At 60.0% G+C, this 57671-nt stretch carries 39 protein-coding genes and 3 pseudogenes (1 of these 42 running past the window's edge); 10 read left to right on the top strand and 32 right to left on the bottom strand.

Features of this window, described 5'->3' with window-relative positions; translation table 11 throughout:
* From AC1DHT_RS15125 to AC1DHT_RS15140, 4 genes and pseudogenes are all read right to left on the bottom strand, one after another.
* Positions 1–700: pseudogene (locus AC1DHT_RS15125) on the bottom strand (hypothetical protein); the annotation flags it as partial.
* 81 nt (positions 701–781) lie between these two features.
* Positions 782–1579 (bottom strand): annotated as a pseudogene (locus AC1DHT_RS15130) (ESPR-type extended signal peptide-containing protein); the annotation flags it as partial.
* Between the two features lie 359 nt (positions 1580–1938).
* Positions 1939–2358 carry a response regulator gene (locus AC1DHT_RS15135; protein ID WP_427546435.1) on the bottom strand — a complete coding sequence of 140 codons (420 nt, stop codon included), beginning with the start codon at positions 2356–2358 and terminating at the stop codon, positions 1939–1941.
* A 150-nt stretch (positions 2359–2508) separates the two neighbouring features.
* Entirely contained in the window at positions 2509–3717 is a 1209-nt protein-coding gene (locus tag AC1DHT_RS15140; protein ID WP_427546432.1) for an EAL domain-containing response regulator, read from the bottom strand.
* Positions 3718–4186: 469 nt separating this feature from the next.
* Between AC1DHT_RS15140 and AC1DHT_RS15145 the strand changes: the two genes are divergently transcribed.
* Positions 4187–4579, top strand: a complete 393-nt coding sequence (locus AC1DHT_RS15145) for a hypothetical protein (protein WP_427546429.1) — start codon at positions 4187–4189, stop codon at positions 4577–4579.
* 108 nt (positions 4580–4687) lie between these two features.
* On the opposite strand, the gene AC1DHT_RS15150 is transcribed toward AC1DHT_RS15145, so the two are convergent.
* The 16 genes from AC1DHT_RS15150 to AC1DHT_RS15225 form a co-directional block, all read right to left on the bottom strand.
* Entirely contained in the window at positions 4688–8338 is a 3651-nt protein-coding gene (locus AC1DHT_RS15150) for a transporter substrate-binding domain-containing protein (RefSeq protein WP_427546427.1), read from the bottom strand.
* Positions 8339–8965 (bottom strand): response regulator, encoded by a 627-nt coding sequence (locus AC1DHT_RS15155; protein ID WP_427546424.1) that lies wholly within the window; start codon positions 8963–8965, stop codon positions 8339–8341.
* A 152-nt stretch (positions 8966–9117) separates the two neighbouring features.
* Complete coding sequence (locus AC1DHT_RS15160; RefSeq protein ID WP_477761387.1) at positions 9118–10242, bottom strand: EAL domain-containing response regulator; 1125 nt, start codon at positions 10240–10242, stop codon at positions 9118–9120.
* 191 nt (positions 10243–10433) lie between these two features.
* Complete coding sequence (locus tag AC1DHT_RS15165) at positions 10434–11144, bottom strand: NAD(P)H-dependent oxidoreductase (protein WP_477761388.1); 711 nt, start codon at positions 11142–11144, stop codon at positions 10434–10436.
* 69 nt (positions 11145–11213) lie between these two features.
* Positions 11214–12629, bottom strand: a complete 1416-nt coding sequence (locus AC1DHT_RS15170; protein WP_427546415.1) for an aldehyde dehydrogenase family protein — start codon at positions 12627–12629, stop codon at positions 11214–11216.
* On the bottom strand, positions 12622–13812 hold the full coding sequence (locus AC1DHT_RS15175) for a pyridoxal phosphate-dependent aminotransferase (protein ID WP_427546412.1): 1191 nt from the start codon (positions 13810–13812) through the stop codon (positions 12622–12624). The genes AC1DHT_RS15170 and AC1DHT_RS15175 overlap by 8 nt, the downstream gene beginning before the upstream one ends.
* A 44-nt stretch (positions 13813–13856) precedes the next feature.
* A complete protein-coding gene (locus AC1DHT_RS15180) occupies positions 13857–15464 on the bottom strand; it encodes a 5-guanidino-2-oxopentanoate decarboxylase (protein WP_477761389.1) in 1608 nt (535 codons plus the stop codon).
* Positions 15465–15474: 10 nt separating this feature from the next.
* On the bottom strand, positions 15475–17574 hold the full coding sequence (locus AC1DHT_RS15185) for an acetate--CoA ligase family protein (protein ID WP_427546406.1): 2100 nt from the start codon (positions 17572–17574) through the stop codon (positions 15475–15477).
* 18 nt (positions 17575–17592) lie between these two features.
* A complete protein-coding gene (locus tag AC1DHT_RS15190) occupies positions 17593–18753 on the bottom strand; it encodes an acyl-CoA dehydrogenase family protein (protein WP_054597340.1) in 1161 nt (386 codons plus the stop codon).
* A 45-nt stretch (positions 18754–18798) separates the two neighbouring features.
* On the bottom strand, positions 18799–19590 hold the full coding sequence (locus AC1DHT_RS15195; protein ID WP_427546402.1) for an enoyl-CoA hydratase/isomerase family protein: 792 nt from the start codon (positions 19588–19590) through the stop codon (positions 18799–18801).
* Positions 19591–19920: 330 nt separating this feature from the next.
* Entirely contained in the window at positions 19921–21333 is a 1413-nt protein-coding gene (locus AC1DHT_RS15200; RefSeq protein ID WP_427546399.1) for an amino acid permease, read from the bottom strand.
* 209 nt (positions 21334–21542) lie between these two features.
* Positions 21543–23804, bottom strand: a complete 2262-nt coding sequence (locus tag AC1DHT_RS15205) for an ATP-binding protein (RefSeq protein ID WP_427546396.1) — start codon at positions 23802–23804, stop codon at positions 21543–21545.
* Positions 23801–24574 carry a substrate-binding periplasmic protein gene (locus AC1DHT_RS15210; protein ID WP_427546393.1) on the bottom strand — a complete coding sequence of 258 codons (774 nt, stop codon included), beginning with the start codon at positions 24572–24574 and terminating at the stop codon, positions 23801–23803. Before AC1DHT_RS15210 ends, AC1DHT_RS15205 begins: the two co-directional genes overlap by 4 nt.
* 5 nt (positions 24575–24579) lie before the next feature.
* Positions 24580–25296 (bottom strand): response regulator, encoded by a 717-nt coding sequence (locus AC1DHT_RS15215; protein ID WP_427546391.1) that lies wholly within the window; start codon positions 25294–25296, stop codon positions 24580–24582.
* Between the two features lie 92 nt (positions 25297–25388).
* Positions 25389–26036 carry a TetR family transcriptional regulator C-terminal domain-containing protein gene (locus AC1DHT_RS15220; RefSeq protein WP_427546389.1) on the bottom strand — a complete coding sequence of 216 codons (648 nt, stop codon included), beginning with the start codon at positions 26034–26036 and terminating at the stop codon, positions 25389–25391.
* A 143-nt stretch (positions 26037–26179) separates the two neighbouring features.
* Entirely contained in the window at positions 26180–27229 is a 1050-nt protein-coding gene (locus AC1DHT_RS15225) for an ABC transporter substrate-binding protein (protein ID WP_427546387.1), read from the bottom strand.
* A 217-nt stretch (positions 27230–27446) separates the two neighbouring features.
* Between AC1DHT_RS15225 and AC1DHT_RS15230 the strand changes: the two genes are divergently transcribed.
* Both AC1DHT_RS15230 and AC1DHT_RS15235 read left to right on the top strand, forming a co-directional pair.
* On the top strand, positions 27447–29408 hold the full coding sequence (locus AC1DHT_RS15230) for an oxidoreductase (protein ID WP_427546385.1): 1962 nt from the start codon (positions 27447–27449) through the stop codon (positions 29406–29408).
* Positions 29409–29562: 154 nt separating this feature from the next.
* A complete protein-coding gene (locus tag AC1DHT_RS15235) occupies positions 29563–30093 on the top strand; it encodes a helix-turn-helix domain-containing protein (RefSeq protein ID WP_477761397.1) in 531 nt (176 codons plus the stop codon).
* Here AC1DHT_RS15235 and AC1DHT_RS15240 read toward each other — a convergent pair.
* The gene (locus AC1DHT_RS15240) at positions 30090–31022 is read right to left on the bottom strand and encodes a helix-turn-helix domain-containing protein (protein ID WP_427547409.1); all 933 of its coding nucleotides are present in this window, start codon (positions 31020–31022) and stop codon (positions 30090–30092) included. The genes AC1DHT_RS15235 and AC1DHT_RS15240 overlap by 4 nt on opposite strands.
* Positions 31023–31195: 173 nt before the next feature.
* Between AC1DHT_RS15240 and AC1DHT_RS15245 the strand changes: the two genes are divergently transcribed.
* The 5 genes from AC1DHT_RS15245 to AC1DHT_RS15265 all read left to right on the top strand — a co-directional run bounded on the left by AC1DHT_RS15245 (position 31196) and on the right by AC1DHT_RS15265 (position 36585).
* Positions 31196–32554: a glutamine synthetase family protein gene (locus AC1DHT_RS15245; RefSeq protein ID WP_427547406.1), complete on the top strand. Its 1359-nt coding sequence runs from the start codon at positions 31196–31198 to the stop codon at positions 32552–32554.
* 195 nt (positions 32555–32749) lie between these two features.
* A complete protein-coding gene (locus tag AC1DHT_RS15250; protein WP_427540979.1) occupies positions 32750–33838 on the top strand; it encodes a polyamine ABC transporter substrate-binding protein in 1089 nt (362 codons plus the stop codon).
* Positions 33835–35145: an NAD(P)/FAD-dependent oxidoreductase gene (locus AC1DHT_RS15255; RefSeq protein WP_427540976.1), complete on the top strand. Its 1311-nt coding sequence runs from the start codon at positions 33835–33837 to the stop codon at positions 35143–35145. Before AC1DHT_RS15250 ends, AC1DHT_RS15255 begins: the two co-directional genes overlap by 4 nt.
* A 36-nt stretch (positions 35146–35181) precedes the next feature.
* Complete coding sequence (locus AC1DHT_RS15260; RefSeq protein ID WP_427540973.1) at positions 35182–35679, top strand: GNAT family N-acetyltransferase; 498 nt, start codon at positions 35182–35184, stop codon at positions 35677–35679.
* A gap of 108 nt (positions 35680–35787) precedes the next feature.
* On the top strand, positions 35788–36585 hold the full coding sequence (locus tag AC1DHT_RS15265; protein ID WP_427540970.1) for a type 1 glutamine amidotransferase domain-containing protein: 798 nt from the start codon (positions 35788–35790) through the stop codon (positions 36583–36585).
* 14 nt (positions 36586–36599) lie between these two features.
* Here AC1DHT_RS15265 and AC1DHT_RS15270 read toward each other — a convergent pair whose 3' ends face one another.
* Together AC1DHT_RS15270 and AC1DHT_RS15275 are read right to left on the bottom strand one after the other, a co-directional pair.
* Positions 36600–38864 carry an ATP-dependent DNA helicase gene (locus AC1DHT_RS15270; RefSeq protein ID WP_427540967.1) on the bottom strand — a complete coding sequence of 755 codons (2265 nt, stop codon included), beginning with the start codon at positions 38862–38864 and terminating at the stop codon, positions 36600–36602.
* Between the two features lie 74 nt (positions 38865–38938).
* Positions 38939–40513: pseudogene (locus AC1DHT_RS15275) on the bottom strand (VRR-NUC domain-containing protein); the annotation flags it as partial.
* Positions 40514–40942: 429 nt separating this feature from the next.
* Between AC1DHT_RS15275 and AC1DHT_RS15280 the strand changes: the two are divergent.
* Complete coding sequence (locus AC1DHT_RS15280; protein ID WP_427540964.1) at positions 40943–41167, top strand: YgdI/YgdR family lipoprotein; 225 nt, start codon at positions 40943–40945, stop codon at positions 41165–41167.
* 9 nt (positions 41168–41176) lie between these two features.
* On the opposite strand, the gene AC1DHT_RS15285 is transcribed toward AC1DHT_RS15280, so the two are convergent.
* Positions 41177–41563, bottom strand: a complete 387-nt coding sequence (locus AC1DHT_RS15285) for a hypothetical protein (protein WP_477761390.1) — start codon at positions 41561–41563, stop codon at positions 41177–41179.
* 284 nt (positions 41564–41847) lie between these two features.
* Between AC1DHT_RS15285 and AC1DHT_RS15290 the strand changes: the two genes are divergently transcribed.
* Positions 41848–42291 (top strand): hypothetical protein, encoded by a 444-nt coding sequence (locus AC1DHT_RS15290; protein WP_427540958.1) that lies wholly within the window; start codon positions 41848–41850, stop codon positions 42289–42291.
* Between the two features lie 49 nt (positions 42292–42340).
* On the opposite strand, the gene AC1DHT_RS15295 is transcribed toward AC1DHT_RS15290, so the two are convergent.
* The 8 genes from AC1DHT_RS15295 to AC1DHT_RS15330 all read right to left on the bottom strand — a co-directional run.
* Positions 42341–44194 carry a polyurethane esterase gene (locus tag AC1DHT_RS15295; RefSeq protein WP_427540955.1) on the bottom strand — a complete coding sequence of 618 codons (1854 nt, stop codon included), beginning with the start codon at positions 44192–44194 and terminating at the stop codon, positions 42341–42343.
* Between the two features lie 106 nt (positions 44195–44300).
* A complete protein-coding gene (locus tag AC1DHT_RS15300; protein ID WP_427540952.1) occupies positions 44301–45995 on the bottom strand; it encodes a polyurethane esterase in 1695 nt (564 codons plus the stop codon).
* A gap of 43 nt (positions 45996–46038) precedes the next feature.
* The gene (locus AC1DHT_RS15305) at positions 46039–49134 is read right to left on the bottom strand and encodes an autotransporter outer membrane beta-barrel domain-containing protein (protein ID WP_427540949.1); all 3096 of its coding nucleotides are present in this window, start codon (positions 49132–49134) and stop codon (positions 46039–46041) included.
* A 533-nt stretch (positions 49135–49667) separates the two neighbouring features.
* Positions 49668–52634 carry an autotransporter serine peptidase EprS gene (gene eprS / locus AC1DHT_RS15310; protein ID WP_427540946.1) on the bottom strand — a complete coding sequence of 989 codons (2967 nt, stop codon included), beginning with the start codon at positions 52632–52634 and terminating at the stop codon, positions 49668–49670.
* Positions 52635–52703: 69 nt separating this feature from the next.
* Entirely contained in the window at positions 52704–54068 is a 1365-nt protein-coding gene (locus AC1DHT_RS15315; protein ID WP_477761391.1) for a TolC family outer membrane protein, read from the bottom strand.
* A gap of 2 nt (positions 54069–54070) precedes the next feature.
* A complete protein-coding gene (locus tag AC1DHT_RS15320) occupies positions 54071–55387 on the bottom strand; it encodes an HlyD family type I secretion periplasmic adaptor subunit (protein ID WP_427540940.1) in 1317 nt (438 codons plus the stop codon).
* A 14-nt stretch (positions 55388–55401) separates the two neighbouring features.
* Complete coding sequence (locus AC1DHT_RS15325) at positions 55402–57195, bottom strand: type I secretion system permease/ATPase (RefSeq protein WP_427540937.1); 1794 nt, start codon at positions 57193–57195, stop codon at positions 55402–55404.
* A gap of 219 nt (positions 57196–57414) precedes the next feature.
* Positions 57415–57671, bottom strand: the 3' portion of a protein-coding gene (locus tag AC1DHT_RS15330) for an AprI/Inh family metalloprotease inhibitor (RefSeq protein ID WP_427540934.1). Its footprint extends 130 nt past the window's final position; the window shows 257 of its 387 coding nt (coding positions 131–387); the start codon falls outside the window, past its right edge; its stop codon occupies positions 57415–57417.

Genomic DNA, 57671 nt, shown 5'->3' on the forward strand with positions numbered 1-57671 from the left:
GCCGACCCGCATCATATTTCACCGCAATATTGGCGGTGTTGACCGTGTCGGTRTTCAGCGCCGTCAACGCACCCGCTACGCTGGTTTGTGCAGTGGCTGCCGCTACCGCCCCGGTGCTGCTGATCGCGTTGATCGGCTGACTAAAGCCAGTAATCCCCGTGGCCGACGAGTAAGTGGCGCCGCCACCCAGGGTGTTGGCCGAGGTGTTACCCAGAGTAGTGGTCTGGGTCCCCAGATTATTCACGGCAGTATTGGTGGCAAAGAGTTGGCTGCCATTCACCGCGTCGGTGCTGGTGCCGTTCAAGGCGCCGGCACTCAGGTTGGTGATTTTCACCCCGCCGGCCGGTGCACCTGCACCACCGGTCGCCCCCAAGGTGATGGCGTTGCCGCCGACCGCATCATATTTCACCGCGACGGCGGCGGTATTGGTCACGCTAGTGCTGAGATTGGTCAGTGCCGCGCCGACGTTGGTGCTGGGCAGTAAGCCGGTGCTGGCACCCGTTGCACTAATGGTGTTGGTGGAATAAGTGGGCGCCGTCCATGCCCCGGTGGCCGCATTCAGTGCCGCGCCGCCGCCAAGGGCAGTCGCCGTGTCCTGTCCCACTTTATTCAGTTGACTGACGTTGACGGCGTCAGTCGCATTGGCACCAGCGGCCAGTCCGGTAATCCGACGACCGTTGGCGCCGTTGGCGATGTTCACTTCGCCGCCTGTCGTTGCCGTGCCGCCGACACCATAAGCGGCGGTAGCCAGAGTAGTGCCAGTAGCGGATGAGTTAGAGCCTAGCGCCACGCTATTGGCGGCGGTTACGGATGCAAGAAGCCCGATTGCAACACCGGACGTAGCAGTCGCCGACACCGTTGATTGGCCACCAACAGCGATAGAATCAGCAGCCCCGGCCTGGGCCCCACGGGTTGTGTTACTCCCAATGGCAACGGCACCCGCACCGGACGCTGTGGTGGACTGGGCCGCTGTAAGCGAAGTAGAGCCGGCCGCATTAGAGGCCGCACCACCGATGGCCACGCCATTGAGACCCGTCGCAACGCTACCGTAACCCAAAGCGGTGCTTGCAATACCCGTCGCAGTGGTCTCCATCCCTATAGCAGTGGCCCACCGCCCGGCGCTGGCATAAAAGCCGAATGCTGCTCCACCTTCCCCGCTCACAGCGGAAAAAGCGCCGAAAGCACTGGCTCCAAGGTACCCACTCCCACTGGACCCACCGGTTGCGTTACAACCGAGAATGTTTGATGAATAAGCGCCGCCGCCGAAAGTTGGATCTGTAATTGTCGCATTGAGGGTGGTCCGACCCACTGTATCGGTAGCGGTGCCCGTACATGAGCTAGAAGAAGAATTAGGAAAATACAGGAATGCGTACCCTGGCTCGGACCATCCAACAGTCAGACTCAAAGCAACCGCAAGCACACTCAGTGCACGCGATTTTCCCTTCAATGCACGAAGTGGGTTAAATCCCCGCTTACGCTGCCTTGTCGGCCCACCCTTGGTTTTCTTATTAGCAAGTTCCGAAGCAACTACCCAGCAACACATTGACGTGTTCCAGACAACCGAAAATATTTTATTCATCAATGAACTGGCGTCGAGCCAACCTCCGAAATCGCATCATCCATGGCGTGATGACGTCTGTTTTTAATTCTCAATAGTCGATATAAAAACCGGCTTGCAAACGACGCCTCGCCTCTAAAACAGCCAGGATTCGATCTTCGTTTTACGCAAGCAACAGTAATCACCAAGAAATTAATAGATCGTATTGTCTCGACATCCCACGGGGATTAAGTTAGGAAATTTCCTGCTGTTTGTAGGAAATTTCCTACCTGATGAAAGCCATACAGCCACGTTTAAACACCAACAGAATGATTTCCATGAAACCACGAATGTAAAATTCAATTGTATGGATCAGACGTCGCGCACCATCAGCGCTACCCCTAGCGAGTCTCGACGATGTACAGATGTAAACCATCGGACTGCAGATCAGTGACTTCCATGAAAGGCCTGATCGACTCGCTATCAGTCATTCGTAAAAGAGATGCCTGTACCACGACGGCGAGTGGTAAAGAAATCGGCAAAAATTGCGCACCTTGCCCGTCATAAATCAATGCGTGGCGAATCTGCGGATTACTCCGGCAGAAGCCGTCGATATCGACGTCAACCGCTATAGCCAACGCGCTGCTGATAATCAACAGGTCGAAGGGCTCAAAAGCATTGCCCATCAGAATGACAACGTCCCCAAGTGACTCCACCGGTGCGATCCGGCGATAGCCCAATTGATTAAGCATCTTCTCTATACTCAAACGCTGAAAGCGTTGATCGTCGGCGACAAAAATTCGTAAATAACGATTCGGCATTGTTAATCACTATCACTTTAAATTTTCAAGACGTGCCTCTGGCAAGAGAGCTGACTAAGCATGTGCGCGTAATGCGAGGCCTGATGGGTTTCATGCATGAACGGTCCTGAAAACTTACAAGACACGTACTCGATGAAGTCGATCAACGAGTTACCAGTAATTAACGGCAGCCATTTGCTGAAGATCCAGCCAATTCAATAAACCCGCCGCCGTCATTGGCCGTGCACACAAGTACCCCTGCCCTTGCGTACACCCAAGCTCCAGTAATACCTGACGCTGCTCTTCAGTTTCGATCCCTTCAACCACCACCCTCATGCCCAACGCTTCGCCAAGTGCCAGGGTGCTGCTGATCACCGCGCGGCAACGCGGCTCCTGCTTGAGCCCGCGAACGAACTCGGCGTCGAGTTTGATTTCATTGAATGGCAACTGACACAGGCGTTGCAGCGACGAAAAACCCGCGCCGAAATCATCGATAGACAGACTGCAACCCATCATTCGCAGGCGCACCAGGCTTTCCAGACTCGACGCTGGCGCCTCAAGCAACCCCGTTTCGGTCAGCTCGAACGCCAGCCCTGAGCCGGGCAGTTCATGGGCGCCTAGCATCGTCTTGATCCTGCACGTGAGTTCGGCATTGACCAGTTGCACAGCGTGCAGATTGAAGGCAATGTTTAGCGCAAATCCCTGCTGAAGTGCCTGCCGCTGAAGCCTCAAGCCTTGTTCCAATTGAAAGAACAGCAAGTCATCCATCAACCCGCAACGCTCGACAATCGGCATGAACACCGAGGGCGGCAGTACGCCTTTGAATGGATGATGCCAACGGGCCAAGGCTTCGACACTGCACACTTCACCGGTCAGCAGGTTGAATTTGGGCTGAAAGTAGGTTTGCAACTGTTGGTCGGCAAGCGCCCGACGTACCTCCTCTTCAGTGGCCAACGCAGCAACAGGAGGCACGACTGGCACGTCAATAGCCTCATTCATGTGTTTTGCCAGCAATAGCTGCAGTGCGCCGAATTGCAAAGGCTTGCTGATATTGCCCAGCAACACCATCCCCAACAACGAAACCCACTGCCCCACCGCCCGACGAACATCCAGCGACAGCGAACTGCTGATGATTATCGACCCAGCAAGACGGGATCCGCCCACGCCCTGTAAAAGTTCCAGGCTGTCCACACCGTCCATGCGCAGGTCACACAGGGTGATATCCACCGGACCGACCTGTTCGAGAATCGCGAGGGCTTGTGCGCTATTGCCGGCAACGAACACCTCCTGGCACCCAGACTGCCAAAGCATGTTGACCGCAATCGAGCGATGGAAGGCGTTGGCGCCAAGAACCAGAACGCGCAATGGGAGCATGGGCATGGAAGCGGCTCACAAAAAAGGAATGAGCCAATTGTCCGGGCTTGGACGCTGGGTATCGTTAGGAAATTTCTCCTTAAATGTAGGAAATTTCCCAGCGTCACGACACTTCGGGCATAGCGACATACCGCCAGGCCATGTTTGTTCTTTGCGAAATTTCCTACAGACATTGGATCGCATCCTTCACTAATGTTCAGCACATCATTGAATGCAACTATCGGCCCACTCCTCCAAGACAGATCCGACATGACGAAAGAACGAAAACAACTACGGATACTACTCAGGCGATACGAAGACAATATCAAGCTACTGACCGCGCATAGTGATTCGTGGCGAGGTGAAGATCGCGTCAGAGGCACCGTAACCCTCCAGCACCTGACGCTGCAAATGGAAAAATTGTTGAAGCAACTGAACAAGCGAAGGGGGCTAAACTAGCGGAGTGATGCTGCCCCGTGTTCTGCAATAGTTACTTTTGTCAAAACTCAACCCGGCCGAGATGATCCAGTTTTTATCTCCCCCAAAGCAGCACACAACAACTAACAGGAAATTTGCAGTGATTGGCGAACCTATGCTCGACCCTCGCGAAGCCATTATTTATGACTTGGAAAAGTCCAAGGCGCAGTTTCTTGCAGCGGGTAATTCTATCCAGAACATTCCGACGGGCGTCAGCGGGGTTTATTCAGTACGGCATGTCACGGGTCATCAAAAAACGCAACAAGCCGGACGGGCAAAACTCGCACCTGCCCTGCGCGAGCATGCTTACGCCGGGCGGACCCTCCGGGCGGCTGCCATCGCCATGAAGTTGAGAGTCGATCGCGCGCAGCTGATCGCGAAAGAAAATGGCATTGTTTTCAGCGGCGCATAGCAAATGACTGGGCATCAGGTACTTCCCGCAAACCTCTCACTGGCTATCAACATCTGCAATCAACTGCGATAACACGAAGAGTCGGGATCGCCCCACTCACATCCAGATCTACATTGTCGGATCAGCGATGCACTGCGCCAGCGTTTGTGCCAAACATTCCATCGCCTGCAGTAACGCATCCACCACCTCCGTCAACTCGACAGCGTCCGCTCGTATACAGGCTGCTTCCAACTGCTCGCAGCACAAAATCAAATTGCACGCCTTGATGATTCGCGCGCCGCCTTTGACCCGATGGGCCAGATCGGAAAGAGCCGACAAGTCGTGCTCGCCGAACAGTTTGATCAGCCGCAACATGTCCCCTTCGTTGCTGCTGACTAGATTGCCAAGCAACGTATTGATCGCGGTGCGATCGCCACGGGTCAGTTGCTGCAAACTGCTCAGATCGATGTCGCCCTCGATCTCAAGCACCTTTGCGCCAAGCGGCAATGAGTCAGCGCCGGGCTGTACCAAGGCAAGTCGGGCACTCAAATCACTGAGGCCGATAGGTTTGAACAAACAATCATCCATACCTTCTGCCAGGCAGCGTTCCTTTTCCTCGGACTGGGCATTGGCAGTGAACCCCAGGATCAAGCAAGGTTCAGCGCCCGAAGCTTTTTCCTCGTCACGAATGGCCCGCGTCAGCTCGTAACCGTTCATGACGGGCATGTTGCAATCGGTGATAACCACATCAAAGTTGCCGTTGCGCCAGGCACGCAGACCGTGGGCACCGTCTTCGGCGTCGCTGACACTGTGACCGAGGTAACTCAATTGTTGGGAGAGCAGCAAACGGTTCGCCGGATAATCGTCGATCACCAGGATGTTGAGCAGCCACGCCGGCGACACCAGTTCGGCCGCCGGCAACTCGGCAGCAGGCACGGGTTGCAAGACAAGCAGGTCGAGGCATATATCAATCTGCGTGCCCTTGCCCAGTGCACTGGTCAGTTGCAATTGACCTTGCATCATTTCACACAGAGTACGACTGATAACCAGGCCCAGCCCAGAACCGCCCCGCGCCGACTGGTGATTATTGCTGGCCTGGCCGAAAGGGTTGAACAAAAGCTTCAGATCCGCAGCGGAAATACCGATGCCGGAATCCTTGACTTGCACATGAATCGCCAACCGCTCGCCGCACACGCCGGGCGCAGCCTGCACGCTCAACCGCACCTCGCCTTCGTCGGTAAACTTGATCGCGTTGCTCAGCAGGTTGGAAAGAATCTGTTTGAAGCGCAGCGGATCGATCAACACATCGAGATTGGCCTTGAGGTCGAAATCCAGCAATAGCCGCAAACCTTTTTGTCGTGCCACCCCTTCGAACATACGCACCACCGATTCGACCAACTCCCGCAAGCTGGCTCGTTGCGGGGCCAAAGACAGGCGACCGGACTCAATACGTGCGATATCGAGAATGTCGCCGATCAGGTCCAGCAGCCCCCGCGCAGCGCCAGAGGCGACTTCGATCGCGAACCGGTCCATAACGCCTTGGTCCGCCCTCTTCATCGCCAGCTCGAGCATGCCGATCACGGCATTCATCGGGGTACGGATTTCATGGCTCATGGTTGCCAGGAAGGTGGTCTTCGCCCGGTTGGCGTCATCGGCATTTTTCTTGGCATTCTGCAGTTGCTCCAACAGACGCTGGCGATCGCTGATATCGATCCAGCCGGCAATGATACCGGCGACCACGCCGTCACTTGTGTGATACGGCAACATCCAGTGATACACCGCGTGTGTTGTTCCGTTTTTTCGGGTGATGACGCGATCCTGGATCCATCGCGTACCGTTTTCCATCACCTTCATGTATTCGTCCTGATAGGCCTGAGCGTCGGCATTACTGAGCAATACGCTGTCGGTAATCTGCTTGCCCATGACCGTATCGAGTGAGACCCCGAGCACGTCGAGATAAGCAGTATTGCAACTCACCAGTCGCCCTTGACGGTCACGTACATAAATCGGGTGAGGGGTGCCGTCGATCAAGGCGCGCATGAACGCCATCTGATCATTGAGCGCTAACTCGGCCTTTTCGCGCTTGGATATCAATTGCCGCAAGTACACGATCCAACCCACGGCCACCATCAACAACAATGTGAAAAGGATAAAACCCTGAATGACCGCTGATCTATGTTGCTTCCAGTTTTCACTATCGATCACCACGTCGCGGTGCCAACGGCTTGTTAACTCATCCATTTCTTCCGGAGGAATGCTTTGTAGGGCTTTATCAAGGATCGAATATAGTTCCAGCGCCCCTCGGTCGGTGGCGAAGCCTGTCTGGGACGACTGCAAACCGACGATACCGGCCGCACGCAAGCGGTCGCGGTATTTGCGCAGGATCAAGTAACGTCCGTTGACCAGCGAATTGATGGCACCGTCCACCTCCCCCCTCGCCACCAACGCCATGGCCTCGGCTGAAGTCGTTGTCTCGATCACCTCAATGCCCGGGAAGTTTTTGCTGACGAAATCACGAAGCGCATTACCGCGCCTGAGTGCCAGTTTTTTTCCGACCATGTCCTCCAGTTTTTCTGGATTGCCGAACTCGTCCCGAGTGATCAGGACAAACGGGTTGGTCAGATAAGGCCGAGTGAATCGCAGCTCGCTTTCTCGTTCAGTACTGGGATTGAACGCCGCCATCAGATCGGCATTACCGCCCCTGATCTGCTCGATTAACCTTTCCATCGAGTTATCGCGCAGCACATCGAATTTCAAACCGGTTCGCTGGCTGACCTTGGCCAAAACCTCGGCACTGATGCCCCGGAACTCACCCTGCTCATCGAAGAAAGAGATGGGGGCAAGGGTATCGTTGACCGCCACTCTCAGACGAGGGTGTTTATTCAGCCAACGTTGTTCAGCCGCACTGAACTGAAGTGGGTGATGGTTGGAGATGCTCATGTCACCCGCACTCCAGCGACCCAGGATTGTCGTGCGATCTGTTATTGGGATCACCGCCAACGCGGTATTGACGATGTGCAGCAAACGATGATTGCTCTGACGCACGGCGAAGGAGAAATGCGTGGTGTGCCCATCCGGCAACGTCGTCAGGCGGACATCATTCAGGAAGTATTTATTGACCAGATAGTGGGTACTGATGGCATCACCCAAGTAGGCATCCGCCTGACCAAACGCCACGGCACCGATTGCGCTCTGGGCTGCAGGGTAAAACTTTAGCTCAGCCCCGGGATAGACCGCAGTGACTGTTGCCGTTGGCTGATAGTGCTCAAGCAGGCCCAGGCGACTGCCCGCCAAGTCTGGCGCCAACACCTGGCCGACGCCATTACGGGTTACCAGCGCCGACGGCGCATCCGCATAGGCACTGGTCAGAGCAACCTCTGGATCTGCCGCATCGCAACTATTGGCAGTGCCCACCAGATCCAGCTCACCGAGCCTGAGTGCTTGTATCATCTCGGCTCGAGACTCATAAAGACGAACCTCGATTTTCGTGTGCAAAATAGTGGCCAGCAGTTCGGCATAATCCGCCGTGATTCCCCCGTAATCCTGACCACTGTTGATCATATCAAAAGGCGCATAGTCCGGAGCCGACACGCCCAGGCGCAGTGATCTCTTGTTGCGCAACCAACGCCAGTCCGTATCGTCCAGAACGACGGCATAGCTCTCGCCATTTGAACGGCCGAAGAGGTTCAGCGATTGCACCTCAGCCTGTGCTGTCGAAACACTCCCCAACTGACCGAGCAAAATGACTGCAAGCAGATGGTGACGCAGAAGAGTTTTCATTTAGATCAGATTATTGCGCTTGGCAAAGTCGGCTAGATAAACCACCGACTTCACATTGAGCTTTTCAATCAGACGGGTTTTATACGTACTGACGGTCTTGTTGCTTAACAACATGGCATCGCCGATTTCCTTGTTACTCAGGCCTCGGGCAAGTTGCTGCAAAATCATTAGTTCACGATCGGACAGCCCCCGAATCATCTCCAGTTCAGTGGAATCAATATCGCTTCGGCGTACGGAATTGCCTGCCAGGTTTGGAAAAAACGTATAGCCAGCCATAAGCGCCTTGATCGCTTTGCTCAATTCGCTCAATTCATCGGTTTTCGAGATGTAGCCGGCAGCGCCCGCCTTCATGCAGCGCATGGCATAAAAGGCCGCGGACTGGGAGGTCAATACCAGAATCTTGCTGGATAGCTTCAGCGCGCTAATTCGGTTGATGACTTCCAGCCCGTCCAGGCTTGGAATGGCAATGTCCAGCAGGATAAGTTCAGGGGTATGCAGGCGAGCCAGTTGCACCGCATCCACACCATTATCAGCCTCGGCGATAACTTCGAATTGCTCCCGTTCAAGCAGCACTTTCACAGTCGCCCGAATGAACGGGTGATCGTCTACGACCAACGCTTTATGCATTTGAACCTCTCTGTAATACGCACCGGAAAATACTGGTGACGGAAGGGTCATGCGTCGAAAGAGTATGGATCAAATCACCAACTGATGTAGCCGACATCACTACGTAATCCAGCAGCCATATCGAAATATTTCAGACCCTGCGACCGACGTTTTTAAGCAGGTAATTCAGGGTTTTGTAACCACTGTATGAACCGTTGGGGATCCATTGGACGAGCCAAGTGAAAACCCTGACCAAATGAGCAGCCCATCTCCACTAACCCATCCCGGATAACCTGGCTGCTGACGCCCTCGATCACCAGACTCTTGTTCAGCACCCGGGCCAGCGCCACGGTGCTGGTGACCATCGCCCTGGTGCGCGGATCACCAATGGACCGTACGAGTTGCCCATCGAGTTTGAGTTGGTTGAACGGCAGTTGGCAGAGCAGTGTCAGCGAGGAAAAACCCATGCCGAAATCATCGATCGAAAGGCGGCACCCCATCATGCGCAGGCGCAGCAGATTTTTTCGGGTCACCCGAGGGATGTCGAGCAAACCGTTTTCAGCGACTTCGAACAACAACGTCGATCCCGGGAAGTCATGGCACTTCAAAACGTGATGAATGTGGTCAATCAGGTCATTGCGGGCCAGTTGCGAGGCATGAAGATTGAACGCCAGTTCCAGTTCCAGGCCCGACTGGCGCAAGACACGCAGCAGACTCATCCCTTGTTCTAGCATTTGTTTGAGCATTTCATCGATCAGGTCATAGGCCAGCACAGCTGCCAGAAAGTCTTTGGGCAATAGCAGACCTCTGATCGGGTGTTMCCAACGCGCTAACGCTTCAGCCCCGGCCAATGCGGCGCTGTTCATCTCGAACTTGGGTTGGAACCAGGCTTTGAACTCACCCAAAGCCAGGCCCCGACGGACATCCCTTTCGCTGGGTAGTCGGTACAGCGGTGACGGATCGGCTTCCGGCGACAGGGACCGTTGACCATATTGGTGCAAGATGCTTTGCAGCTTATACAACTGCGTAGGCTTGCTCAGGACACCGAGTAACTGCAACCCCGAAAAGCAGGTCATATGTTCGACTGCGCGGTGCAACTCTGGCTGCAATTCACTGCACAGGGCGACAGCGCGAACCATGCCGTTCTGCCCGACACTGTGTAGAAAGTCCAGGCAGTTAAGGTCGCAGAGCACAATATCAACGCCCCCCATCTGGTGTATTTGCGCCATCGCCACTTCGCTGTTATCAGCCTGCAATATGTCGTTGATGCCCAGACGTTGCAGAGCTGTGACCAACACCCCCCGTCGAAACGAGTGTTTTTCTAAAACGAGAACGCTAGGGGAGTCCATCTTGCCAGTTACCCTGCCGATTACGTGAGGCAGAAATTTTGGCAACTTCATCTAACTGCAAGCGAAGGATTTATCTCCTTGATCTGTAGGAAATTTCCGAGTGTCCGTCCTGGACACCTTGAAGCGGAGATGTCCTCACGTCAGTGATTTATGCGCAACGGATACAGCTGTTCGTCGAACTGCGACAACCGCGGGAATTCCAGCGGTTGTTCATCGTCAAGGTGCTCCAGGCGCAGGCGGTAATCTTCCAGAAACGCCTGGCGCGCCTCATCGCTGATGTAAGGCACATGCCAGGCCACGAACGGTTCCAGCACTTCAAACCCGACGTAGGCCAGCGTGCCGCGCAGGATCGGCCGCAGCATGTCCTGCAGGGGGCCGTGAATCGCATCCTCGCCGAACATATGCTCGCGACCGCCAAGGGTCACGCCCACCAAGGCTTTCTTGCCGCTCAACCCGCCCTGATCGTAAAAACGCTTGCCGCCGTAGCAGACACCGGACACCAGCACCCGGTCGATCCAGCCCTTGAGCATGGCCGGGGCGGAGAACCAGAAAATCGGGAAGTTGAGGATCAGCAAGTCCGCCCACAGCAGTTTGTCGAGTTCCGACTGGATATCCGCCGCCAGCGACTGGCTCTTCACGCCCAAGCGTTGCTCCAGCGCATAGACCAGATACTCCGGGTTCTCCCGCGAAGAAAAGTCATCGGCGCTAGCTACGGGGTTCCAGTTCATTGCGTACAGGTCACTGACCTGGACCTCATGCCCTTGGGCTTCAAGGGTGGCGACAGCCTGGTCACGCAGCGCAGCGGTAAAGGATTTCGGCTCCGGATGGGCGTGGACGATCAGTACTTTCATGGCAATTCCTTGGAGGTTTGCACGCTGTGTGTTCGAAGGCAGTAAAGGGTACGTGGACTCATCGCGAGATCACACCTGGATCGCCTTCACTTCGACAAATTCGTTGAGCCCTTCCTCCCCCCATTCGCGGCCGTTGCCTGATTGTTTGTAACCACCGAACGGCGCCTGATAATTGAACGCCGCACCATTGAGGAAACACTGGCCCGCCCGCAATTGCCGGGCGAGCTGCAAGGCGCGGTCAGCGCTGCCGGCCCAAACACCGCTGGACAGACCGAACGGCGAGTCGTTGGCGATCTGAATCGCCTGTGCCTCATCGGCATAGGGAATCAGGCACAGCACCGGGCCGAAGATTTCTTCCTGAGCGATGCGCATCCGGTTGTCGACATCGGCGAACAGCGTCGGGCTGACGTAGTAACCGCGCTCGAACGCCTGCGCCGTGTCACCGCCACACACCAGCCGCGCGCCTTCCTGCTGACCGACCTGAATGTAGTCGCGCACGGTACGCCGTTGGGCCGCCGAACACATCGGCCCGAGGAAGCTGTGCGGGTCGAGCGGATCGCCCATGCGCAAACTCAAGGTTTCTGCCAGCGCCAGCTCCACCGCCTCGGCGTAACGGCTGGCCGGCAGCAACATGCGGGTCAACGCGGTACAGGTCTGCCCGGAGTTGATCATCACGTCCTGCACACCGTAGCGCACCGCGGCGGCCAGGTCCGCGTCCTCGGCAATCAGCAGCGGCGACTTGCCGCCCAGCTCCAGGCAGACGCGCTTCACCGACGGTGCCGCTGCTTGCGCCACTCGCACGCCGGCGCCGGTGGAACCGGTGAACGACACCATGTCCACGTCCGGGTGTTTAGCCAGTGCTTCACCGACCTTCGAACCCGGCCCGCTGACAAGGTTGAACACCCCGGCCGGCAAGCCGATGGCCTCGATCATCTGCGCCAGTAAAAACGCGTGCAGCGGGGTTTCCTGACTCGGCTTGACCACCACCGTGCAACCAGCGGCCAGCGCCGGTGCGAGCTTGCCGATCAGTTGATGCAGCGGGTAGTTCCATGGATTGATGAAGGCGCAGACGCCCACCGGTTCGCGAATCACCAGCGAATTGCCGACCTCGCGCACTTCATCCATCAAGCCGGCGAGTTCGACGTATTGCTCCAGCCCGATGATTGGCCCGTCCACCTGAACCGAACGGCACCATTGCACCGGCATTCCCAGTTCGGCGGTGATCACCGCCGCCATTTCGTCGGCCCGTGCGCGCAACTGCTCGGCAAGGGCTCGGATGTAGCCGGCGCGTACGCTGGATGGTGTCCGCGACCAAGTACTGAAAGCCCGACGTGCTGCGGCCACGGCGTTCTCGACATCGCGCTCATTACCCAATGGCACCGAACCTGCCACTTCCTCGGTGGCCGGGTTGATCACCTCGGCGATGCCCTGCCCCGACGGCATTTGCCAGCGACCATCAATAAACAGCGCCGTGTGGTTATGCATGGAGTTGGGCCTCCATCAGTTCACTGGCACACCGGGCAATCCGCTGGCAGGCATCGCGCAACGGTTCTGCTCCCACCACCAGTCCCAGACGAATATGCCCGGCAGCACTCGGGCCGAACGCTTCACCGGCCAGCACCGACACGCCATGCCGGTCGAGCAAACGATCGGCGAACGCCTGGGCGCTAAGCCCGGTTTCGCGAATATCGACCATCACGAACATCCCGCCATCCGGCTTCAACGGCCGCACACCGGGACAATCGGCCAGGGATTCGCAGACCAGGTCGCGGCGCTGGCGATAGGCATCGCGCATGGCGGCCAGCTCCGGCAAGTTGCTTTCCAGCGCCACGACGGCGGCGTCCTGAACGAAGTCCGGCGAGCCGTAAAGCATGCACAGCGCGAGGTTCTCCAGATGCGCCGCGAGGGATGGCGGCGCCACCACCCAGCCGACGCGCCAACCGGTCATGGCGTGGGATTTCGACAGGCTGTTGAGCGTCGCGGTGCGCTCGGCCATGCCTGGCAAACTGGCCGGGCTGACGTGTTCGCCCTCAAACAGCAGCTCGCTGTAGACCTCATCGGAAATCAGCCATAGGTCGTGGGCGATGCACAGTTCGGCCAACGCCTGCCAGGTGGTGCGCGGCAGGCTGGCGCCCGACGGGTTGTGCGGGCTGTTCAGCGCCAGCGCCCGAGTGCGCGGGGTGATGCGGGCGGCAACGTCTTCGGGCAGTACCCGAAAACCGTTCTCGGAACGCACCGGCACCGGAATCACCACAGCGCCGCAAGCACCGAACACCGCTTCATAAGTGACGTACATCGGCTCGGCGACAATCACTTCATCGCCCGGGTTGAGCACGCACTGGGCGACGCTGAACAGCGCACATTGCGCCCCGGCCAGCACCGTGACCTGATCGGCCGAAACCTGCTGGCCGCTGCGTTGCTGATGACGCTTGGCGATGCTTTCACGCAGCGTGCGTTTACCACGCACTTCGGCGTAGTGGGTGTTGCCGGACAACAGGCTGTCGATAGCCGCCTGCACGATCGGCACCGGGGTATCGAAATCCGGGTCGCCTACCGACAGCAGCAGAATGTCTTCGCCCCGTTCTTGCAGCGCCAGTGCGCGGTAATGAATGTCCCAGGCGGCGGCGCCGTCACCGGCGATACGTTGAGTCAGATCGGAAAAGCGCATGGCCCCATCCCCTTTTAAAAAAGCCCCGCAACAATGTTTGAAAGTCAGTGCGCGCACGCATGCTTGAGTTCGATCAGGGTCACGCCGTTGCGTTTGAAGCCGTGGCGCAAATCGGTTTGCAGCTCAGCCAGACTCTGCGGCTGGCTCACGCTGCAGCCGAACGCCCGGCCAAGGGCGGCGAAGTCCGGGTTGCGCGGCAGTACGCCAATCGGTTCGATATCCAGCCCGAGCATGTCGTCGCGAATCTGCCCCAGCGCGTCGTTGTTCCACAGCAGCACCACCAGCGGGCTGTCCAGCTCCTCGACGGCAGTCGCCAGCTCCTGCGCGGTGTAGAGAAAACCGCCATCGCCAACCAGCACCAGCCCTGGCCGTTGCGGCGCACCGAACTTGGCGCCGATTCCCGCCGGCAAGCCATACCCCAGCGTGCCGTAGCCGGTCGGATGCAGCCAACTACGCGGCGCCAGGCTGTTGAAGGCGTAGTTGCCGGTGTAGGCCAGTTGGGTCATGTCGGTGCTGATGAACGCGTTGTCCGGCAGCTCAGCGGCGATACGCTCAAGAATCGCCTGATGAATCGACTGTAACGGACCGTGGCCGGCCTGCACCGCTTCTCGCAAAGCAGCCACTGCCGCTATAGGCGCACTGGCATCGCGGGTGTCGGGCGACAGGCGCTCCAGCAACGCCGCCAGGGTTTGTTGCGCATCGCCCTGCAACGCCACCACGCATGGGTAGAAGTCGTTGAACTTGCGCGGATCGATGTCCACGCGCAGCAGTTCGGCATTCAGCGGCAGGCGCTYGCGCCAGAAGTCGGTGTCGGCCATTTCGGTGCCGACGGCCAGCACCACGTCGGCTTCGGCGATCAGTTGCCAACCCGGTTCCACGCACAGGGTCGAGCCGGCATTGAGCGGCGCATCCGGCGGCAACAAGCCTTTGCCGGCGACGCTGGTGAAAAACGGCGCAGCCAGCCGGGTGCTAATGCTCTGAAGTTCTTGCGCCGCGTTCAGCGCGCCGCCACCGGCAATGATCATCGGACGCTTGGCCGCCTGCAGCTTGGCCACCGCTTGATCCAGCGCAGTCGCTGCCGGTACGCCGCGTCCGGGGCGACGCACCACTTCATGACTCCAGTCGCGAGAGACCTGCGCTGACAGCACATCCAGCGGCACAGAGATGTGTACCGGCCGTGGCCGTTCGCTGTCGAACACCGCATAGGCACGGGCGATTAGCTCCGGCAGGTCCTCGGTGCTCAGCGCCACCGCCGAGAACGCGGTGATCGGCGCAGTCATGGCGCGCTGGTCCTGGGTTTCGTGCAGGCAACCCCAGCCCTTGCCGAGGCTGGCGGTGTGGTTGACGCTGGAAATCACCAGCATCGGAATCGAGTCGGCATAAGCCTGACCGATGCCGGTCGCGGCGTTGGTCACGCCCGGCCCGGTGATAATGAAGCACACGCCGGGTTTGCCGCTGACCCGCGCATAACCGTCGGCCATGAAACTGGCGCCTTGCTCGTGTCGGGTCAACACGTGGCGAATGCCGCTGCCGGGCAGGCCGCGATACAGCTCCAGAGTGTGCACCCCGGGAATCCCGAATACGGTATCGACGCCGTAGTTGGCCAGCAGACGTACCAGCGCCTGGCCGCCGGTCAAAGTCGTGGTTTGCATGTTCATATCCTCACTTGTGGCCGAGGCGAATCAACGCATCGACCGCTGTCGTGCCGTGGGCACCGACCAACAATGGGTTCACATCGAGTTCCAGCAACTGCCCGGCGTTTTCGCAGGCGTAATCGGCCACGGCACGAATCGCCGCCACCAATGCGTCCAGATCTGCCGCTTCACGACCGCGAAAACCTTGCAGCAACGCGGCACTGCGCAGACTCAACAACGCCTTGCGAATCGCGCCATCGGTGGTCGGCAGCAGCAGACTGCGGCTGTCCTTGAGCAACTCCACCAGAATCCCGCCGGCACCGATCACCAAGGCCAGGCCAAAGTCGTTTTCTCGCTTGATGCCGACGATCAGTTCGGCCAGTAGCGATGTAGCCATGGGCTCCAGCAGCACCCGATCGAACGGCACATTCGGTGCGTAATCGGCAATGCTCGAACGCATCTTTTCCAGCGCGGCACTCAGAGCCGCGCCATCCTTGAGGTTGAGCGCCACGGCGCCGGCTTCGGTTTTGTGCGGCAATTGCGCGCTGAGCGCCTTCAGCACCAAGGGATAACCCAGCACATCGGCGTCATTCAGCGCCTGGTCCGGGGTGCTCAGCACGCCGTTTGGAGTCGGCAGGCCAAACGCACGCAAGGCCTGTTTGGAGTCCCACTCATTGAGCAACTGGCCTTCACCGTCCAGCGCCTGCGGACACAGCGGCACCAGCGCCGATTCACCAAGGGCCAGCAACGCCTGGCGATTGCGCTGATAACCGGCGATTCGGCCCCACGCAGCCAGCCCGTCTTCAACGCCTTGCAACGCAGCCACACCTTGAGCGTGCAACCGCTCGCGGGCACTGGCCGGTAACAGTTCGGGAAAGGCCGAGGTGACGAAACCGGTCTTGCCGTGACGGACCAACGCCTGGCAGTACAGCTCAAGCAGCAAGTCGCACTCTTTGCGCTCGCCGGTGAACTCCGCCGGATAGTCCAGCACCAGCATCGCCGCATCGGCTTCAGTGCGCAGGGCGCTGTCGAGCATGCGGTTCAAGGCCTCACCGTCGCCCCAAATGGCCGTGGTGAAATCCAGCGGATTGACCAGGTTGGCGTAGCTCGGCAACACCTGCGCCAGCTCATCGGTTTGACGCTCATCAAGCTTGGGCAGGCTCAGGTCGTTACGTTCGGCATAGTCGGCAATCAGCCCCGCATCGCCGCCCGAACAGGCCAGCGCAATCAGGCTGTTGCCCGCCGGCAGCTTGCCGCACGCCGCAGCCTTGAGGGTTTCGACAAAACTCACCGGGCCACTGACGCGGATCACCCCAAGCCGTGCAAACAGGCTGTCGTACAGCGTATCGGAGCCCGATAGCGAGCTGGTGTGACTGAGGGCCAGTTCGGCACCGATCTGCGACACGCCGGTTTTCAAGGCGATAATCGGAATGCCCTTCTCCAGCGCCTTGTGCGCCGCACGGGCGAAACCGGGAACATTTTTCAGACCCTCCAGATGCAAGCCGATGGCAGTGACCCGAGGCTCGTCGAGCAACACGTCCATCAATTCGGCAATACCGAGTTGCGCCTGATTGCCGACCGAGGCCATGTAAGCCACCGGCAGCGAACGATCGCTCATCGACAGGTTGTAAGCGAAGTTGCCGCTCTGGGTCAGCACCGCAACGCCCTGCTCCACCGGCTTTCCGCCGTGAGCCACCGGCCACAACGCCGCACTGTGCAGATAATCCAGCAAGCCGTAGCAGTTAGGTCCGAGCAGGGCCATGTTGCCGGCAACCTTCAGTAACTGTTGTTGCAGTGCCTGACCTTCAGCACCGATCTCGGCAAAACCGGAGGCGTAGCAAATCACCCCGCCCGCACCTTTGGCGGCCAGTTCGGCGACGCAGGTCAGGGTCAGTTCACGGTTGGTCGCAACGAACACCGCGTCCGGACCGCACGGCAGTTCGGCGATGCTGCGCACACACGGCACGCCTTCAAGGCTTTCATGTCGCGGGTTAACCAGCCACAGTTGCCCAAAGTAGCCACCTTCAGCGCAACGCTTGAGGGCCCGAGCCATGCTGCGGCCACCGACAAACGCCAGATGGCGCGGCGCGAGCAGGCGTTTGAGATTGTCACGAATCGTCTGGGACATCGGTATTCTCCGGGGCGATCAGCGCAACAGCGGCCGCAGCAGTTCGCGGGAAATGATGTGGCGCTGGATTTCCGAAGTGCCCTCCCAGATCCGCTCGATCCGCGCGTTACGCCAGATGCGCTCCACCGGCCCTTCATCCATCAGGCCCATGCCACCAAAAATCTGCACCGCCTCATCGGCCGCCCGACCGAGCACTTCACTGGCGAACAGCTTGGCCATTCCGGCCTCGCCATCGGTCATCGTGCCTTGATCCATCTTCCACGCCGTGTGCAAGGTCAGCAGTTCAGCCGCGCGGATCTGCGTGGCCATGTCGGCCAACTTGAACGACACACCCTGATAGGTGCCGATTGGCTGGCCGAACTGCTTGCGATCCGCGGCCCATTGCAATGACACGTCGAGTGCACGCTGGGCCTGACCAACGCAGTTGGCCGCGACCATCACCCGCCCGGCCGTCAGCCAGGCGTTGGCCACTTCCCAACCCTTGCCGACTTCGCCGAGTACTTTGGAGGCCGGTACGCGGCAATCGTCGAAGAACATTTCGAAGGTGTGGTAACCGCGGTTGCTCACGCACTTCGGCCCACGGCGAATGGTCATACCCGGGGTGTCGCGATCTACCAGGAACGAGGTCACCGCGTTGCGCTTGCGGCCGTTGTGTTCGTAGGTGTCGGTGACTGCGAAAACGATGGCGAAATCGGCGTGCCCGGCGTGGCTGATGAAGTGCTTGCTGCCGTTCAGCACGAAGTCATCACCGTCACGCACCGCACGGGTCTTGATCGCGTTGGCATCGGAACCGGCGCCCGGTTCGGTCAGCGCGAAGCAGTCGATCTTCTCGCCCTGAATGCACGGCAGCAGGTAATCGTTGATTTGCTGGCCGGTGCAGGCCATGAGGATTTTCGACGGCCGAGCGACAAACACATGCAGCGCCCAGGAAACCTTGGACAGCTCCCGCTCGATCAGCGCCTGGGACAGGTAATCGAGACCGCCGCCACCGACTTCTTCAGGCATGTTGAAGGCATAGAAGCCCGCCGCGATGGCCTTGCCGCGAATCTGTGCCGCCAGCTCCGGGGAGACTTCGTCGGCACGATCGACCGCTTCTTCATGGGGCAGCAGTTCCTTGGCGACAAAGCTGCGGACCGCGTCCACCAACATTTCTTGTTCTTGGGTCAGCTGGAAATTCATGGTGTTACCTGTTGTTCGTTCACTGAATAGATGAGCGGCGTGGGTCTACTTGCCGACAAACTGTGGCGGACGCTTTTCCATGGCCGCGCGCAAAGCTTCGGCGCCGTCTTCGCTGCGACCGCAGAGCAAGCCCGCCGCCAGTTCGGCTTGCAGTTGTTCCGGCAGGCTGCGCTGGGCACCTTCGCGCATGAGCTTCTTGGTCTGGGCAAACGCGAAGGTCGGGCCGTTGGCCAGGCGCGTGGCCAATTCATTGGCGGCGCCGAGCAGTTGTTCGTCAGCGCAGACTTCGCTGACCAGTCCCGCTGCCAAGGCGCGATCGGCGCCCCACAACTCGTCGAGAAACAGCAGGCGTTTGGCTTGTTCGGTACCGATCAGCCGTGGCAGATGCCAGCTGGCACCGGCGTCCGGCGAATACGCCATGCTGGTGTAGCCGGCCTTGAACCGCGTCGATTGCCCGGCGATGCGCAGGTCGCAGCACAGCGTCAGGTCCATCCCGGCGCCGACGGCAGTGCCGTTGATCGCTGCGATGGTTGGTTTGTCCAGGCTGTACAGCCGGCTCATCAGCGCATGGGCGGTTTCGGTCCAGCCGTAGCTTTCCAGCGCTCCACGGGCTTCGGCTTCGGCCCACTCGGCAAGGTCGGCGCCGGCGCAGAAACTGCGGCCGCTACCGGTCAATACAACAACCCGAACGGCCGGGTCGGCATTGAAGTCATCCAGTAAGGCGTGAAGATTTTTCAGGGTTGGAATGTCCAGCGCATTGCGCTGTGCAGTGCGATTGAGGGTGATCCAGGCAACGCCCGCTTCGACCTGACTGAGCAGAGAAGATTGAGTAGTCATGCGAGTCCTCGAATTATTGTGTTTGGCATGAGGTGATGCGACTTGAGGTCATACTAAACGAGTGTTCAGCAAGACGGCAATCTGCGAGGAAATTGGCTGTAACAGCCTTAAAAGATCTTTAAATAATTGTTTCTATTGAATATTTTCCTACCTCTTGGCCGTACCGCAGCTGCGCTGTTACAACTTTGAACAACTGGGTACAGGGCACCGCAAACCACTGTGGGAGCGAGCCTGCTCGCGATAGCGGTCGATCAGTCAACAGAGATGTTGAATGTGGCGCCGCTATCGCGAGCAGGCTCGCTCCCACAGGGAATGCGCTAAATCAAGGAATCAAACGGTCGGCAGGCTCGGCGCCAACACCGTTTGGCGTTTGCGGTGAATCAGGAAATACGCGCCGTAACACAGCGCCATGAACCCAAAGCCCCAATACAGCGAAGGACGCTGGGTTTCATCCATGGCCAGGAATACGAACAGCGAGCAGCACAAGGCAATGCAAAGGATTGGCAGCAGCGGGAACCACGGCGCACGGTATTTCAGGTCGCTGAGCTTGCCGCCATCGCGGATATAGGCGCGGCGGAACTTGTACTGCGCCAGTGCAATGACGATCCAGGTCACGGTGCCGGACATCCCACTCACCGCCATCAGCACCATGAACAAGGTGTCGGCAGCGATGAAACTGGTCATCAGCGACACCAGCGCGAAGCACAAGGTGATGCTCAGCGCCCGTAATGGCACGCCGCGTTTGCTCAACGGCGAGAGACTTTTCGGCGCCATTCCGGTCTTCGACATGGCCCATAGAATCCGGGTCGAAGCGTACAGACCGGAGTTACCAACCGACAAAATTGCCGTGAGGATCACGAAGTTCATCAAGTCGGCAGCGTAAGGAATGCCGACCATGTCGAACACCTGCACGAACGGGCTTTCCATCAAGCCGGCCTGCTGCCACGGCACAATGGCCGACAGCACTATGATCGCCAGCACATAGAAGATCAGCACGCGGAACACCACGTTGCGCACAGCACGCGGGATGCTTTTTTCCGGTTGATCGGTTTCGCCGGCAGCCACGCCCATAATCTCGCACCCCTGGAAGGCGTAGACCACGGTCATCATCACCGCGAACACTGCGGGCAAGCCGTTGGGGAACAACGAGTCGCCGATCAGGTTGCTCATCATCGGCGCCGGTGCGCCACTGGTCAGCGGGATCGCGCCGAAGATCACCAGGACGCCGACCACGATGAAACCGAGAATCGCCGCAACCTTGATTCCGGAGAACCAGTATTCCGCTTCACCGAAAGCACGAGTGGCCAATGCATTCAGCCCGAACAAGACGACCACGAACAGCGCCGACCAGTACCAGATCGGCACTGTCGGGAACCAACGCACCATCAACATCCCGGCCGCGGTGAATTCCAGGCCGACGGTGGACGCCCAGCTCATCCAGTACACCCAGCCGATCATGAACCCGGTGGCCGGGCCGATGAACTTGGTGGCGTGGGTCTGGAACGAACCGGACACCGGCATCTGTACCGACAATTCACCGAGGCAGACCATCACCAGGTACATCAGGAAGCCGGCGACCAGGTAGGCCAGAATCGCCCCCACCGGACCGCCCTGGTTGATGGTCACGCCAGAGCCCATGAACAGCCCGGTGCCGATCACGCCGCCCAGCGAGAGCATGAATATGTGCCGGCTTTTCAGGGCACGGGTCAGTTGGATGCCTTTGCGTTCGATAATTTCGCTCATGTCGGCACCTCAGTAGTCGGCGAGGTGCGCGGCGGATGACAGGACGTCATGACGCTGGGAAGGATCAGCTTTACGGCAGTTCATTATTATTATCTCCAATAAGCTTCGAAGACCGCGCTGACGGCGGTTGCGTCGATTATTGGAAACCCGTGTAAGTTCACGTTGAACGTAAAGATCAAAGATGTAAAAAGTCGTAACGATCTTGTATGTCAGGCGTTCAACAGCTCGGCCAGCGTCTGTTGCGAACGCTGCAATTGCTCATGCACCTGCGGTGCCAACGCCCGCAACGCCGACTCATCGTTGACCAGCGCCGCCTCTTCCAACAAACGCAGCACATTGGCCAGTGCGCGAAAGCCCAATGAGTCGCTACTGCCGGCCAAGCGATGGGCCAGGTGGGCGACTTCGGTGCAATCGTCGGCCTCGATGGCCTCCGTTAGCGCCTCTTGATGCTGAGTGATCGAATGACGCAACACCGCGAGCAAGCCCTGAACCTTCTGTTCACCGAGCAAGGTCCGGTGAGTCTGTAACAGCGGCCAATCCATCGCCTCGTCATCGGGGTGCGGCTCGGGAATTGGCGACTGCCCGGCCAGCGCCTGCCGCAGGTTTTCGAGCTTCAAGGGTTTGGCGAGAATGCCGTCCATGCCGGCATCCAGATAACCGCGCACCAACGCCGGTTGCACGCTGGCCGTCAGGGCAAAAATCCGGCTATGACGGTTCGGCCCGGCGCTGCTGCGAATCAGTTTGCACAGCTCGACGCCGCTGATACCCGGCAGGTGCACATCGAGCAGGATCAAATCGAAGGTCTGGCTCGCGCATTGCGCCAGCGCCTGTTCGGCCTCTTCGGCGAGCCAGACCTGGTGCCCGTCGCGTTGCAGCAAGCCGCTGACCACGTCACGGTTCAGCGCCACGTCCTCGACCACCAGAACGTTCAGCATGTGACCCGCTGCGCTGCTCGATACCACATTGCTCATGCCGGTGGCCGGTTGCAACGTCAGCTCGAACCAGAAACAGCTACCCTGCCCCCTCTCGCTCTGAACACCGATCCGTCCGCCGAGTTGCTCCACCAAATGCTTGCTGATGGCCAGGCCGAGCCCGGTACCGCCAAAGCGTTGCGCAACATCTTCGCTGGCCTGAGTGAAACGTTCGAAAATCTTTGCCTGCATCGCCGGAGCAATGCCGATGCCGTCGTCAGTCACGCTCAGCCGCAGCCGTTGGCCGGTTTGTCCCGAATCTTGCGCCAGCAACGTGACTTCGACGCTGACCCGCCCGCCCTCGGTGAACTTGATCGCGTTGGCCAGCAGGTTGCTCAGCACCTGACGCAAGAACTGCTCGGCGCCGTGATGCCTGTCGGCGACCGGTGGATCGATGCGGCAGTGCAGTGTTGTGTCGTTGCTCAGCGCGCGCGGCTCCAGCAGCGTCAGCACCTCGTCGAGCAAGTGCCGGATCGAGAAGTCGACCGGCTCCGGGTGGGTTTCACCCTCTTCCAGCCGGGCGAAATACAGCACTTCGTTGAGAATCGTCAGCAACCCTTCGCCAGCCTTGTACAGCGCATCCAGACGTTTGCCGTCGCGCTCGCCAAGACTGGCACCGCGCAGCAACTCGGCCATGCCGAGGATGCCGTTGAGCGGCGTGCGCAGTTCGTGGCTCATGGTCGCCAGGAACCGCGACTTGGCGAGGTTGGCCGCTTCGGCTTCGTCCTTGGCGCGCATCAGGCTGGCCGTGCGGCGCTCGACCATTCTCAGCAGCTCATCGCGGTTATTCTGCAACGCCAGGCGATCGGTTTCGCGCCGATCAATGTCACTGAGGATCGCCCGGCGCATATCGTCCAGCGCATGAGCCACCGTGTCGATTTCGTCTTCGTTGGCGCTGCGGCTCTTGTCCAGATGCAAAGGCTCATGCCAGTCACCGGCGGCGATGCGCCGGGCAAACCCGGCCATGACTTGCAGGTGCCGCGTGACCAGACGGTAAAACAGTCCCGACAGGGCCACCGCCAGCCCGCAGAGAAACACGCTCATCCATAACAGACTGGTCAAACCGGTGGCGAACAGCCGCTGATGCACCGCGCCCAAATCAGTGCTGACCTCTAATTGTCCCAAATGCCGCACGGGACCTGTTGGCGGTTGGTAGTCCAGTTCAAAACGCTCGACGCGCAACGGTCCGATCGGGTCCTGGTTGCCTTGCAGCAGATCGAAGTCCGGGCTGGCCAGACGAACCCGTGCCACATCGGAGAAATCCACCAGACCGCGCAGTTGCACATTCAACTGTTCCTGGTTCAGGTCCCAGAGGCTGCGTTCCAGGCTGGCCAGGTAACCGGCGCGAATCAGCTCCATGCGCGAGTCGATGTCACGCATCTCGCGGCGGTATTCGAAATACAGTTGCACGGTACTCGCCAGCATGGTGAAGCACAGGCTGAACAACAGAATGAACAGCAGCAGGCGCCGCAACAGTCCACCGGGCCGTGCGCGAATCATTGCGCATCTGCCGGCAGTTTGATCATGTCGCGATAGGTCACTTCACTTTCGTTCAGCCAACGGTCGATTTCCCCGGCATCGACCATCCGCTTCAACTGCGCATCGATGTCCGGCATGCGGCTGGCCAGCGGAGAACGGCGTGACACCGCAACCCGCAGATAATCCACGCTCAAGGCATTCGGCAAGGCCACGATGTCTTGCGCCCCTGGCAGGTTTTCGACGTACAACTGCCCGGTGCGCCGTTCCGAGGTGATGAAGTCGATGCGCCCGCGAATCAGTTTGCCGAAGTTCTGGCTACTGTCGGACACCCATTCGATGTTCTGGTGTTGGGCGACCAGGCGGTCGAAATCCACGCCGTAGCTTTCACCGAACAACAACCCGCCCCGGTAGTTGGCCAGGTCCTCCAGGCGTTCGAACTTCACCGGGTGCTGACGATTGGTGAACAGCGCGACCTCTTCGCGCAACACCGGCACCGTCGAAAACACCATGCTCTGCTCGCGTTGCACAGTGCTGTAGGCCAGCACCACGTCGACCCGGCCTTCGGCAGCGTCCAGCAGGCAGCGTTTCCAGTTGCCCAGCACGACGGACTCGACCTCGTAGCCCAGTTGCCCGAAAAGGTTTTTCACCACGCTGGGGGCCAGGCCGCGGACCTGTTTACCGTCGCTCCAGGAGATTGGCGGGTACACCGGATAGTCGCAGTAGCGAACCTTCTCCGCCGCTATCGCGCTGTTGGACAACAGCGCCAACATCAGCCCAAACAGCCGCAACATACGGCTCAGGCCGCGACGCTGGCGGTGAACAGGTAACCGGCGCCGTGGATGGTGATGATCAATTGCGGCTCGGCCGGATCGTCGTTCAACTTGCGCCGCAAACGCCCGACCAGCACATCGATGGAACGATCGTTAGGCACCCACTCGCGGTTGCGGATCTGGTCCATCAACTGGTCGCGACTCAAGGTGTGGCCGCTGTTGCGCAGGAATACGCTGAGCAACTGGTACTCTCCATGGGTCAGCATCGTTTCGCTGCCGGCGTGGTCGATCAGCCGTCGGCGGTCGGTGTCCAGGGCCCAGGCGGCGAACTGCTTGACCGGCCGAGGGATCGCTGCAACCGGTTGCGGCATTTGGGCATGACGAACCCGTCGTACCAGGTTTTTTGCCCGGGACACCAGTTCGCGTGGATTAAGGGGTTTGATCACATAGTCATCGGCGCCGCATTCAAGGCCGACGATGCGGTCGATTTCATCATTGCGGCCGGTGATCAGAATGATCCCGACCTCCGAACGGACCCGCAGCTCCCGGGTCAGGGTCAGGCCGTCCTTGCCCGGCAGGCGAATATCGAGCATCACCAGATCGACAGTCTGGCTCGCCAGAAAGGTTTCGGCGAGTTCCGCCGTGGCGGCGCAATGCACTTCATAACCTTCCTGGGACAGGTAGGCGTGCAGCAGTTCGCGAATCAGCGGATCGTCATCGACGATCAGTACCCGAGGAGCCATCGCTTGGAATCCTGCGTATGCCCGAAGGCGTGTTTCTTATTAGAGTTTTTTCCTGCACTGGCGCCAGAGAGTATCCATTGCTGAACGGACGATCAACAGCCCGTCGTCTGCAAGCAAAAACGCTGGCGCCCACCGGCCTGTAAACCGTCGACCCAGGCTTCGCAAATCTGCATGCCCTGCTCCGGGGTAAAGGTCCCCGGGTTGAGTCCCGACTCCAGCCACAAGCCGTCGAGCAAGGCACTGAGGCTGATGGCCGCAAGATCGGCGTCGAAGTGCTCCCAGCCCTCCTCCTGCGCCAACTCGGTCAGCACCTTGCGCAATATGCCGCGGTACTCGCCATAGGAATGATCGTGCGCCTGGTTGATCGCCTCCGCGGTCTTGACTGCCCCCCAGAACGCCAGCCAGGCGTCCAGCAGTTGCGGGTCCAATATCTCGGCGGAAAACGAGCCGCGGAAGAACGCCGACAAACGCTCGCGGGCATTCGGTGCAGCCTGTTCCATGGCCTCGCGCAGCAGGCTCATGACCCGCCCGGTGATCGACATGTAAGCCTCGGCCACCAGTTCGTCTTTGCCCGAATAGTGATGGCTGATCAGCCCGACCGAAACCCCGGCCTCAGCGGAAATCTTGCGGATCGATGCGCCCTGGAAGCCGTGGCGCTTGAGGCACACCAGTGTTGCCTCGATCAGGTTGGCCTTGCGCAACTCCGGCTCCATGCGGGAAAAACGGGCTTCCTGACTCATGCGCGACACTCTCCATAGATCAATCGGTAGGGACCTCAGCCGGGAAGACCGCGGGCTAAACGACTGTACAGCAAGAGCGACAAAAGTCTCCAGCGTCAGATCCCGGGTTTTCCCGCACGGCTCGGTCAGTCGCCCCGTTGCAATTACTTGCTGGCCCAGGCGTTGAAGCGCTCTTCGAGTTCCTCGCCATGATCGACCCAGAACGGCACGTTCATCGACAGTGCACCCTTGAGGTTTTGCGGGGCAGTCGGCACCCATTGCGCCAGTTTGCTGTCCAGTCGCGCGGCGGCCTGGGTGTTGGTCGGGCCGTAAGGAATCTGCTCGACGTACTTGACCTGGGCATCCGGCTGGTTGGCAAAAGCTATAAATCGCTTGGCCTGATCGACGTGTCTGGAGCCCTTGATGATCGCCCAGTAGTCCATGCCGTACAGGCTCCCCGGCCAGACCAATCCGAGGTGACTGCCGCTTTGCGCGGCAGCAGCCACGCGCCCGCTGTAGGTCGAGGTCATCACCACATCGCCGGCGGTCAGCCATTGCGCCGGTTGCGCGCCGGCTTCCCACCACTGGATATGCGGCTTGAGTTCGGTGAGCTTGGCGAACGCCCGGTCGACGCCCTGCGGAGTGCTCAGCACCTTGTACACGTCCTCGACTTTCACCCCGTCCGCCAGCAAGGCGAACTCCAGGTTGTACACCGCACGTTTGCGCAGCCCGCGTTTGCCGGGAAATTTCTGCACATCCCAGAAGTCGGCCCATGAGGTCGGAGCCTGCGCCAGCTTCTGGGTGTCGTAGGCAATCGCCACGCTCCAGACCAGCGCGGCGGAACCGCATTCCTGCGCGGCCTCGGGGATCAACTGCTCGGCGTGTCCCAGAGCTTTCCAGTCCAGGCGTTCGTACATGCCTTCGTCGCAGCCGCGCATCAGGTCCGGGCCTTCGATCTGCACCACGTCCCAATCGACGTTGCCGGTATCGACCATCACTTTGATCCGGGCCATTTCGCCGTTGTATTCGCTCTGGATCAGCTTGCTCCGATCCGCCGTGCTGAAGGGTTGGAAGAACGCCACATCCTGGGCTTTTTGTCCGGCTCCGCCGTAACCTACCACCACCATCTCCGGTGCTGCCTGAGCGTTGCCAAGGCCAATGGCCAAGGTCAACAACAAGGGATAAAAACCGTGCTTGAGCGTGTTCGATTTCATCAGTGGTTCCTCGTGCAGGTGTCACTCAGGCAATGCCGGCGTGACCCATTTTTTATTGTGGTGAGGTTCGCCCCAGGAGTGGGCGCCAAAACAAGCTACTGCAAGCATAAGTAAAAAAACAAGTTGATTTTTTACTGACGGTAAATTTCTATAGGGCAATAATAACAACGCCGAAAACCCGGCCTTTCGGCTTCAGCCCGCCTGGAGTACCCGTACCATGCCGACCTCGACCCCAGCTTTTGCGCATCTGTTCGAACCCTTGCAGATTCGTGGCAAACGCCTGAAAAACCGCATCATGTCCAGCGGGCATGACACCTCGATGCCCACCGACAACCTGGTCAACGAACAACTGATCGCCTATCACAAGGCACGCGCCGAAGGTGGTGTCGGGTTGATCGTGTTGCAAGTGGCCGGTGTGCATGACAGCGCGCGCTACACCTCGCATGTGCTGATGGCGACCGACGACGCCTGTATCGAGGGCTATCGAAAACTCGCGCAAAGCTGCCACGCCCACGGCACCGTGGTGCTCTCGCAGATCTTCCATCCGGGACGCGAGATCATGGAGTCCAGCGATGGCCTGCTGGCAGTTGCCTATTCGCCTTCGGCAGTACCCAACGAGCGTTTTCGGGTGATGCCGCGCGCGCTTGATCAGGCGATGATCGACGAGATCGTCGCCGGTTATGGTGCCGCTGCCAGGCGCCTGTATCGGGCCGGGCTGGACGGTGTCGAAGTGGTCGCCAGCCATGGTTACCTGCCGGCGCAATTCATCAACCCACGGGTCAACCGCCGCACCGACGACTACAACGGTGACCTGCAACAGCGCCTGCGCTTTTTGCGCGAAGTGATCGCCGCCGTGCGCGCCAACACCGACGAGCAGTTCATCATCGGCTTGCGCATTTCCGCCGATGAGCGCGACCCCGAGGGGCTCACCGAAGACGAGTCGCTGCAAGCGGTCAAATCGCTGCAAGCGCAGCTGGATTATGTGCACATCGTCGCCGGAACCTCGGCGTCGTTGGGTGGCGCGGTGCACATCGTGCCGCCGATGGCGATCGAAGCCGCTTACCTGGCCAAGGAAGCCGGAACCTTCAAGGCCAGCCTGAGCATTCCGTTGTTCGTCACCGGCCGGATCAACCAGCCGCAGGAAGCCGAACTGATTCTGGCGCGTGGCCAGGCCGATGTGTGCGGCATGACCCGTGCGCTGATTTGCGACCCGCAAATGCCCAACAAGACCGACGCCGGCCGCGCCGAAGATGTGCGGGCCTGCATCGCCTGCAATCAGGCGTGCATCGGGCACTTCCACAAAGGTTTGCCGATTTCCTGCATTCAGCACCCGGAAACCGGTCGCGAGCTGCTGTTCGGCCAGCGACAACCGACCACCCAGCGCAAACGCATCATGATTGCCGGCGGTGGTCCGGCCGGGATGAAAGCTGCGGCAGTGGCTGCGCAACGCGGGCATGAGGTGACGCTCTACGAGGCCAGTTCGCAACTCGGTGGGCAAGTGCTGCTGGCGCAACTGTTGCCACGGCGCAGCGAGTTCGGCGGTGCCAGCACCAACCTGCAACGCGAAATGGAACTGGCCGGGGTGCGCGTGGTGCGCAATACCCGGGTCGACCGCGCCTTGGTGGAGCGCGAACAGCCGGACATGGTAATCGTCGCCACTGGCGCCGAGCCCTACTGGCCGGCATTCGAACGCGGCGGTGAGTTGCAGGTGGTGGACGCCTGGCAGGTGCTGCGCGATGAGGTGCAGATTGGCCGTTCGGTGGTGGTGGTCGACTGGCGCTGTGACTGGATCGGCCCCGGCATTGCCGAACGCCTGGTGCGCGCCGGACACCAGGTGCAACTGGCGGTCAATGGCACCCACTGCGGGGAAAACCTGCCGCTGTACGTGCGCGATCAACTGGCCGGCGAACTGCATAAGCTGGGTATCCCGATCACGCCTTATGCGCGGCTTTACGGTTGCGACGACAACACCGTCTACTTGCAACACACCGCCAGCGGCGAACCGATGCTGTTTGAAAACGTCGATACGCTGGTGCTGTGTCAGGGCCATCAGCCGGTGGATACCTTGGGTCTCGAGCTGCAAGGTCTAGTGGAATTTCGGCGGATCGGCGACTGTCTGGCCCCGCGCACCGCCGAAGAAGCGATTTATGAAGGCTTGAAAGTCGCCTGGGAGCTTTGAGGCTGTTTATACTCCGGGACTTTTACGTCTGGCTGCAAGTCAAGCACAGTCCATGTGGGAGCGAGCCTGCTCGCGATGACGGTGCATCAGTCAATGTTGATGTGACTGCCATGTCCATAGCGGCGCGGCCGAACCGCATTTTCTCGGCACGCGGATTCGCGGCCTGCGCAAACGTCGGGGCATGACTCTGGCGGAGCTGGCGCACATGAGTGAGTTGACGGCAGGCTACATCAGCCAGCTCGAACGCAACCTCGCCTACCCGTCGATTCCCGCGCTGTTCAACATCGCCCGAAGCCTGGGCGTGACCATCCAGTGGTTCTTCGCCAGCGAAGCCAACACCGCCCCCGAAGACCACGGTTACGTGGTGCGCAAGAACAGCCGCATGAGCGTGCATTACGAAGACGGCATCGTCGACCAACTGCTGACCCCGCAACCCAACCGTCAGCTGGAAATGCTCCATTCACGCTTCCCGCCAGGCACCTACAGCCAACACAGCTACAGCCATGAAGGCGAGGAAGCCGGCTATCTGCTGTCGGGCACTTTCGAGTTGTGGGTCGCAGAGCGTCATTTCCAGCTCAACGAAGGCGACAGCTTCAGTTTTTCCAGCCAGGAACCCCACCGTTATGGCAATCCCGGCGACGTCGATGCGGTGGTGATCTGGGTGATCACCCCGCCTACATTCTAGCGACGCACGCGCCCATTCGACTGAGTGGCGCATGCACGCTTCAAGGTGTCACTCGGCAACTCCTTGAACAGCGCCCGGTAGCTGCTGGAAAACCGCCCAAGGTGCCAGAACGACCAGTTCATCGCCACTTCGGCCACCGTGGTGTCGGTCGCGGTACGGTTGAGCAACTCCCGACGGGCGCTGTTGAGCCGGCGCAAACGCAGCCATTGCGTCGGCGCCATGCCGGTGTAGGTCTTGAACGCGTGTTGCAGCTGACGCAATGACACTTCGGCGACCTGGGAAAGCTCCAGCAAATTGAGGTTCTCTTCCGGCGTATCCGCCGCCCATTCACCGATCCGCTTCATGATCGTTCGCTCCCCTGCCCGGCGCTGCAACGCGCCCTGGTCCAGGCAAACACAGGCGTTGTCGAGAATGAACAGGCAGTCGTCCAGCAGCTGTTGAGTCAGCGCGTCCTTGCTCGGCGGATCGATGGTGTGTGACAGCCGGGTCAAGGTGCCGCTCAGCCAGCGGCTGAACAGCGCGTTCTGCTGCGAATTGAGCGGCGCCATGAACAGGCCTTCCAACCGCTCGACGTTCAGGCCGTTGCGCTGAACGAATTCCGGGCCGAACACCACGGCCACTTCCTGATAGTTCTCTGGGGTGATCCAGATGTTGCGACTTTCGCCGTTCAGCACATACAGCGCGTTGTCACTGCGATCGAAACAGAACGCCAGTGAGCCCGGCGGCGCGCTGAAATTCTGCTCGACGCGGGTGTTCATGCACTCCTCGTAAATCTCCACGCCTTGCAGGTCCAGATAACGCACCAGGCCTGCGAAATGCCCGGGCGACATCTGCTGATAGTGCTGCACCCACCCAGGGGTCGCGCGGATCTGTTCGGCGACATCAGCGGTGTTGAAAGCCTGCACGTGCAAGGGGTTTGACTCTGTCATGGAGTGACCTGTACGCACTTTTTTGGTGCGTTTTGGTGCTGCTTAAAGTGGATAGATGGATCGAAACGCGTCGACCAAGATAGTCGTCAACGCGCTACAGGGAAAGTCTCTCGCCACTTGTACGAGATGCAGAGAGCGACTCTGGCGCTGATAAAACCAACAACGAGGTCTTTATGAATGCCCCTTTCGATCAGCTGTCCTCATGGCTGAAAGAACACAAGATTACCGAAGTCGAATGCGTGGTTAGTGACCTGACCGGTATCGCTCGCGGCAAGATAGCGCCCACCAACAAGTTCCTGCATGAGCGAGGCATGCGCCTGCCGGAAAGTGTGCTGTTGCAAACGGTAACCGGGGACTTTGTCGACGACGACATTTACTACGACCTGCTCGACCCTGCCGACATCGACATGGTTTGCCGGCCGGATTCTTCAGCGATTTACCTGGTGCCGTGGGCGATCGAGCCGACCGCCATCGTGATTCACGACACCTTCGACAAGCTCGGTAATCCGATCGAGCTGTCGCCGCGCAACGTGCTCAAGAAAGTCCTCAAGCTCTATGCCGACAAGGGCTGGCAGCCGATTGTGGCGCCGGAAATGGAGTTTTACCTGACCCAGCGCTGCGAAGATCCGGACTTGCCGCTCAAGGCACCGCTGGGCCGTTCGGGCCGCGCCGAAAGCGGTCGCCAATCGTTTTCCATCGATGCGGCCAACGAATTCGATCCGCTGTTCGAAGACGTCTACGACTGGTGCGAACTGCAAGGTCTGGACCTCGACACGCTGATCCACGAAGACGGCCCGGCACAGATGGAAATCAACTTCCGTCACGGCGATGCGCTGGACCTGGCCGACCAGATCACCGTATTCAAGCGCACCCTGCGCGAAGCGGCGCTCAAGCACAACGTCACTGCGACCTTCATGGCCAAGCCGATCGGCGACGAACCGGGCAGCGCCATGCACCTGCACCAGAGCGTGGTCGACATCGCCACCGGCAAGCCGATCTTCGCCACAGACGACGGGCAGATGAGCGAGCTGTTCCTGCACCACATTGGCGGTCTGCAAAAGTACATTCCGAAACTGCTGCCGATGTTCGCGCCCAACGTCAACTCGTTCCGCCGCTTCCTGCCGGATACCTCGGCACCGGTGAACGTTGAGTGGGGCGAAGAAAACCGCACCGTCGGGTTGCGCGTACCGACTTCCGGTCCCGAGGCCATGCGCGTGGAAAACCGTTTGCCGGGCGCCGATGCCAACCCGTACCTGGCCATCGCTGCCAGCCTGCTATGCGGATACTTGGGAATGATCGAGCGCATCGAACCGAGCGCACCGGTGCAGGGCCGCGCCTACGAGCGACGCAACCTGCGCCTGCCGATCACCATCGAGGATGCACTGGCGTACATGGAAGACTGCCCGACCATCGAGCGTTACCTGGGGGCTAAATTCGTCCGCGGCTACGTCGCGGTCAAGCGCGCCGAACACGAAAACTTCAAGCGGGTGATCAGCTCCTGGGAGCGCGAGTTTCTGTTGCTGAGTGTCTGATCTCTATCAATTGAAACACTGCCCCCTGTGGGAGCGAGCCTGCTCGCGATGGCGGTGCATCAGTCAATGTTGATGTGACTGCCATGTCCTCATCGCGAGCAGGCTCGCTCCCACAAGGTCCGTGCCTGGCATTGGCCCGGGGGTGCAACAAACAAATCCAGAACATCGAAAACAATCATTCAAAGAGGTGTTGAAATGCGTCTATTGAAATCAGTCGTTCCCGCAGCGCTCGCGCTGTTCTGCAGCCTCGGCGCGCACGCGCAGCCGAGCGTCAGTGTGTACAACTGGACCGACTATATCGGTACGACCACCCTCGCCGACTTCCAGGCGAAAACCGGTATCAAGGTCATCTACGACGTATTCGACTCCAACGAAACCCTGGAAGGCAAACTGCTCGCCGGGCGTACCGGGTATGACGTGGTGGTGCCTTCCAACCATTTCCTGGCGCGTCAGGTCAAAGCCGGCGCGTTCCTCAAACTGGACCGTTCGCAACTGCCGAACTGGAAAAACCTCGACCCGAAATTGCTGAGGCTGCTGGAGAAGAACGACCCGGGTAACGAACATTCGGTGCCGTACCTGTGGGGCACCAACGGCATCGGCTACAACGTCGACAAGATCAAGCAAGTGCTGGGTGTCGATCACATCGACTCCTGGGCGGTGCTGTTCGAACCGGAAAACCTGAAAAAGCTCACCCAGTGTGGCGTGTCGATGATGGATTCGCCCGATGAAGTGTTCCCGGCGATGCTCAACTACATGGGCATGGACCCACGCAGCTCGAATGTCGAGGACTACAAGAAAGCCGAAGCCAAGCTGCTGAGCATCCGTCCGTACATCACCTATTTCCACTCCTCCAAGTACGTGTCGGACCTGGCCAACGGCGACATCTGTATCGCCTTCGGTTACTCGGGCGACGTGTTCCAGGCAGCAAACCGGGCGAAGGAAGCGAAGAACGGCGTGAACATCGCCTATGCGATTCCCAAGGAAGGCAGCAACCTGTGGTTCGACTTGCTGGCCGTGCCTGCCGATGCCGGCAACGCCAAACAAGCCCACGAATTCATCAACTACCTGCTGGAGCCGGAGGTGATCGCCAAGGTCAGCGCCACCGTCGGTTACGCCAACCCCAACCCTGCGGCCAAGCAGTTCATGGACGCAGAGCTGGTGAACAATCCAGAGGTCTATCCCTCCCAGGCGGTGCTGGACAAGCTGTACATCTCGACCACACCGACAGCGGAAATCATGCGCGTGATGACCCGCTCCTGGAGCAAAGTGAAGTCCAACAAATGAATCAGATCGCTATAAACCTGTCGGCGGAACACGCCCGCTCCTATTACAACGCCTCGGCCAATGCGATGGCGCAACACCCGACGCTGACGTCGGATCTGCAAGCCGACGTCTGTGTGATTGGCGGTGGTTTTACCGGCGTCAACACCGCGATTGAGCTGGCCCAGCGCGGACTCTCGGTGATTCTGCTGGAGGGGCGAAGGATCGGCTGGGGTGCCAGCGGCCGCAATGGCGGGCAGTTGATCCGCGGCATTGGCCACGACGTTTCGGGTTTTTCCCGTTATGTCGGCCAGGAAGGCGTGCGCTATCTGGAGCGCGCTGGCATCGAATCGGTCGAGGTGGTGGGCAATCGCATCCGCGAGCATGGCATCGACTGCGACCTGCGCTGGGGCTTCTGCGAACTGGCCAATACACCCGCGCAATTTGCGGCATTTCAAGTGGAGCAAGAAACCCTGGACGCCCAGGGTTATGCCCATGCAACCCGCCTCGTCAGGCCCGAAGACATGCGCCAGGTGGTGAACTCCGGTGTCTACGCAGGCGGACTGGTGGACATGGGGTCCGGTCATCTGCACCCGCTCAATCTGGTACTCGGCGAGGCTCGGGTCGCCGAGTCGCTGGGGGTGCGGATTTTCGAGCAAAGCCCGGCGCTGGAGATCATCCATGGCAGCACCGTGCAGGTTCGCTGCGCAGGCGGCACGGTGCGCGCCGGGAGTCTGGTGCTGGGCTGCAACGCGCACCTGGAGGATCTGGAACCACGGCTCAGCGGCAAGGTGCTGCCGGCGGGCAGTTACATCATCGCGACCGAGCCATTGTCAGCGCAGGCTGCCGCCGAATTGATCCCGCAGAACCTGGCGCTGTGCGACCAGAAAGTCGGACTCGACTACTACCGGCTTTCGGCAGACCGGCGCTTGCTGTTCGGCGGTGCCTGCCATTATTCCGGACGCGATCCGGCGGACATCGCCGCCTACATGCGCCCGAAAATGCTCAAGGTGTTCCCGCAGCTGGCCGATGTGCGCATCGACTATCAATGGGGTGGCAGGATCGGCATCACCGCCAATCGTTTCCCCCAGGTCGGTCGGTTGTCGCAGTACCCGAACGTGTTTTACGCCCAAGGCTATTCCGGTCATGGCCTCAACGTCACACACTGGACCGCGCGATTGCTGGCCGAAGCGATTCATGCCGGACACAGCCACGGCCTGGACGTCTTCAGCGCAGTGCCGCACATGACCTTTCCAGGTGGCCGTGCATTGCGTACACCGCTGCTGGCACTGGGCATGTTGTGGCATCGTTTGCGTGAGGTGCTAGGTTAATCGCCATCGTCATCGAATCGTCTGGAGCTTCGGGCAATGGCCACGATCGAACTGCACCGCGCACAACGGGATGAACTGGACTGCATCGAAAACCTGATGCAGTTCTATCTGTACGACTTCAGCGAGTGGCTGCCGCTGAAGATTGGCGCCCATGGATTCTTCCCCCTTCAGCCCATGCTCGACTACTGGCGAAAGCCTGCGACGCAAGCGTTCCTGATCAAGGTTGACGGAGATATCGCCGGGTTCGTGACGGTTGACGACGCAGTTCGTTTCGACGACGTGCAGTACAACATCGGTTATCTCTTCGTCAGCCGCCGCTATCGCGGGCGCGGCGTCGGCAGGTTTGTGGTGTCTGCCCTGCTCCAGCAGCTTCCCGGTCAGTGGCAGATTTTTCATATCGACGCCAATCAGCCGGCGCAGGCGTTCTGGTCAAAAATCATCCCTGAGCTGACCCTGGGTCAGTTCACTCTTCATCAGCTTCCCGTCGACGGCTACCCGTGCACGCTGTTCAAGTTTCGGTTCACTGAGGCTTGAACCGCTGACTGCATCAAATCGGCGGGCAACGGCTGGCGAAGTCCAGTCCCTGCGTCCAGACTCAGAGCAATAGACGATCCCCAGCGCTGACGACTCGAGGCTTTGAGCATGCTGCTTTTCCTGTTACCTCAGGCTGACTACGACCCCACTGAAAGCAGCGTGCCCTGGCAGGCGTTGCATGACGCCGGAATCGAGGTGCGCTTCGCGACGCCAAAAGGCTTGCCGGCCTACGCCGACGCGCGACTGGTGGACATCGGTTTCGGGCCACTGAACTCGTTGCTGATGACCCGCAAGGAAGATCTTCAGTGTTACGCGGCCATGACCGCCGACGAGGGTTTCAAATCACCCATGGCCTACGCCGAAGTAGACCCCGAGCAGTACGAGGGGCTGGTGATCCCGGGCGGCCATGCCAAGGGCATGCGCAGTTTGCTCGAATCCGAAGACGCCCGGCGGATTGTCCGGCACTTCTTTGATACACAGAAACCGGTCGCGGCGGTCTGCCACGGTGTCTTGCTGCTGGCCCGCACGCGGGATACCGATAACGTTCTTTCGGTGCTGCACGGGCGCAAGGTGACCGCGTTGCTGGCCAACACCATGGAGTTGCCAGCCTGGTGGATTACCGCACCGTGGCTTGGCCGCTACTACCGCACCTATTCGCAAACAGTGCAGGCCGAAGTCACTGCGGCATTGGCCAGCGTCCATGACTTCTTGCCGGGACCACGATTCGCGCAACGTGATTCGACAGAAAACCCGCAATGCGGATTTATCGTGCATGACGGCAACCTGTTGACCGCGCGTTGGCCGGGCGACTGCCACCGTTTTGCCGCGGAGCTGGTCAGCATGGTGTACCAGGCACGCAGTGTTCAGACCTCGCGCCGGGCCGACTGGAAAGTCAGCATGCATTGACGGCGTCGCGCATTTCACAGGCGCCCGCTGACCGACCACCAGCGCGGCAGCAACTGCTGAACCTTGCTTTCGCCAAAGCGGTCATCAATCAGCATCACCACGCCTTGATCCTGTTGGGTTCGAATCACCCGTCCGGCGGCTTGCACCACCTTCTGCACACCGGGAAACAGGTAGGTGTAGTCGTAACCTGCGCCGAAGATCGCCGCCATGCGCTGCTTCAACTGCTCGTTGACCGGGTTCAGTTGCGCCAGCCCCAGCGTCGCGATGAACGCCCCGATCAACCGCGATCCCGGCAAATCGATACCCTCCCCGAATGCCCCGCCCAACACCGCAAAGCCGATGCCCTGGCTCGCTGGCGTGAACTGTTCAAGAAAGGCCTGACGCCGGGCTTCGTCCATGCCGCGTGACTGTGACCACAGGTTGATCTGCGGCCAGCTCTCGGCAAACAACTGCGCCACTTGTTGCAGATAATCAAAGCTGCTGAAAAACGCCAGGTAATTGCCGGGACGCTCCATGAACTGTCGGGCCATCAACTCGACAATCGGCGCAAGCGAGGCCTGCCGGTGCACGAATCGGGTGGAGATTTGACTGACAATCTGCACCTTGAGCTGCTCGGCGCTGAACGGCGACTCGACGTCGATCCACACCGTGCTCGCCGGCAACCCGAGCAGGTCGGAGTAATAGCGCTGCGGGCTCAAGGTGGCGGAAAACATCACGGTGCTGCGCGCCGCCGTCAGGCACGGGCGGATAAACCCGGCCGGCACCACATTGCGCAGGCACAGTTGTGAAAGGCTGCGCGTGTTGCCGAGGTCGCGCTTGCTGATGTCGAACAGAAAATGCTCATCGAACAGCTCGGCGACCCGGCTGAATTGCAGCGCATCGAAATAGAAACTCTGCAACGCAGCGTCCAGCCCCTGCGGGTGATCATTGAGGTAATCGCCGATGGCCGTCGTGCAGAGCGACAGCGCTTGCAACAATTTGTCCGGGGCCTTCGCGTAGGCCTGATAAGGGCTGATCTGTGTTTTGTGCAGCGCATTCCATTCGCGGTTGACCCGCTGCAAGCTCTTCTTCAGCACCTCGGGGGCGCTTTTGCGCAGGGTATTCAAGGTGAATTGATCGAGGCTTGCGCTGTACATCTGCCGACCGCGCTCCACCAGGTTGTGGGCCTCATCCACCAGCACCGCGACTTTCCACTGGTTGGCCTGGGCCAAACCGAACAGCAACGCACTGAAGTCGAAATAGTAGTTGTAGTCGGCAACCACCACGTCAGCCCAACGGGCCATTTCCTGGCTCAGGTAATACGGACACACCTGATGTTTCAGGGCGATCTCGCGCAGGGCTGTCTGATTGAGCAAGGTCACCCGACTCGCCGCCTCGCGGGCCGCCGGCAAACGATCGTAAAAGCCTTTCGCCAACGGGCAGGATTCGCCGTGACAGGCTTTGTCCAGGTGCTCGCAGGCTTTGTCGCGAGCAATCATCTCCAGCACTCGCAACGGTAAACCGTCGCTGCCGTCGACGATCACCTGTGCCGCATCCAACGCCAATTTTCGCCCGGGAGTCTTGGCGGTGAGAAAGAACATCTTGTCGATCTGTTGTGGCGCCAACGCCTTGAGCATCGGGAACAGCGTGCCGACCGTCTTGCCGATGCCGGTCGGAGCCTGGGCCATCAGGCAGCGACCGGTGCTGACCGCCTTGAACACCGACTCGGCAAGGTGACGTTGTCCCGGGCGGAAGTCCGGGTACGCAAAGCCCAGCGCCTGCGCGGCCTGATTGCGCGCTTCGCGATGGGCCATTTCCTGCTCGGCCCACTGCAGGAACAACCCGCACTGCAGCGTGAAGAAACGCTCCAGCTCAAGCGCGCTCCAGGTTTCGACCAGGCTGGTTTCCTTTTCGCTGACGATATCGAAGTACACCAGCGCCAGCTCGATCTCGGCCAACTGCAGTTTCCGACACATCAGCCAGCCGTAGATTTTCGCCTGGGCCCAATGCAACTGGCGGTGGTTGGCCGGCATTCGCTCCAGTTCGCCACGGTAGGTTTTGATTTCCTCAAGGCGGTTCTGGCCAGGGTCATAACCGTCCGCCCTGCCCCTGACCGTCAACTGCCGATATTCGCCTTCCAGAGCCACTTCGTTTTGATAGGTCTCGCTACGCCGCGAAGCGACAGTGCGGTGACCGACGATGCCTTCCAGGGCAGTCGGCGACGGTGTGAAACGCAGGTCGAGATCACCGACCTTGGCGGTGAATTCGCATAACGCCCGCACCGCAACGCTGTAGCTCACGCCTCGTGCTCCACCCATTGCACATAACAGACAGCGATAGGCATCTGGTGCTCGTGGCAGAACTCCAGCCAGCGCAGTTGGTTGTCTTGCAGGCGATCGCCCGGGCCTTTGACCTCGATCATCCGGTAAGTCTTGTGTTGCGGCCAGAACTGGATCAGGTCCGGCATCCCGGCGCGATTGGCCTTGATGTCCAGCAACAGTCGATGGAACCAGTGCCTGAGGTGTTCAGCCGGCAGACAGTCCAGTGCCTGCTCAAGCAGCTCTTCGGTCAGCACGCCCCAAAACACGAAGGGTGACTGCACCCCCGACTTGGCGCGAAAACGCTGGCGGATGGTCTCGGCATAACGTCCATCGTCCAGTTCTGCCAGGCACGCCTGGAACAGCTCGGCACGCCGGGAATGAAAATCCTCGCTGAGCAGGTCCACCGGCCCACGCTGGAACGGGTGAAAAAATGCGCCAGGCAACGGTGCGAAAATCGCCGGCCAGCAGAGCAGCCCGAACAACGAGTTGATCAGGCTGTTTTCAACGTAATGCACCGGGGCTGTGGGTTCATCGAGATGAGCCTGGACGTAGAACTCGACCGACAGTGCCGGGTCGCTTCGCGACAGGCTCAGGTCCAGGCGCTCAACCTCGCGCGTCTTGACCCGAGGCGCCGGCGGGCCGCCGAGTTTACGCCGCAACCGGGGCAGCACCCGCAACAGCTGTTGTTGCTCGGCGGCGCTCTCCGGCGCGTGTTCGGCATGGGTCGCCAACTCCAGGGCCAATTGAAACTCGGCGCAACGTTCCAGCACCCGGATCAAGCGCAACCTGGCGCCGGGGTACGCGCATTCGCGGTAGATCGTCAGCGCTGCCGGGAAATCGGCGATGCGCTCGCAGTGTTGCCCGATCTGAAACAGCAGCTTGGCGCGGCGCCGCTCGAGCCAGGGGTTGGCGGTTTGCAGTGCCTGGATCTGTTCGACGACCTGTTCCAGCGCCTCCCCGGCTTCAAGACGCAGCTGACAATCGTGCAGATAGAGAAACGCCTCGACGTCGTCACGACTGCGCAAGCCTCGGGATTCGGCGCAAAACTCGACTTTCTCGTAGGTAAAGATCCCAAGGTCTGCCAGGACGAACTCCGACCAGTCCTGATACAGGTTGCCGAAGAACATCAGCCGCAGCCGATCGCACAGGTTCATGATGGTCAGGCTCAACAACCGGTCATCCAGCGTCGGACACCAGGTCTTGAAGGACTGCGCCTCGGTGAACTGCTCGCTCAGTGCGGCCAGCCACTCGGACTTCTTCGCTTTGGGTTGTTCGATGGCCGCGCTGAAGCACTGAAGGATTTCCGGTTTGAGCAGCACCTCGAACAGTTGCTCAATCGACAGCGGCGCCTTTTCGTCAACCCAGCCAAGGGTCAGCAAGGGCTCTGCCGCGCGGGCGATCTCGCCTATTTCGGCGTAATGCAACTTGCCGAAGCGAAAATGCTCGCCCTTGCGCATGACCATCCTGACCAGCAGTGCCTGAGAGGCGCGCGGCAGCTGGCCAAAATCAACGATGAATTGCTGCTCCTGCGCGCTCAGCACGTCGGCATAGCGCTGCTCAAGCCAGGCGAGTACTTGTTGGAAGTTGTTCAGGTAATAGAACGGATCTTCGAGCGGATTGACTGTCACGAATAGAAAGCGCCATGGCGAGCGGGTACTGGTTATGCGTACAGATATCAGCTGAACCCGGTGCTGGCAAATGGAAAGAGATAAGTGGAGGGTTTTGCGTAAAGAAGGTCACCATGTACAGGCACGACGCATGACCCGTAGCAGCTGGCGAAGCCTGCGTTCGGCTGCGAAGCAGTCGTAAATTCTACTTGCACGGTCTGCCTGACGTACCGCATGGCCCGATTTTACGGCCGCTTCGCAGCCGAACGCAGGCTTCGCCAGCTGCTACGGATCGCGTTACGGCTTAACGGGTCGTCATCATTCGGCTTTCGACTTTTTCCGTCATCAACCGAACTTTCCCGGAGTGAGTGACACCAAGAACAGTCAGTACCGAAATGACGCACCTGTGCGTCGAGACGATCAAAAGAATTCTGTAAGCGAGGTTTATTGATGAATATCCGCATTCTGAGCATGCCCCTGGCTATCGTAGGCTTGCTGGCATTAGGCGGTTGCGCGTCGCCAACGGTGGTGACGTTGCAGAACGGCACCCAATATTTGACCCAGGACACGCCGAAAACCAAAGGCACAGACGGTTTCATTGAGTTCAAGGACATTTCCGACGCCAAGATCAAGGTCAAGGCGGACGACGTCGCCACCATCCGCACAGAAAAATGATCGAAAGCCTCAGGGCATCTGCAATGCCGGGTCTTGCCCCGGGATACTGTTATCGCAGGAAATGACCTGCTCGCCGCGTCGCAACAACTGCCCCCTGATCATTTGGCAGCGCTCGTATTCCCGGGCATTCGCGTTGTCGATGCTGATGTTGCCGGTCACTGGCGGTTGCTTGCCGTCACCCAGGCTCAGTTTCACCCAGGGTTGTTCCGGCTGAATCTGGAAACGGCTTTTCTCGGGTCCAGGCTCGGCCTGTCCGACCTGCGCGGGGGTTGGCAGTTGATCGGCGGTCACGCCGTATCGGTTCAAAATCGAGYCATGAGGCAACTCCTCAGCCATCGCGCTCGCCGATAAAATCATCAGCGCTGCTGCGACTGCCTGCCTCTTGCTGTTACTCACTGTATTCAGTCTCCTGTTTTTCGGTTCACCGCGCCCGACGTCTGTGTCGCGCGCAAGATAGTGCCCTCTGGAAACGCATGGCCTGCCCGATGGTTTAATGCCATGGCAAAAAAAAACGGGGCACACACGAAAATTCTAATTTACGCCTGGCTCACCGGAACATTGTGGCTATGCTTTTCAGAGTCGACGGGCGCTTTCCTGAGCCTGGGAAAACGCTTTTGTCCGGTATTTGAGCCTGCCGTGTAGCGACAGGTCACCTTTTTCAATCAGAAGGAATTACCAGCGTGCAGCCCCTACAACGCCTTTTGAGCGATAAGGACTTCGCGCTTCCCCTGCCCGGCTTCAAAGTTCTGGCACTGGCCCTTGCTGTATTCGGACTCAGTGCGTGCAGCAGTATCCACGCGCACACCACCGAATACGCCGGGGCCCAGCACACAACCGCGACGTCCCCGGACTCGGTGCAAATACTGCGTACTGCGCCGACACGACCGTACACGCGGTTGGGTGAAGTGATTCTGCACACACGCACGCAGCCGGCCCCGCCCGTCAGCGAGTTCGAGCAGAGACTGCGTGAAGAAGCGGCGAAAATCGGCGGCGATGCGGTGGTGGTGATCTACGACATGACCCTGCCCATTTCGGATTACGTCAGCGTCGCGCTTCCGCTGGACCGGGATCTCCATTCCGAGCAGAGACGCAAGCTCAAAGGCATCGTGATTCACTATGAATAAACGCTGAAAAGCCCGACGCGAACCGAGGTTCGTACCGGGCTTTTTGGCGTCAGGCGATCACCACGCCTGAACTGGCAAGGTGATCGAGCCCGACCCCGACCAGCGTCACCGAGTCATTACCGAAGCTCAACACGGTATCCGCGCCTACGGCTTTGGCGTGGTCGCGTACGTCGTAGTTTTGCCCCACGCCTTCGACGCCGAGGAAGACCAGCTTGTCGCTGCTCTGGTAGCCGAGGATCCGGTCATTGCCGAAGTTGCCACTGAACAGGAAGGTGTTGCTCCCCCCACCCGACTCCATCAGGTCATTACCGGCACCGCCGACAAACACGTCATTGCCCTTGCCGCCGATCAGATGATCATTGCCGTCCAGGCCAAACAGCCAGTCGCCAGCTGCATGCGCCGTGAGGACGTTGTCCGCGGCATTGCCCTTCACCGATGACGCGTACTGGGTCAGGTTATTGCCGACCTGCAAGCCTTTGTCGGTGACGCTATGAGTCACGTCATCCTTGAGCAAGCCCCAGAGAAACCCCGGTTCTTTGCTGATGATGCTGCCGATATCGCGGGTGATGCTGATCCCGCCGTTGGCATCGCGCACGTACACAGTACCGGCGCCATCGTTGGCAAAATCGACGTTTTTTACTGACTGCTGCAAGTCCAGTGTGTTGCTGCCCTTGCCGCCCAACAGGATGTTGTAGCCACCGGCATCCCTGAAGGTGTCGTTGCCATCGCCGCCCTCCAGGTAGTCGTTGCCTTTGCCGCCCTGGATCAGGTCGTCACCGTTACTGCCGATGATGAAGGTACTGCCCTTGTGGGTTTCGGCGTTGCGGTTGAGGTCCTGAACCCAGGTGTTGCTGCGCGCCGGGTCCGACAGGTTGGCGACGATGATCGTCGAGTCCTTGCTGGTCAGGTCATAGAACTTCGACTCCAGCACCCGGGTCATGCCATCGCCGTAACCGGTGGGCAGATGGGAAATCCAGGTCGGGACGTTGAGGATCGAAAACGGCAACATGTTCCATGCCGCCGAGGCGTAATGGTCGTTGAAGCTGACGATGTTGTTGGTTGCCGAATCCTGATGCGCATCGTGTACGCCGACCGATGCCAGGTTGAACGTTGAACCGTCCAGCGCGCGGAATACCGGATCGTTTTCGTAACCGATGTTGAGCACCTTGTCGGTACTGCTTTGGGTCGGTGACGCGTAGGCGATGTAGTTGGAATCCTTGTAGAAGCCGTTCCAGTGATCGCCGCTCAGGTCCGCCAGGCTATTGACCGCCAGCCCGCCGAGACTGTGGCCGCTGACCAGTACGTCCTTGCCGCTCAGGCCATTGGCGGTGGCAAATGCGGCGACATTCTTGAGCAATGAACCAAAGGCTTCGCCGACGTAGTTCTTGGCATAGTCCTTGGGGCCCAGTGCCGCCATCAGGTCGTTGATCACATCGCCGATGGAGTCGCTGATCTGTATTTCACGGGGGCCACTGGTGCCGCGAAACGCGATGCCGATTTCGGTGAGATGGCCTTGAGCGTCGTACTTGCCGAGAATCTCGACCTGAGCGCTGGTGTAACCGGCTTTCTCGCCGAAGAAGGTTCCCCGCACATCGACCTTGCCGCCATAGCCTAACTGGCTGGCGGTGATCGGAGTCCAGCCGGCTTTTTGCACAGCGTCCAGCGCGGCTTTTTCCGAATCGGGGTTCCAGGGAACACCGGGAATCACCCCTTGCGAGTCGGTGCCGCCGATCAGTGCAGTGACCAGCGTCGCCGGCAGGCCGAGGCCGAAACCATTGTGCTGATAGCCCGTGGCAAAGCCATTGTCGAGGTTGTGATAGGAATACAGCGTGATCGCCAGCGCATCGGAAAACAGCGCTTTGGATTCGACTGAGTTGTGGTTTTTGTAGTCATAGACACCCATGGTATTGCCTCTCTTTTGTTGAAATTGTTAGAGAAAGCTCACGCAGCTGGAACGCCCCGCAGCACGGGACGTTCCGACGTTTTAGTGCAATGCCTTTTACTGCGGTTTAAGCAAATACGATCCCCGCACCAGACAGGTTGTCGAGGCCAACACCCACCAACGTCACCGCGTAGTCGCCGACCTTGAGCAGCGTGTCGTTACCCGATTGCGAAACATGCTGGCTGTAGTCATAGCCCTGCCCCGCGCCCTGAACGCCCATGAACACCAGCTTGTCGCTGCCCTGGTAACCATTGATGGCGTCGAAACCGAACGCGCCGCTGAACAGGAAGGTGTTGTGGCCGCCGGAGGCAAACATGACGTCATTGCCCTCGCCGCCGACGAACGTCACCTGGCTCTTGTCGCTGCGCAGCACATCGTTGCCCGACAACCCGAACAACCAGTCACCGTCGGCGGTCGCCACCAGCGAATTGCCGTAGGCATCGCCATTGAGCGAGTGGTTGTAGTGGGTCAGATCGGTGCCAGCCAACAAGCCTTTGGCGCTGACGTTGTAGGTTACGTCCTTGTTGAGCAGTCCCCACATGGCCCCCGATTCCTTGCTGACCAGCGCGCCGATGTCGCGGGTCATGCTGATGCCGCCGTAGCTGTCGCGCACATACAGCGTGCCGTCACCGTCGTTGGCAAAGGTGAAGTTCTTCAGCGGCTGTTGCAGGTCGAAAACGTTCTGCCCTTTGCCGCCGAGCAGGATGTTGTAACCACCCGCGTCCCTGAAGGTGTCATTGCCGTCGCGGCCTTCAAGGAAGTCGTTGCCTACGCCGCCGCGCAGCAAATCGTTGCTGTCGGTGCCGATGATGAAGGTGCTGCCGGTGTGCGTTTCACCACTGCGGCCCAGGTCTTCGATCCAGGTGCTGGCGCGCAACGACTCCGACAAGGTCGAGACGAGGATCGTCGAGTCCTTGCTGGTGAGGTCGTAGAAGCTCGAACCGATCACCCGGTTCAGACCATCGGCATAACCGAGGGAGCTGTGGGCCGCCCAGTGTTGCGGGTTGGCAATGCTGAACGGGGTCATTTGGGTGGAGACGTAGTGGTCGTTGACGTTGACGATGTTGTTGGTCGCCGAGTCTTGAACCTTGTCGTGCTTGTACAGCGATGAACTGGTGAAGGTGGTGCCGTCGAGCACGCGAAACACCGGGTCATTTTCGTAACCGATGTTCAACACATGGGTGCCTGCCGGGCTTTGCGTCGGCGAGGCGAAGGTCATGTAGTTGGCGTCCTTGAAGTAACCGCCCCAGTGGTCGGCACTCAATTCGGCCACGCTGTTGGCGCCCAGACCACCGAGGCTGTGGCCGGTGATCAGCACGTCCTTGGCATTCAGGCCCTTGGCACTGGCGAACGCGGCGACGTCCTTGAGCAAGGTGTCGAAGGCGCTTTTGGCGTAGTTCTTTGCGTAATCCTTCGGGCCGATAGCGGCCAGCAGATTGTTCTTCATGTCGCCGTAGGTGTCGCTGTAACCCAAGCCTCCGGTCCCGCGAAACGCAATCCCGAGGGAGATCAGCTTGCCCGCCGCATCGTACTTGGCCAGCACCTCGGCTTCGGCGCTGGTGAAGCCGTCCTGCTCGCCAAAGAAGGTGCCCTGGGCACCGACCTTGCCTTGATAGCCCAATTGCCCGGCGGTGACCGGCGTCCAGCCGGTAGCCAATGGCTTGCCGGTCGGCGTGTAGGCGTACAGCGTCAATGCAATCGCATCGCTGTACAAGGCCTTGCTGGCCTCGCTGCCGAACTTCCTGTAATCAAAAACACCCATTTTCTTGCCTCTTCATTGCTGGTACGTATTGCGGTTTTTCAAATCAGAACTGCCAGTCGAGGGTCAGCCCGACGCCGTGGGTCTTGTCCCGCGAGCCCAGCAGTCCGTTGTAATCCAGGTTCAGCGAGACATCGCGTGCCAGCGCCAGCCCTGCTCGAACGCCGACCACCGCCGCGTTGCGGTCCATGGACACGCTCTGCACGGCAAACGGCGTGCTGCCGGAGGCAAACGCGAGGTTTTCCTCGGAGTGGATGTTGCTCAGGTTGTGCTGCCAACCCAGGGTCCCGGACAGCTCGAGTTGCTGATGCTCGGTGAGCGCCAGGCGTTTGCTCGCCCGCAGGCCCAGTGTGGAAAGCACCGCGTCGCGGTTGTCGTCGCCGCCCTTGAGCGCTGCTGCGCCGCCCTTCTCGGTGAAACTGTCACTGTCCAGGTGCACGTAGGCCAGATTGGCGAACGGCTCCAGTGCCAACGGTTGCAAGTCCAGGCGATAGGCCGCCTCAGTGAACACTTGCGTGGTGTGCGCATCGCGCTTGGATTTCTGCTTGGCGCTGATGTCGCCGAACTGCAGGTCGCGTTTGGCGTCGATACGGTGCCAGCTGTAGGCACCGCCGACGCTCAGACGCAGCGCATCCATTTCATGCCCGGCGTACAGGCCCAGGTGGTAGCTGTCGACCGTTGCCGAAGAATGGGTGCCATCGCCCATGTTCAGCGAACTGTTGCTGTAACCGGTGACGAAACCCAGACGCGTGTGGTCGGCAATCAAACCGTCGGCCCCGGCCAGCAGACCGCTGATGGAGCTGGTGTAGTTGGCGTTGTCGTGGCCACTGTCGGTCTTGCCCCAGGCGCCCAGTACTTTGACCCAGGCATTGTTCTCGGTGCTGTTCGGCGTTGCGGCGTCATAGAGACCGCCATCGCGCAGGCGCTCACCGACGGCATCGCGCAGATAGCGCGAGTCGTTGACCAGCAAGGTGCCGATCGCCGGATGAATTTCCCCGGACAATTGCTGGAAGGCTTGCTGCGCGCTCGACGCGTTCGGCGACAGCAGCAGGCTTTCATACACGGCGTTACCCGCGCCCAACTGCTCGGCGGCGGCAGCCACGGAGCGTTGATTCGGGGTTTGCCCGACGCTGGCGAAGGAGTCGCCGTTACGTTCGATCGCCAATTGCACGCCGGTCGCCGAGTAGTCGAGGCTGCCACCGATAAACGCGTAGTTCGGCAACACCGCGCCGAACTGGCCCTGGATACCGCCGGCCGCTTGCAGGATGTTGTACTGATGACCGATCAGGCTGCGCACGTCGCTGGGGCTCAACAGCGTCGGGCTGTTTTCCAGCGACAGGCTCACAGTCGCGCCCTGGATCGTGGCTGTGCCGCTGGCAACGATGCTGTCGCTGCTGGTGGGAGACAGCTCGACGGCATAGGTCGAACCGGGCTCGAAGGTCACATTGCCGGCAACGTGCAAGGTGCCGATCGAGTTGCCCGGTGCGACGGTGCCACCGCTTTTAGCGGTCAATGTGCCGACCTGCCCGGAGCCACCGAGGATGCCGCTGTCGTTGACCGTGACCGCCGACAGCAACGAACCGTTGACGGCCAGTCGCCCCTGATTCACCAGGGTTGGCCCGGCATACGTGTTGTTGCCCGTCATCACCAGCGTGCCGATGCCCTGCTTGGTCAAGCCGCCGTGACCGGAAATATCGTTGCGCCAGACGTCGAACCCGCAACTGATGTCGTTACAGATCCGCTGTGTTGGCTTGCCGGCATCGATGACCGCACCGATGCCCGGCAGGTCGGCGACAAACTGGCCGGAACCATAGGAGCCGTCCACGCGAAATTCCTGCGGAATGTCGGCATCGGCGACAAACATGCCGGGGCCGTCGATGCCCTTGCGCAGGTTGATCATGCCCCAGCCGTACAACGAATCGATGCCCGGTGCGCCCATGTCGGTGGCGGTGGTTTTCAGCACCGTGGCGACCTGCGCGCCGGTCATGTACGGGAAGCGTTCCATCAGCACCGCAGCGGCGCCGGCAACGTGTGGCGCGGCCATCGAGGTGCCGTTCTTGTTGGCATAGCCCACGGTCAGGTCATCGGCGTTGGTGCCGCCGAGCACCGCGCTGTAGATCTTGGTACCCGGTGCCGACACGCAAAAGCCTGCGGTATAACCGCAACGCGACGAGAAGGTGCTGATGATGTAGGGATTGGCGCTAGTGGTGTCCGGGTTCATTTGCAGCGCCGCGACGGTGACCCAGTTCGCGGCAATGTCCGGCACGAAGTAACCCAGGCCGGCAATCGCGTCCGGGTTGTTGAGGTTGTAGTCGTTACCCGCGGCGAAGATGGTCACGATGCCGCTGCGAGCCGCATCGATGGCGCCTCGATACGCGCCGCCCTGTTTGGTGTTGAGCAGCGGCTGGATCTGATCGAACTGCGCCTGGCCGTCCTGCACGGTGAAATGCGGGAACGCCGGGTCCTTGCCGCCCTTTTTGAAGCGATCGGTGATGCCGATGCCCCAGCTGTTGTTGATGATCCGTGCGCCGCTTTCTCGTAGGCCGTCCCAGCCGGCTTTGTAGACCGCGCCGTCGTTGCCGAGAATGATCCCGTCTTCAGGTCCCGGGTCGCCGTTGTCGGCGCTGATGATTTGCGCGTTGAACGCCACACCGTGCATCGGACTGCCATCGCGGCTGCCGGCGGCAATCCCGCCGACGTGAGTACCGTGGTACCCCAGCTTGCCGTCGGAACCTATCGTCGGTGTGCCGTCATACCGAAAGGCATCTCCGGCTTTGACCGGAATGTAGGGGTCGGTGTATTCACGGATACCGCTGGTGACCAGCGTCACCACTTTGTCCACGCCGGAAAACTCCGGGTGTTTGGCGTAGACCGGTTGATCGAAGATGCCCAACTTGACGCCTTTACCGGTGAACCCGGCTGCGTAGGCATCCTGGGCGTTGATCGCGCCCAGCCCCCACTCGGCGTTGAATTCGGGACTGCGCCAGCTGTTCGGATCGCCGAGCTTGGCGCTTTCCACATAGGGCGCGGCCTGAGCGACCCCGATTGCCGCCAGATAAGCGATAAAAGCCCCATTGAGAGCTTTGGCCTTGCGGCTGATGCCGATTTGCACAGGCGCGTTGTTGCGAGATTTGCTTTCCATCCAGCTACCTTCCTTAGTTGACTTGCTTAAATCCCCGCGTGTTTATCTGCACGCATCTTGTTGTGTTCCACGCTCCCCCGTAGCAGCAGGCCGCGTTCGGCTGCGCAGCAGTCGTAAATCCATACCCCGCGGTGCATCAGGCCCACCAAGCTGTCCGCATTGGCGAGCGCTGCGCACTCGAACGCCGGCTTCGCCAGCTGCTACAAAAGCTGCGCTGTACACAACCCTGTAGCAGCGGCCGCAGGCCGCGTTCGGCTGCGCAGCAGKCGTAAATCCATRCCCCGCGGTGCRTCAGRCYCACCRAGCTGTCCGCAYTGGCGAGCGCTKCGCACTCGAACGCCGGCTTCGCCAGCTGCTACAAAAGCCACGTTGCACACACAACCCTGTAGCAGCGGCCGCAGGCCGCGTTCGGCTGCGCAGCAGGCGTAAATCCATACCCCGCGGTGCATCAGGCTCACCGAGTCGCCCGTATTGGCGAGCGCTTCGCACTCGAACGCCGGCTTCGCCARCTGCTACAAAAACCGTGGTGTTCTTTAGAACTGCCAATTCAGGCTCAGCCCTACTCCGTGGCTGTTTTCGCCGCTGGCCAGGCGGCCGTTGTAATCGAGGTTCAAACGAACGTCCTTGGCCAATGCCAGCCCGGCCTGAACCCCGACCAGCGCCGCGTCGCGGGCCAGTGGTGCGCTTTCGACGGCGAACGTCGGGCCACCGCTGGCAAACGCCAGATGGTCTTCCGATTGGGTAGCGCTCAGGTTGTGCTGCCAACCAAGGGTCCCGGCCAGATCAAGCTGTTGCTGGCTGGAAAGGTTGATGGTTTTCAGCGCTCGCACACCCAACGTACCAAGCACCGCATCACGCGTATCGCGGCCACTTTTCAGCGCTGCGGCATCGCCTTTTTCGGTGAAACCGTCAGTGTCCAGATGCACATAGGCAAGGTTTGCGAACGGCTCCAGTGCCACGGGCTGCCGGTCCATCCGGTAGGCGGCTTCGGTGAACACTTGCGTGGTGTTGGCGTCGACCTTGGCTTTCTGCCTGGCACTGACATCGCCGTAGTGCAGGTCGCGCTTGATGTCTGCCCGGTGCCAGCTATAAGACCCGCCGAGACTCAGATGCCACGCGCCCAGTTCGCGTCCGGCGTAAGCGCCCAGGTGGTAGCTGTCGACCTGCGCCCGCGAGTGGGTGCCGCTGTCCAGGTTCAGCGAGCTGTCGCTGTAGCCCGTGACGAATCCCAGACGAGTGTCTTCGTCGAGCAAGCCGTCGACCCCGGCCAGCAAGCCGCCAATCGAGGTGGTCGAGCCCGCCGTGTCATTGCGCATATCGGTCTTGCCCCAGGCACCCAGCGCCTTGACCCAACCGCTACCGCCCGTTGCCGGATCTGCCTGCAAACGTTCCGTCACCGCATCACGCAGGTAACGGCTGTCGTTGATCAGCAAGGTGTCGAGCGCCGGATAGATTTCCCCGGACAACTGCTGGAACGCCTGTTGGGCAGACGCTTGCGATGGCGACAACAAGAGGCTTTCGTAAACCGGGTTGCCCGTGCCCAATTGTTCGATGACAGCAGCCACAGAACGTTGGTTCGGAGTTTTCCCGACACTCGCGAACGAAGTGCCGTTGCGTTGAATCGCCAGCTGCACGCCCGTCGCCGAGTAGTCGAGACTGCCACCGATGAACAGGTAATTCGGCACCACCGCACCGAATTGCCCCTGAATACCGCCCGCCGCTTGCAGGATGCTGTACTGGTGACCCAGCAGGCTTTCGACCTGGCTGGCACTTAACAATGTCGGGCTGTTTTCCAACGCAAGGCTGACAGTCGCGCCCGAAACGGTCGCCGTGCCGCTGGCGACAATCCGGTCGCTGTTGGTCGGCGACAGCTCCACCGCATAGGTCGAACCGGGTGCCAGCGTCACATTACCGTTTACCTGCAAGGTGCCGATCGAATTACCCGGCGCGACGGTTGCGCCGCGGTTGGCGATCAAACCACCGACCCGCCCGGAACCGCCCAGGGTGCCGCTGTCATTGACCGTCACCGCCGAGCTCAACGACCCATTGACCGTCAACAGGCCGCCATTGACCGTGGTCGCACCGCGATAGCTGTTGTTCCCGGCCAGTATCAACTGGCCCGCGCCGGATTTGATCAGGCTGCCCTCATACAGTCGTGTCGCGGCGGCCGCATCCCGCGCCGTGCCTACTGCATAATCGGTCTTGTCCTGCTGACTGGCATTAGCCGCGATGCCGTTTTCCCAACCTTTGTCTTTCAAGGTCTGTTGCCAGGCGCTGTGTTCGGCGGCGTCTTCGCTCTGACGCTGGATCAGCGCCTTGTCCGAGATGTCGTTGCTCCACACATCACGCTGACCGGCAGCGAGGTTGGCGTCGAATGGACCGAGCAATTGCCCCGGCCCTCTCATCGCCCGCGCAAGGTCGGGCACGCCCCAACCGACCCGAGTGGTCGGCGCGTCGGTGATCGAACCGTCAAGCTGGGTCGCGGTGGTCAGCAACACCTGCAAGGCTTGCTGGTTGTTCATGTACGGGTAGCGCTCCATCACCAGTGCCAAGGCACCGGTAGCGTGGGGCGCCGCCATCGACGTGCCGTTGTAACTGGCATAGCCGCCACCAACGATGGTGCTGTAGATCTGCGCGCCCGGCGTGCTGATGCACCAGTACTTGGCGATGCCGCACTGGTTGTATTTTTGCTGGTTGTTTCTATCCAGCCCCGACACCGCCAGCCAGTGACCTTCCAGGTCCGGCTCGAAATACGGCAGGCTCGCACGCACACTGGCGTTGGCGTACCCGCTGTTGCCGGCGCTGAACACGTTGATCACTCCACGCCGCGAGACATCGGCCGCCGCATCGATCCAGGTGTTGCGGTTCCAGTGTTGGGCATAGGCGGCGTGCAGGCTCTCGATCGTCTTGTAGTCGACATCCTTGGGCTGGCTGCCCCAGCTGTTGTTGATCACCTGCACGCCGGCATCGGCCAAGGCGTCATAGGCCGCCTTGAAATACTTCGGATCGGGGCCGGGACCAAACAGGAAACTGTCGTTCTGATTGGTATTGGCGACGTACACATCCGCGTTGAATGCCACGCCATGCATGCCGACGCCGTCACGCGCAGCGCCCATGGTGCCGGTGACATGGGTGCCGTGGGAGTCGTTGTTGGCGTTGTGAATGCCGCTGACACTGAACGCTGTGCCATTGACGTAGTTGCCGGTGGCCGTGACCGCGTGAAAACGTGCGGCTTCGGGGTGGTTCGGGTCAAAACCCGAGTCCAGCGCGCCGATCTTCACCCCTTTGCCGGTGAAGCCTGCGGCATAGGCTTCATTCGCCTTCAGGCGATCCAGGCCCCAGTCACTCTGGTACTCAGCGGTACGCCAACTGGCGGGGGCCCCCACTTGCCCCGGATCAAGATAAGCCGCATGAACTGCAGCGGGCAGCGCGGCGACGAGCAACAGCAATGAGCCGGTGGTGATCGGCTGGGCACGATTACGACGTACGTCCGTGTTCATAAATACTCGCTTTCCTGGCGTTATTGGATTTGTAGTCCCCCTGCCGGGGGCGGTGCAGCGGTGTGGCGCTTATCGGGTTGCCTTGTGCGGGCCGAAGGCTTCATCGACCTTGGCCAGGTCCTCTTCACGCAAGTTGCCGGCGTAGTAGTGCAACTTGGTCCAGGCCATTAAGTAGTCATAACGGGCCTGGGCCAGGTCACGGCGTGTGGTGTAGAGCTGCTGTTCGGCGTTCAGTGCATCAAGGTTGACTCGCTCGCCACCAAGGATGCTTTGCCTGGTCGAAACCACCAGCGCTTCGGCTGACGTCAGGGCCTTTTGATAGGCGCGCAGCTTGCTGACTCCCGACAGGCAGGCGCTGAACTGGCGACGCAGCTCGATCAGGGTTTCGCGGGTTTTCGAGTCCAGGTCATATTCGGCCTGCTCCATCGAGCGACTGGCCTGACGCGTCGATGCCGACACTCCACCGCCGGCATACAACGGCACGCTGATCTCGATACCGATGGTGTTGGTGTCGTAACGCTGGTTGTAGGTGTTGCCGCTTTCCGACTCGTTCTTGCGTGCCGTCGCGTAGGCGCTGACCCTGGGCAGGTGCCCGGCGCGATTGCGCTCGACCTCGTAACGCGCCACTTCCACCGCCTGACGCTGGGAGGCGAGGTTCGGGTTATTGCTCAGTGCGAGCTCATGCCAGCTGTCGAAATTGGCCGGTTGCAAGGTGAACGACTCAAAGGACTCGCTCAACGGCTCGAGGTCCTTGATATCGATATCCCGCGTGCCGATCAGCGCGCCCAGCTCACGCAACGAAGCGTCTTGCTCGTCGCGGGCCTCGATCTCCTCGGCGGTGGCCAGTTCGTAACGCGATTCCGCTTCGAGAATATCGGTGCGGGTGCCCTCGCCCTGACGGAACATCTGCTCGTTCTGCTGGAACTGTTGCTCGAAGGCTTTTTTCTTCGCTTGCGCGATGTCGATCTGATCCTGGGCAAACAGCGCCTGGGTGTAATAGGTCAGCACCCGGACCAGTAGCTCCTGGCTCTTGCCGCGAAAGTTTTCATCGGCAAACAGCGATTGCGCTACGCCCTTGCGATACGCCGCGTAGGCCTCGTAGTCGAACAACGGCTGTTGCAAGGTGAACGTCGAGCCGTAGCTGTTGTAGTTGCGGTCTTCGGTCTGGTTGCGACGGCGTTCGTCCAGGGAAGTGGCCTTGGAGTTGTTGCGGCCCTTGTTGTAGTTGTACGAGAGTTTTGGCAGCAGGCCGGCGCGACCAATCGTGCGGTTTTCCAGGCCGGCGTCGCGTTCCTTGATGGCGCCGAGGAAGATCGGATCATTGCGCAGCGCCTGTTCGTAAACTTCAAATGGCCCCATGGCATAAACGTTGGTGCAGACCAGCAATGCAATAGCGGTCCCGAGAATGGAATGCTTGCTCATACGACGGAACATCCTTATTCCTCGGTCAATGCGGAGCCTGCCCGGTCGAGCAGAGGTTTGAACAGATAGTTGAGGAGTGAGCGTTCGCCGGTGCGCACGAACATCTCGGCCGGCATGCCCGGCTTGATCACCAGACCGTTGAGTTTTTCCATGGCGACATCGCTGACGCTGCTGCGCAGTACGTAGTACGGCACGCCGGTTTTCTCGTCGACCATCTGGTCGGCGGAAATCAGGCTGACTTCGCCCGGCACCCGCGGTGTCTTGCTCTGGTTGAAGGCAGTGAACAGGATGTCCACCGGCAAGTGGCTACCAACCTTATCGATCAGATTCACCGGCAAGTGACCCTCGACCTCCAGACGCGTACCTTGGGGCACGATTTCCAGCAAGGTTTCGCCCGGGCGAATCACCGCGCCTTCGGTGTGCACACCGAGGTTGACGGCGATGCCGTCGGCTGGCGCGACGATTTCACTCTGTTGCAGATTAAAACCGGCCGAGGTCAGTTGCTGCTCCAGGGTCAGGCTCTTGAGCTGCGCGTCTGCCAACTGGCTGCGTACCTCTTTCTGGTATTCCTCGCTGTGCTGTTGCAGCTTCAAGCGCGTTTCAAGAATGCCCTGCTCCACTCGCCCGCTTTCGCCGCTGTTCTGCGCCAGCTGTTGTTGGACTTGCGAGAGCTGACGCTGGAACTCCATCAGCCGGTTGCGCGGGATGTAGCCGTTGTCCGCCAAGGGTTGCAGGTTGGTCAGTTGCTGGCGCAGGGATTCGGCCTGCGCGGTCAGGTCAGTGCGCGCCCGACGCATCCCGGCCAGTTGTGCGTTGGCACCTTCGATGTTGGCGCGCATCCCGGCCTGCTCACGATCAAACGCTTCGCGGCGGCTGCTGAACAGTTGCCGCTGACCTTCCAGCACCAACGCCAGACGCGGGTCGGGGTCGTTGCTCAGCTCGGCCGGGAAACTCACCTGCTTGAGATTGTCACGCTCGCTTTGCCAACGCGCCAGGCTGGCCCAGGCCATGCGGTACTGGGCTTGCAGGGATTGCACATCGGCTTCGACCTGCGTCTGGTCGAGGCGAAACAATGGCTGGCCTTGCTTCACCGCCTCGCCTTCACGCACCAGAATCCGGCTGAGCACCCCGCCACTCATCGATTGCACGGCCTTGCGCTTACCGGACACCACCACTGTGCCCTGCACCGGGATCCCCTGATCGAGAGGCGCCAGGCTGGCCCAGAGAAAAAAGCTGCCGGCGCCGACCACGGCGAGCATCCAGCCCAGGCGGGCAAAATAACCGGCGTCGCGCTCAGGGCGCTCGGGTGCGTAACCTTGTTCGATTGTCATGCCGCTGTCCTTGCTCATACACCACTGCTCTTGGTCGGGGCCTGATACTGGCGGCTCATGCTGAGCCCGGCCGGTGCTGCGGCGGTTTTTTCCCGTGGCTGTTCCTGTTGTGCGCCAGACTGCTGTGCGCCAGACAGCGCCTTGAGCACTTCCTGACTCGGCCCGAAGGCTTGCAGGCGACCTTCGTTAAGCACCAGCAACTTGTCGGCCTGGGCCAGCGCCGAGGAACGGTGGGTCACCAGAATCACGCTGGTGCCCTGGGCTTTCATCTGCGCGATGGCACTGGCCAATGCGGCCTCGCCAACGGTGTCGAGGTTCGAGTTCGGCTCATCGAGCACCACCAGGCTCGGCTTGCCATACAGGGCTCGAGCCAGGGCCACGCGCTGTTTCTGACCGCCAGACAAACCGCTGCCATCCTCGCCCAGCACGGTGTCGTAGCCCTGCGGCAGGCGCAGGATCATCTCGTGCACACCAGCCTGCTGCGCGGCCTCGACCACCTTCTGCGGGTCGGCTTGGCGAAAGCGCGCAATGTTCTCGGCGACGCTGCCGCTGAACAGTTCGATGTCCTGTGGCAGATAGCCGATGTAGGGACCGAGGTCGTCGCGGTTCCAGCGATGGATGTCCGCACCATCCAGCCGCACGGTCCCGGCAAGGGTTGGCCAGACGCCCACCAGCACTCGCGCCAGGGTCGACTTGCCGGAGCCGGACGCACCAAGCACACCCAGCACCTCGCCGGCCCCAAGGTTGAAATTCACCATGTGCAAGGTCGCCGCGCGCTTGCCCGGCGGGCCGGCGCTGACCTGTTCGAAGGTCACCTGGCCCTTGGGCGCGGGCAACTCCATGGCGTCTTCATTGGGTGGGAACTCTTGCAGCAAAGCGTCCAGCCGCCGGTAGGCCAGCTTCGCCCCGCTCCATTGCTTCCAGACAGCAATCAACTGATCGATCGGACTCAGCACCCGGCCCATCAGGATGGAACCGGCGATCATCATCCCGGCGGTCATCTCGCCCTTGATCACCAGCAAGGCGCCCAACCCCAGCACCAGTGATTGCAGGCACAGACGCAGGGTCTTGCTCAAGGAACTGATGACCGCACCGGTATCGCTGGCCTGGTTCTGCAAGCCGAGAAAACGTGAATGCACCTGGAACCAGCGTTTGCGCAACGCCCCGAGCATGCCCATCGCCTGGATGGTCTCGGCGTTGTGCAAATGACTGGTGGCCAGTTGCGTGGACCGTTGCGAATAACCGCTGGCTTCACCCAAGGGCTTTTTGGTGATCGCCTCGTTGAGGAACGCCAGACCGATCAACAGCACCGCGCCGACGGTAGCGAACACCCCAAGCCAGACGTTGAACAGATAGATCACGAACAGGTAGACCGGAAACCACGGTGCATCGAAGAACGCGAACAGCGCAGGTCCCGTGACGAACTGGCGAATGTGGGTCAGATCGCCCAACGATTGGCCGGCGTTGCCCTCACCCTTGAACAGATTGCGCTCGAACGCGGCCTGATAGACCCGCAGATTGAAATGTCGCTCCAGTTGGCTGCCGATGCGAATCACGATGAAGCTGCGCACGGTCTCCAGCAAACCGATAAACGCGAAAAAGCCCACCACCATCAGCGACAGCATGACCAGCGTGGTTTCATTCTGCGAGGAGAGTACCCGGTCATAGACCTGGAGCATGTAAATCGACGGCACTAACATCAGTACGTTAATCAATGCGGTGAAACAACCGACGCTGATCAGAATACTTTTATAGTCGCCCAGCGCCTTCAATAGCGGTGCAGTGGGAGTGGTCTTCGCCATTCTCATTGATCTTCCCTGAGCTGATAGCCCGCGCGGTAGTTCGACACGGTTCCAATAAACTGCCACCCCACTCTGGCGGGGGCATGCTTTTAATAGTGCAACTGACAGGCGAACGAACTCTATGTCATGACGATATAGAGTTCAGGTTATTTACCGGCCAGCAAAAAAACTGTGAGGGAGTCGTTATTTCCATTATTGGAAAAGACTCGACTTACCCTGATGCTCTTAGTTTGGAGCGCGTTGCAGGACAATCTGCGGATCAGAGTGTTTGGTACTTTCGTAGCGCCCCTCCTGCTGTCGGCCAAGATGAATAATTCTTGAACCTTCTTTACCGGTCAGCGATATACCGTCGGGTTCCGGGAACCAACCAACGGGTGTTTCACTCAGCCAACCGGCGAGGCATTGAATATCGCCCGCCAATGTTTGATTTTGCACAAGTTCCAGTGAACAGGTGTTCTGCGGCTGTGCCGTCAGGTAAACCT

It is taken from the genome of Pseudomonas sp. 05N432 (assembly GCF_056396945.1).

Bases quoted from the DNA above. Each gene is read 5' to 3' on its own strand.
- AC1DHT_RS15170 (WP_427546415.1), bottom strand. From the start codon at position 12,629: ATGCATAACCACACGGCGCTGTTTATTGATGGTCGCTGGCAAATGCCG.
- AC1DHT_RS15300 (WP_427540952.1), bottom strand. From the start codon at position 45,995: ATGGGTGTTTTTGATTACAGGAAGTTCGGCAGCGAGGCCAGCAAGGCC.
- AC1DHT_RS15190 (WP_054597340.1), bottom strand. From the start codon at position 18,753: ATGAATTTCCAGCTGACCCAAGAACAAGAAATGTTGGTGGACGCGGTC.
- AC1DHT_RS15165 (WP_477761388.1), bottom strand. From the start codon at position 11,144: ATGAAAGTACTGATCGTCCACGCCCATCCGGAGCCGAAATCCTTTACC.
- AC1DHT_RS15210 (WP_427546393.1), bottom strand. From the start codon at position 24,574: ATGTTGCGGCTGTTTGGGCTGATGTTGGCGCTGTTGTCCAACAGCGCG.
- AC1DHT_RS15230 (WP_427546385.1), top strand. From the start codon at position 27,447: ATGCCGACCTCGACCCCAGCTTTTGCGCATCTGTTCGAACCCTTGCAG.
- AC1DHT_RS15265 (WP_427540970.1), top strand. From the start codon at position 35,788: ATGCTGCTTTTCCTGTTACCTCAGGCTGACTACGACCCCACTGAAAGC.
- AC1DHT_RS15155 (WP_427546424.1), bottom strand. From the start codon at position 8,965: ATGCATAAAGCGTTGGTCGTAGACGATCACCCGTTCATTCGGGCGACT.
- AC1DHT_RS15150 (WP_427546427.1), bottom strand. From the start codon at position 8,338: ATGAAAACTCTTCTGCGTCACCATCTGCTTGCAGTCATTTTGCTCGGT.
- AC1DHT_RS15225 (WP_427546387.1), bottom strand. From the start codon at position 27,229: ATGAAATCGAACACGCTCAAGCACGGTTTTTATCCCTTGTTGTTGACC.
- AC1DHT_RS15255 (WP_427540976.1), top strand. From the start codon at position 33,835: ATGAATCAGATCGCTATAAACCTGTCGGCGGAACACGCCCGCTCCTAT.
- AC1DHT_RS15325 (WP_427540937.1), bottom strand. From the start codon at position 57,195: ATGAGAATGGCGAAGACCACTCCCACTGCACCGCTATTGAAGGCGCTG.
- AC1DHT_RS15175 (WP_427546412.1), bottom strand. From the start codon at position 13,812: ATGCGCTTTTCCGATCTGACTCAACGTATCGCCGGTGACGGCGCCGCC.
- AC1DHT_RS15315 (WP_477761391.1), bottom strand. From the start codon at position 54,068: ATGTTCCGTCGTATGAGCAAGCATTCCATTCTCGGGACCGCTATTGCA.
- AC1DHT_RS15140 (WP_427546432.1), bottom strand. From the start codon at position 3,717: ATGCCCATGCTCCCATTGCGCGTTCTGGTTCTTGGCGCCAACGCCTTC.
- AC1DHT_RS15240 (WP_427547409.1), bottom strand. From the start codon at position 31,022: ATGACAGAGTCAAACCCCTTGCACGTGCAGGCTTTCAACACCGCTGAT.
- AC1DHT_RS15250 (WP_427540979.1), top strand. From the start codon at position 32,750: ATGCGTCTATTGAAATCAGTCGTTCCCGCAGCGCTCGCGCTGTTCTGC.
- AC1DHT_RS15245 (WP_427547406.1), top strand. From the start codon at position 31,196: ATGAATGCCCCTTTCGATCAGCTGTCCTCATGGCTGAAAGAACACAAG.
- AC1DHT_RS15305 (WP_427540949.1), bottom strand. From the start codon at position 49,134: ATGGAAAGCAAATCTCGCAACAACGCGCCTGTGCAAATCGGCATCAGC.
- AC1DHT_RS15185 (WP_427546406.1), bottom strand. From the start codon at position 17,574: ATGTCCCAGACGATTCGTGACAATCTCAAACGCCTGCTCGCGCCGCGC.
- AC1DHT_RS15200 (WP_427546399.1), bottom strand. From the start codon at position 21,333: ATGAGCGAAATTATCGAACGCAAAGGCATCCAACTGACCCGTGCCCTG.
- AC1DHT_RS15220 (WP_427546389.1), bottom strand. From the start codon at position 26,036: ATGAGTCAGGAAGCCCGTTTTTCCCGCATGGAGCCGGAGTTGCGCAAG.
- eprS (WP_427540946.1), bottom strand. From the start codon at position 52,634: ATGAACACGGACGTACGTCGTAATCGTGCCCAGCCGATCACCACCGGC.
- AC1DHT_RS15260 (WP_427540973.1), top strand. From the start codon at position 35,182: ATGGCCACGATCGAACTGCACCGCGCACAACGGGATGAACTGGACTGC.
- AC1DHT_RS15205 (WP_427546396.1), bottom strand. From the start codon at position 23,804: ATGATTCGCGCACGGCCCGGTGGACTGTTGCGGCGCCTGCTGCTGTTC.
- AC1DHT_RS15295 (WP_427540955.1), bottom strand. From the start codon at position 44,194: ATGGGTGTCTATGACTACAAAAACCACAACTCAGTCGAATCCAAAGCG.
- AC1DHT_RS15320 (WP_427540940.1), bottom strand. From the start codon at position 55,387: ATGACAATCGAACAAGGTTACGCACCCGAGCGCCCTGAGCGCGACGCC.
- AC1DHT_RS15195 (WP_427546402.1), bottom strand. From the start codon at position 19,590: ATGACTACTCAATCTTCTCTGCTCAGTCAGGTCGAAGCGGGCGTTGCC.
- AC1DHT_RS15280 (WP_427540964.1), top strand. From the start codon at position 40,943: ATGAATATCCGCATTCTGAGCATGCCCCTGGCTATCGTAGGCTTGCTG.
- AC1DHT_RS15135 (WP_427546435.1), bottom strand. From the start codon at position 2,358: ATGCCGAATCGTTATTTACGAATTTTTGTCGCCGACGATCAACGCTTT.
- AC1DHT_RS15215 (WP_427546391.1), bottom strand. From the start codon at position 25,296: ATGGCTCCTCGGGTACTGATCGTCGATGACGATCCGCTGATTCGCGAA.